This window comes from Streptomyces sp. T028, assembly GCF_048159505.1.
In the GTDB taxonomy this organism is placed as follows: Bacteria; Actinomycetota; Actinomycetes; order Streptomycetales; family Streptomycetaceae; genus Streptomyces.
In genome coordinates this window covers 109,365-164,296 of record NZ_JBLRVZ010000001.1, presented here as the reverse complement: position 1 = coordinate 164,296, position 54,932 = coordinate 109,365, and the positions used below count along the sequence as shown (strand labels likewise).

The 54,932-nt window shown below is 69.8% G+C and carries 55 protein-coding genes, 1 tRNA gene, 1 pseudogene and 1 riboswitch (1 of these 58 only partly in view); of the genes and pseudogenes, 30 read left to right on the top strand and 27 right to left on the bottom strand.

The features are described from left to right. Positions 1 to 212: 212 nt before the first annotated feature. The 3 genes from ACLZN2_RS00895 to ACLZN2_RS00885 all read left to right on the top strand — a co-directional run bounded on the left by ACLZN2_RS00895 (position 213) and on the right by ACLZN2_RS00885 (position 2,010). The gene (locus ACLZN2_RS00895; protein WP_416976351.1) at positions 213 to 1,028 is read left to right on the top strand and encodes a hypothetical protein; all 816 of its coding nucleotides are present in this window, start codon (positions 213 to 215) and stop codon (positions 1,026 to 1,028) included. Beyond that, positions 1,025 to 1,660, top strand: coding sequence for a Uma2 family endonuclease (locus tag ACLZN2_RS00890; protein WP_416976350.1), 636 nt, complete (start codon positions 1,025 to 1,027; stop codon positions 1,658 to 1,660). Before ACLZN2_RS00895 ends, ACLZN2_RS00890 begins: the two co-directional genes overlap by 4 nt. Positions 1,661 to 1,734: 74 nt before the next feature. Continuing rightward, positions 1,735 to 2,010, top strand: coding sequence for a type II toxin-antitoxin system Phd/YefM family antitoxin (locus tag ACLZN2_RS00885; RefSeq protein ID WP_416976349.1), 276 nt, complete (start codon positions 1,735 to 1,737; stop codon positions 2,008 to 2,010). A 313-nt stretch (positions 2,011 to 2,323) separates the two neighbouring features. Here ACLZN2_RS00885 and groL read toward each other — a convergent pair whose 3' ends face one another. From groL to thrC, 4 genes are all read right to left on the bottom strand, one after another. After that, a complete protein-coding gene (gene groL / locus ACLZN2_RS00880; RefSeq protein ID WP_416976348.1) occupies positions 2,324 to 3,946 on the bottom strand; it encodes a chaperonin GroEL in 1,623 nt (540 codons plus the stop codon). 346 nt (positions 3,947 to 4,292) lie between these two features. Continuing rightward, on the bottom strand, positions 4,293 to 4,499 hold the full coding sequence (locus tag ACLZN2_RS00875) for a cold-shock protein (RefSeq protein ID WP_019057200.1): 207 nt from the start codon (positions 4,497 to 4,499) through the stop codon (positions 4,293 to 4,295). A 465-nt stretch (positions 4,500 to 4,964) separates the two neighbouring features. Continuing rightward, positions 4,965 to 5,240, bottom strand: a complete 276-nt coding sequence (locus ACLZN2_RS00870) for a ubiquitin-like small modifier protein 1 (RefSeq protein ID WP_416976347.1) — start codon at positions 5,238 to 5,240, stop codon at positions 4,965 to 4,967. A 111-nt stretch (positions 5,241 to 5,351) separates the two neighbouring features. Continuing rightward, positions 5,352 to 6,668 (bottom strand): threonine synthase, encoded by a 1,317-nt coding sequence (thrC, locus tag ACLZN2_RS00865; protein ID WP_416976346.1) that lies wholly within the window; start codon positions 6,666 to 6,668, stop codon positions 5,352 to 5,354. 18 nt (positions 6,669 to 6,686) lie between these two features. Next, positions 6,687 to 6,833: riboswitch (SAM riboswitch) on the bottom strand. 164 nt (positions 6,834 to 6,997) lie between these two features. On the opposite strand from thrC, the gene ACLZN2_RS00860 reads away from it, so the two are divergent. Then, positions 6,998 to 7,942, top strand: coding sequence for a glucosyl-3-phosphoglycerate synthase (locus ACLZN2_RS00860; RefSeq protein WP_416976345.1), 945 nt, complete (start codon positions 6,998 to 7,000; stop codon positions 7,940 to 7,942). 138 nt (positions 7,943 to 8,080) lie between these two features. Then, complete coding sequence (locus ACLZN2_RS00855) at positions 8,081 to 9,520, top strand: alpha,alpha-trehalose-phosphate synthase (UDP-forming) (protein WP_416976344.1); 1,440 nt, start codon at positions 8,081 to 8,083, stop codon at positions 9,518 to 9,520. 47 nt (positions 9,521 to 9,567) lie between these two features. Here ACLZN2_RS00855 and ACLZN2_RS00850 read toward each other — a convergent pair whose 3' ends face one another. The 4 genes from ACLZN2_RS00850 to ACLZN2_RS00835 all read right to left on the bottom strand — a co-directional run bounded on the left by ACLZN2_RS00850 (position 9,568) and on the right by ACLZN2_RS00835 (position 14,087). Next, the gene (locus ACLZN2_RS00850; RefSeq protein WP_416976343.1) at positions 9,568 to 12,231 is read right to left on the bottom strand and encodes a ParA family protein; all 2,664 of its coding nucleotides are present in this window, start codon (positions 12,229 to 12,231) and stop codon (positions 9,568 to 9,570) included. A gap of 83 nt (positions 12,232 to 12,314) precedes the next feature. Further along, positions 12,315 to 12,731: a hypothetical protein gene (locus ACLZN2_RS00845; protein WP_416976342.1), complete on the bottom strand. Its 417-nt coding sequence runs from the start codon at positions 12,729 to 12,731 to the stop codon at positions 12,315 to 12,317. Between the two features lie 97 nt (positions 12,732 to 12,828). Then, positions 12,829 to 13,686, bottom strand: coding sequence for a trehalose-phosphatase (gene otsB / locus ACLZN2_RS00840; RefSeq protein ID WP_416976341.1), 858 nt, complete (start codon positions 13,684 to 13,686; stop codon positions 12,829 to 12,831). 182 nt (positions 13,687 to 13,868) lie between these two features. Next, positions 13,869 to 14,087 (bottom strand): DUF3263 domain-containing protein, encoded by a 219-nt coding sequence (locus ACLZN2_RS00835; RefSeq protein WP_416976340.1) that lies wholly within the window; start codon positions 14,085 to 14,087, stop codon positions 13,869 to 13,871. 76 nt (positions 14,088 to 14,163) lie between these two features. Between ACLZN2_RS00835 and ACLZN2_RS00830 the strand changes: the two genes are divergently transcribed. The 3 genes from ACLZN2_RS00830 (at position 14,164) to ACLZN2_RS00820 (ending at position 17,380) form a co-directional block, all read left to right on the top strand. Beyond that, positions 14,164 to 15,105 carry an ROK family protein gene (locus ACLZN2_RS00830; protein WP_416976339.1) on the top strand — a complete coding sequence of 314 codons (942 nt, stop codon included), beginning with the start codon at positions 14,164 to 14,166 and terminating at the stop codon, positions 15,103 to 15,105. Next, positions 15,105 to 16,337 (top strand): N-acetylglucosamine-6-phosphate deacetylase, encoded by a 1,233-nt coding sequence (gene nagA, locus ACLZN2_RS00825; protein WP_416976338.1) that lies wholly within the window; start codon positions 15,105 to 15,107, stop codon positions 16,335 to 16,337. Before ACLZN2_RS00830 ends, nagA begins: the two co-directional genes overlap by 1 nt. A 119-nt stretch (positions 16,338 to 16,456) precedes the next feature. After that, a complete protein-coding gene (locus tag ACLZN2_RS00820) occupies positions 16,457 to 17,380 on the top strand; it encodes a 1-phosphofructokinase family hexose kinase (RefSeq protein WP_416976337.1) in 924 nt (307 codons plus the stop codon). Between the two features lie 421 nt (positions 17,381 to 17,801). Here the strand turns inward: ACLZN2_RS00820 and ACLZN2_RS00815 are convergent, their stop codons facing one another. Next, positions 17,802 to 18,764, bottom strand: a complete 963-nt coding sequence (locus tag ACLZN2_RS00815; protein ID WP_416976336.1) for a carbohydrate-binding protein — start codon at positions 18,762 to 18,764, stop codon at positions 17,802 to 17,804. Positions 18,765 to 18,907: 143 nt separating this feature from the next. Then, entirely contained in the window at positions 18,908 to 20,575 is a 1,668-nt protein-coding gene (gene cdgB / locus ACLZN2_RS00810) for a diguanylate cyclase CdgB (protein ID WP_416976335.1), read from the bottom strand. Between the two features lie 411 nt (positions 20,576 to 20,986). Here cdgB and ACLZN2_RS00805 point away from each other — a divergent pair, with 411 nt between their 5' ends. Both ACLZN2_RS00805 and ACLZN2_RS00800 read left to right on the top strand, forming a co-directional pair. Beyond that, complete coding sequence (locus ACLZN2_RS00805; protein ID WP_416976334.1) at positions 20,987 to 21,505, top strand: flavin reductase family protein; 519 nt, start codon at positions 20,987 to 20,989, stop codon at positions 21,503 to 21,505. A 47-nt stretch (positions 21,506 to 21,552) separates the two neighbouring features. Then, positions 21,553 to 22,029, top strand: coding sequence for a GNAT family N-acetyltransferase (locus tag ACLZN2_RS00800; protein ID WP_416976333.1), 477 nt, complete (start codon positions 21,553 to 21,555; stop codon positions 22,027 to 22,029). 3 nt (positions 22,030 to 22,032) lie between these two features. Here ACLZN2_RS00800 and ACLZN2_RS00795 read toward each other — a convergent pair whose 3' ends face one another. Then, positions 22,033 to 22,980 carry an alpha/beta hydrolase gene (locus ACLZN2_RS00795; RefSeq protein WP_416976332.1) on the bottom strand — a complete coding sequence of 316 codons (948 nt, stop codon included), beginning with the start codon at positions 22,978 to 22,980 and terminating at the stop codon, positions 22,033 to 22,035. A gap of 113 nt (positions 22,981 to 23,093) precedes the next feature. Next, complete coding sequence (arfB, locus tag ACLZN2_RS00790; RefSeq protein WP_416976331.1) at positions 23,094 to 23,531, bottom strand: alternative ribosome rescue aminoacyl-tRNA hydrolase ArfB; 438 nt, start codon at positions 23,529 to 23,531, stop codon at positions 23,094 to 23,096. A gap of 172 nt (positions 23,532 to 23,703) precedes the next feature. Between arfB and ACLZN2_RS00785 the strand changes: the two genes are divergently transcribed. After that, positions 23,704 to 24,279 carry a TerD family protein gene (locus ACLZN2_RS00785; RefSeq protein WP_403822077.1) on the top strand — a complete coding sequence of 192 codons (576 nt, stop codon included), beginning with the start codon at positions 23,704 to 23,706 and terminating at the stop codon, positions 24,277 to 24,279. A 155-nt stretch (positions 24,280 to 24,434) separates the two neighbouring features. On the opposite strand, the pseudogene ACLZN2_RS00780 reads toward ACLZN2_RS00785, so the two are convergent. After that, positions 24,435 to 24,725, bottom strand: a pseudogene (locus ACLZN2_RS00780) (methyltransferase type 11); the annotation flags it as partial. A gap of 182 nt (positions 24,726 to 24,907) precedes the next feature. On the opposite strand from ACLZN2_RS00780, the gene ACLZN2_RS00775 reads away from it, so the two are divergent. The 7 genes from ACLZN2_RS00775 (at position 24,908) to cyaB (ending at position 29,798) form a co-directional block, all read left to right on the top strand. Further along, the gene (locus ACLZN2_RS00775) at positions 24,908 to 25,339 is read left to right on the top strand and encodes an Rrf2 family transcriptional regulator (RefSeq protein WP_416976330.1); all 432 of its coding nucleotides are present in this window, start codon (positions 24,908 to 24,910) and stop codon (positions 25,337 to 25,339) included. A 100-nt stretch (positions 25,340 to 25,439) separates the two neighbouring features. Continuing rightward, the gene (locus ACLZN2_RS00770) at positions 25,440 to 25,856 is read left to right on the top strand and encodes a nuclear transport factor 2 family protein (protein ID WP_416976329.1); all 417 of its coding nucleotides are present in this window, start codon (positions 25,440 to 25,442) and stop codon (positions 25,854 to 25,856) included. A gap of 246 nt (positions 25,857 to 26,102) precedes the next feature. After that, positions 26,103 to 26,549 carry a nuclear transport factor 2 family protein gene (locus ACLZN2_RS00765; RefSeq protein WP_416976328.1) on the top strand — a complete coding sequence of 149 codons (447 nt, stop codon included), beginning with the start codon at positions 26,103 to 26,105 and terminating at the stop codon, positions 26,547 to 26,549. Positions 26,550 to 26,764: 215 nt separating this feature from the next. Continuing rightward, positions 26,765 to 28,015 carry an IS256 family transposase gene (locus ACLZN2_RS00760; protein WP_416976327.1) on the top strand — a complete coding sequence of 417 codons (1,251 nt, stop codon included), beginning with the start codon at positions 26,765 to 26,767 and terminating at the stop codon, positions 28,013 to 28,015. Between the two features lie 68 nt (positions 28,016 to 28,083). Beyond that, a complete protein-coding gene (locus ACLZN2_RS00755) occupies positions 28,084 to 28,338 on the top strand; it encodes a DUF6332 family protein (RefSeq protein ID WP_416976326.1) in 255 nt (84 codons plus the stop codon). 115 nt (positions 28,339 to 28,453) lie between these two features. After that, the gene (locus ACLZN2_RS00750) at positions 28,454 to 29,212 is read left to right on the top strand and encodes a helix-turn-helix domain-containing protein (protein ID WP_416976325.1); all 759 of its coding nucleotides are present in this window, start codon (positions 28,454 to 28,456) and stop codon (positions 29,210 to 29,212) included. Positions 29,213 to 29,231: 19 nt separating this feature from the next. Then, the gene (gene cyaB, locus ACLZN2_RS00745; RefSeq protein WP_416976324.1) at positions 29,232 to 29,798 is read left to right on the top strand and encodes a class IV adenylate cyclase; all 567 of its coding nucleotides are present in this window, start codon (positions 29,232 to 29,234) and stop codon (positions 29,796 to 29,798) included. On the opposite strand, the gene ACLZN2_RS00740 is transcribed toward cyaB, so the two are convergent. Further along, positions 29,753 to 29,953, bottom strand: a complete 201-nt coding sequence (locus tag ACLZN2_RS00740; protein WP_416976323.1) for a DUF397 domain-containing protein — start codon at positions 29,951 to 29,953, stop codon at positions 29,753 to 29,755. The genes cyaB and ACLZN2_RS00740 overlap by 46 nt on opposite strands. A gap of 10 nt (positions 29,954 to 29,963) precedes the next feature. Further along, positions 29,964 to 30,818 (bottom strand): helix-turn-helix domain-containing protein, encoded by an 855-nt coding sequence (locus ACLZN2_RS00735; RefSeq protein WP_416976322.1) that lies wholly within the window; start codon positions 30,816 to 30,818, stop codon positions 29,964 to 29,966. A gap of 290 nt (positions 30,819 to 31,108) precedes the next feature. On the opposite strand from ACLZN2_RS00735, the gene ACLZN2_RS00730 reads away from it, so the two are divergent. Together ACLZN2_RS00730 and ACLZN2_RS00725 are read left to right on the top strand one after the other, a co-directional pair. Continuing rightward, positions 31,109 to 31,474: an ATP-binding protein gene (locus ACLZN2_RS00730; RefSeq protein ID WP_416976465.1), complete on the top strand. Its 366-nt coding sequence runs from the start codon at positions 31,109 to 31,111 to the stop codon at positions 31,472 to 31,474. 9 nt (positions 31,475 to 31,483) lie between these two features. Next, positions 31,484 to 32,002, top strand: coding sequence for a GNAT family N-acetyltransferase (locus ACLZN2_RS00725; RefSeq protein WP_416976321.1), 519 nt, complete (start codon positions 31,484 to 31,486; stop codon positions 32,000 to 32,002). Between the two features lie 5 nt (positions 32,003 to 32,007). On the opposite strand, the gene ACLZN2_RS00720 is transcribed toward ACLZN2_RS00725, so the two are convergent. Beyond that, entirely contained in the window at positions 32,008 to 33,432 is a 1,425-nt protein-coding gene (locus ACLZN2_RS00720) for a M1 family metallopeptidase (RefSeq protein ID WP_416976464.1), read from the bottom strand. Positions 33,433 to 33,439: 7 nt separating this feature from the next. Here ACLZN2_RS00720 and ACLZN2_RS00715 point away from each other — a divergent pair, with 7 nt between their 5' ends. Continuing rightward, positions 33,440 to 33,940, top strand: a complete 501-nt coding sequence (locus tag ACLZN2_RS00715; RefSeq protein ID WP_416976320.1) for a hypothetical protein — start codon at positions 33,440 to 33,442, stop codon at positions 33,938 to 33,940. Positions 33,941 to 34,120: 180 nt separating this feature from the next. Then, positions 34,121 to 34,540: a hypothetical protein gene (locus tag ACLZN2_RS00710; RefSeq protein WP_416976319.1), complete on the top strand. Its 420-nt coding sequence runs from the start codon at positions 34,121 to 34,123 to the stop codon at positions 34,538 to 34,540. Positions 34,541 to 34,626: 86 nt separating this feature from the next. On the opposite strand, the gene ACLZN2_RS00705 is transcribed toward ACLZN2_RS00710, so the two are convergent. Continuing rightward, positions 34,627 to 35,313: a pentapeptide repeat-containing protein gene (locus ACLZN2_RS00705; RefSeq protein ID WP_416976318.1), complete on the bottom strand. Its 687-nt coding sequence runs from the start codon at positions 35,311 to 35,313 to the stop codon at positions 34,627 to 34,629. A 127-nt stretch (positions 35,314 to 35,440) separates the two neighbouring features. Here ACLZN2_RS00705 and ACLZN2_RS00700 point away from each other — a divergent pair, with 127 nt between their 5' ends. Both ACLZN2_RS00700 and ACLZN2_RS00695 read left to right on the top strand, forming a co-directional pair. After that, positions 35,441 to 36,412 carry a zinc-binding dehydrogenase gene (locus tag ACLZN2_RS00700; RefSeq protein ID WP_416976317.1) on the top strand — a complete coding sequence of 324 codons (972 nt, stop codon included), beginning with the start codon at positions 35,441 to 35,443 and terminating at the stop codon, positions 36,410 to 36,412. Positions 36,413 to 36,514: 102 nt separating this feature from the next. Continuing rightward, positions 36,515 to 38,008: an MFS transporter gene (locus ACLZN2_RS00695; RefSeq protein ID WP_416976316.1), complete on the top strand. Its 1,494-nt coding sequence runs from the start codon at positions 36,515 to 36,517 to the stop codon at positions 38,006 to 38,008. 117 nt (positions 38,009 to 38,125) lie between these two features. On the opposite strand, the gene ACLZN2_RS00690 is transcribed toward ACLZN2_RS00695, so the two are convergent. Together ACLZN2_RS00690 and ACLZN2_RS00685 are read right to left on the bottom strand one after the other, a co-directional pair. After that, positions 38,126 to 39,532 (bottom strand): NAD(P)/FAD-dependent oxidoreductase, encoded by a 1,407-nt coding sequence (locus tag ACLZN2_RS00690; RefSeq protein ID WP_416976315.1) that lies wholly within the window; start codon positions 39,530 to 39,532, stop codon positions 38,126 to 38,128. Continuing rightward, positions 39,529 to 40,239 carry a rhomboid-like protein gene (locus ACLZN2_RS00685; RefSeq protein WP_416976314.1) on the bottom strand — a complete coding sequence of 237 codons (711 nt, stop codon included), beginning with the start codon at positions 40,237 to 40,239 and terminating at the stop codon, positions 39,529 to 39,531. The genes ACLZN2_RS00690 and ACLZN2_RS00685 overlap by 4 nt, the downstream gene beginning before the upstream one ends. On the opposite strand from ACLZN2_RS00685, the gene ACLZN2_RS00680 reads away from it, so the two are divergent. Continuing rightward, positions 40,217 to 41,116 carry an aminoglycoside phosphotransferase family protein gene (locus tag ACLZN2_RS00680; RefSeq protein WP_416976463.1) on the top strand — a complete coding sequence of 300 codons (900 nt, stop codon included), beginning with the start codon at positions 40,217 to 40,219 and terminating at the stop codon, positions 41,114 to 41,116. The genes ACLZN2_RS00685 and ACLZN2_RS00680 overlap by 23 nt on opposite strands. Before the next feature lie 126 nt (positions 41,117 to 41,242). Here ACLZN2_RS00680 and ACLZN2_RS00675 read toward each other — a convergent pair. Next, positions 41,243 to 41,318, bottom strand: a tRNA-Thr gene (locus ACLZN2_RS00675). Between the two features lie 175 nt (positions 41,319 to 41,493). Here ACLZN2_RS00675 and ACLZN2_RS00670 point away from each other — a divergent pair. The 4 genes from ACLZN2_RS00670 to ACLZN2_RS00655 all read left to right on the top strand — a co-directional run bounded on the left by ACLZN2_RS00670 (position 41,494) and on the right by ACLZN2_RS00655 (position 45,767). Further along, positions 41,494 to 42,828 (top strand): RNA-guided endonuclease InsQ/TnpB family protein, encoded by a 1,335-nt coding sequence (locus tag ACLZN2_RS00670; protein ID WP_416976313.1) that lies wholly within the window; start codon positions 41,494 to 41,496, stop codon positions 42,826 to 42,828. A 309-nt stretch (positions 42,829 to 43,137) separates the two neighbouring features. Beyond that, on the top strand, positions 43,138 to 44,223 hold the full coding sequence (locus ACLZN2_RS00665; protein ID WP_416976312.1) for an ABC transporter ATP-binding protein: 1,086 nt from the start codon (positions 43,138 to 43,140) through the stop codon (positions 44,221 to 44,223). A gap of 232 nt (positions 44,224 to 44,455) precedes the next feature. Continuing rightward, entirely contained in the window at positions 44,456 to 44,923 is a 468-nt protein-coding gene (locus ACLZN2_RS00660; protein ID WP_416976311.1) for a hypothetical protein, read from the top strand. A 112-nt stretch (positions 44,924 to 45,035) separates the two neighbouring features. Continuing rightward, entirely contained in the window at positions 45,036 to 45,767 is a 732-nt protein-coding gene (locus ACLZN2_RS00655) for a nucleotidyltransferase family protein (protein ID WP_416976310.1), read from the top strand. Between the two features lie 198 nt (positions 45,768 to 45,965). On the opposite strand, the gene ACLZN2_RS00650 is transcribed toward ACLZN2_RS00655, so the two are convergent. From ACLZN2_RS00650 to ACLZN2_RS00625, 6 genes are all read right to left on the bottom strand, one after another. Then, positions 45,966 to 47,693 (bottom strand): DoxX family membrane protein, encoded by a 1,728-nt coding sequence (locus ACLZN2_RS00650; RefSeq protein WP_416976309.1) that lies wholly within the window; start codon positions 47,691 to 47,693, stop codon positions 45,966 to 45,968. A 490-nt stretch (positions 47,694 to 48,183) separates the two neighbouring features. After that, on the bottom strand, positions 48,184 to 49,128 hold the full coding sequence (gene rlmB, locus ACLZN2_RS00645; protein WP_416976308.1) for a 23S rRNA (guanosine(2251)-2'-O)-methyltransferase RlmB: 945 nt from the start codon (positions 49,126 to 49,128) through the stop codon (positions 48,184 to 48,186). Positions 49,129 to 49,259: 131 nt separating this feature from the next. Next, on the bottom strand, positions 49,260 to 50,660 hold the full coding sequence (cysS, locus tag ACLZN2_RS00640) for a cysteine--tRNA ligase (protein ID WP_416976307.1): 1,401 nt from the start codon (positions 50,658 to 50,660) through the stop codon (positions 49,260 to 49,262). A 33-nt stretch (positions 50,661 to 50,693) separates the two neighbouring features. Beyond that, on the bottom strand, positions 50,694 to 51,191 hold the full coding sequence (ispF, locus tag ACLZN2_RS00635) for a 2-C-methyl-D-erythritol 2,4-cyclodiphosphate synthase (RefSeq protein WP_416976306.1): 498 nt from the start codon (positions 51,189 to 51,191) through the stop codon (positions 50,694 to 50,696). Next, positions 51,181 to 51,933, bottom strand: coding sequence for a 2-C-methyl-D-erythritol 4-phosphate cytidylyltransferase (gene ispD, locus ACLZN2_RS00630; protein WP_416976305.1), 753 nt, complete (start codon positions 51,931 to 51,933; stop codon positions 51,181 to 51,183). Before ispD ends, ispF begins: the two co-directional genes overlap by 11 nt. A 325-nt stretch (positions 51,934 to 52,258) precedes the next feature. Then, complete coding sequence (locus ACLZN2_RS00625) at positions 52,259 to 52,741, bottom strand: CarD family transcriptional regulator (protein ID WP_003953493.1); 483 nt, start codon at positions 52,739 to 52,741, stop codon at positions 52,259 to 52,261. A gap of 663 nt (positions 52,742 to 53,404) precedes the next feature. Here ACLZN2_RS00625 and ACLZN2_RS00620 point away from each other — a divergent pair. Continuing rightward, the gene (locus ACLZN2_RS00620) at positions 53,405 to 54,058 is read left to right on the top strand and encodes a DUF461 domain-containing protein (protein WP_416976304.1); all 654 of its coding nucleotides are present in this window, start codon (positions 53,405 to 53,407) and stop codon (positions 54,056 to 54,058) included. Positions 54,059 to 54,298: 240 nt separating this feature from the next. Here ACLZN2_RS00620 and ACLZN2_RS00615 read toward each other — a convergent pair whose 3' ends face one another. Beyond that, on the bottom strand, positions 54,299 to 54,932 hold the 3' portion of the coding sequence (locus ACLZN2_RS00615; RefSeq protein WP_015659563.1) for a response regulator transcription factor. Its footprint extends 47 nt past the window's final position; 634 of the gene's 681 nt are visible here — the last part of the coding sequence; the start codon falls outside the window, past its right edge; the stop codon is at positions 54,299 to 54,301.

The following is a 54,932-nucleotide window of genomic DNA, read 5'->3' as shown; positions in this document are numbered from 1 at the left end:
TTCGGCGACCGAGTTGCGACGGACAGTCACAAGCCTCTAGCGTGCCCATAACGCAACAGCCCCCGCCAGGTGCTAGCAACACCTGCGGGGGCTTAACCAACGAGGTCGGAGAGACGATCCCGTTGGCCTGACCGACGAGATCAAGGGACGATCCCGTGGCTGATGCCAAGCTTAGTAGTGCTCCCCTGTCCGCGCACGCTTCTCCGCACCCGATGGCCAATCCGGGTTACGGCAAGCGTTCCGCCCCCGGGCAACTTGCCCGCACCAACCACGACTTCGCGCACCTCCCGCCTCGCGAGGCGGCCATCGCCGCGTACGTCGACCGGTTGCCCGACGGCGCCGACATCTCCGTAAAGACGCTGGCCAAGACGACGCCGTATGGGCAGTGTGCCCTCCGCACCGCCCTCAACAGGATCCAGGCGGCGGGTCATCTGCGGCGGGGGCGGGAGCAGGTGAAGGCCGACGACGGCGGCTCGCGCTGGATCACCCGATCGTGGTGGTCTCGTACGGCACGTGATGACGGATGGTGGGCGCACTTCATGCGCGGCGACGTACCGGAGGACCCCCCTCCCCCACGTCCCACCCGTTCCCGCGCCCACATCCTCCTCGCGGCCCTGGGCCGCAGCACCCCGTCCCTGTCCCTCTCCGCCGCCGAATGCGCACGGCTCGCCCCGCTCGTGGAGGAGTGGTTCGCGCGCGGGGCCACTGAGGAGACGCTCCTCACCGCCCTCACCGCCGGCCTGCCCACGCCCGTCCACAGCCCCGCCGCCCTCCTTCACCGCCGCCTGACGGACAAACTCCCCCCGCCGCCACCGGCCCCGCGCCCACCCCGCCGGATCCTGGAGTGCGCGGAATGCGGGATGCCTGGTCATCCCGAAGCGCTCCCCGGGGGCGTGTGCCGCGGCTGCCGAGGCGAACGCGCGCCCGCGCATCCCAACGCGCCCCTCCCCGCGTCGGCCGTCCACACCCGCGCGGCCGAGATCCGTGCGGCGATGACGCTGCAACACCAGGAAGGGACACCCGTATGACGGAGACCTCTCGCAGTGCAGAACACCCGCAGATGCCCATCGAGGACTTCGAGGATCTGGTCGCCGCTGCTCCCGAGCACGTGCGGCTCGAATTCGTCGACGGGCGCGTCCGCGCCAAGGACGCACTCAGCGTCGCGGACTTCGAAGAGCTGGAGCAGCGGGCGCCGGAAACCGTCCGGCTTGAGTACATCAGTGGAAAACTGGAGGTCAAGGCCCTTCAGGACGGCAACCACAGCTCGATCTACATGTGGCTGCTGAGGCGATGCATGCAACAGCGTCCCGAGTTGGGCCTCTACCCGCCGTCCGGCCTCAGGACGGAGACATCCAGAAAAGGACGCTCGCGCACCGACGGAGTTCTCGCGCGGCGGGGTCATTTCAAGGGACTCGGTGAGTGGTCCGACTCGGAAGGCATCCTGATGGCCCTTGAAATCACCTCCCGCGACCGCGACACCAACGAACGCGCCCGCATCGACAAGCCCATCGGTTACGCGGCAGTCGGCATCCCGGTCAGCCGGCCGAAGGACGGTCACTACCGGCTTTCCACCTCCTGCCCCTGGGGCACCACCATGGAACTCCCGCCCCCTGTGAGCATCACCCTCGACACCGAGGGACTCAAGAAGTACGCCGACTAACAGTCCGCGTTGACCGCCACAGGAACAACCGAATGTACACAGCCCACACACCCGCAGGTCTGTAAAGTTTGCTCATGGAGACGTATCCGCTCGTGGAAGCCCGTAATCAGCTCGGTCAGCTGGTCGGCCGGGTTCGGCACGGCCAGGAGCACATCCTGATCACCGAATACGGCAAGCCTGCCGCCGCGCTCATCCCGATAAGCGAGCTGGAAGAGCTGCAGCGGCTGCGCGACGAGGCGGACATCGCCGAGGCCCGCGCCCGTGAGGCGGATCCGTCCGGTCCTTCCATGACGCACGACGAGTTCATGGCCCAGTTGGAGGAAGAAGACCGCCGCGAGGCCGCTTCGTGACCTACGCGGTGGTGTGGGAAAACTACGCCATGAACGAGTTCCGACGGCTCCGCGCGATCGACCCCGTGGGAGCGAAGGCGACCGCTGCGGCGGTGCGCGCCCTCGCCGACGATCCGCGGCCGGAGGAGGCCCGCGCCTTGGGCGCCTCCGGCTACTTCTGGTTGCGCGTCGGGACGTGGTGCTGTATCGGCCGGACGGCGCAACGGTCACCGTGTACGTGCTGAAAGTCGGCCGCACATGACGAAGGGCGGTACCCCCAGTCGGAACTGGGGATACCGCCCTCGGTAAGGACGTAGATCAACCGTCAGGTCGATCAGAAGTCCATGTCACCGCCCGGCATGCCGCCGCCGGCCGGGGCCGCGGCCTTCTCCGGCTTGTCGGCGATGACGGCCTCGGTGGTGAGGAAGAGCGCGGCGATGGAGGCGGCGTTCTGCAGGGCAGAGCGGGTCACCTTCGCCGGGTCGATGATGCCGGAGGCGATCATGTCGACGTACTCACCGGTCGCGGCGTTCAGGCCGTGGCCGACCTGGAGGTTGCGGACCTTCTCCACGACGACGCCACCCTCGAGACCACCGTTGACGGCGATCTGCTTGAGCGGGGCCTCCAGCGCGAGCTTCACGGCGTTGGCGCCGGTCGCCTCGTCACCGTCGAGCTCCAGCTTCTCGAAGACCTGGGAGGCCTGGAGCAGGGCCACGCCACCACCGGCGACGATGCCCTCCTCGACGGCCGCCTTCGCGTTGCGGACGGCGTCCTCGATGCGGTGCTTGCGCTCCTTGAGCTCGACCTCGGTGGCAGCGCCGGCCTTGATGACCGCGACGCCGCCGGCGAGCTTCGCCAGGCGCTCCTGCAGCTTCTCGCGGTCGTAGTCCGAGTCGCTGTTCTCGATCTCGGCGCGGATCTGGTTCACACGGCCCGCGACCTGGTCCGAGGACCCGGCACCGTCGACGATGGTGGTCTCGTCCTTGGTGATGACGACCTTGCGGGCCTTGCCCAGCAGGTCGAGGGTCGTGTTCTCGAGCTTGAGACCGACCTCCTCGGAGATGACCTCGCCGCCGGTGAGGATGGCGATGTCGTTCAGCATCGCCTTGCGGCGGTCGCCGAAGCCCGGGGCCTTGACCGCGACGGACTTGAAGGTGCCGCGGATCTTGTTGACGACCAGGGTCGACAGGGCCTCGCCCTCGACGTCCTCGGCGATGATCAGCAGCGGCTTGCCCGACTGCATGACCTTCTCCAGGAGCGGGAGCAGGTCCTTGACGTTCGCGATCTTGGAGTTCGCGATCAGGATGTACGGGTCGTCGAGGACGGCCTCCATACGCTCCATGTCGGTGGCGAAGTACGCCGAGATGTAGCCCTTGTCGAAGCGCATACCCTCGGTGAGCTCCAGCTCCAGACCGAAGGTCTGGGACTCCTCGACGGTGATGACGCCTTCCTTGCCGACCTTGTCCATGGCCTCGGCGATGAGCTCGCCGATCTGGGTGTCGGCGGCGGAGATGGAGGCCGTGGAAGCGATCTGCTCCTTGGTCTCGACATCCTTCGCCTGCTCGAGCAGCGCACCGGAGACCGCCTCGACGGCCTTCTCGATACCGCGCTTCAGAGCCATCGGGTTGGCACCGGCGGCCACGTTGCGCAGACCCTCGCGCACCAGGGCCTGGGCCAGGACGGTCGCGGTCGTCGTGCCGTCACCGGCTACGTCGTCCGTCTTCTTCGCGACTTCCTTGACCAGCTCGGCGCCGATCTTCTCGTACGGGTCCTCGAGCTCGATCTCCTTGGCGATGGACACACCATCGTTGGTGATCGTGGGGGCGCCCCACTTCTTCTCGAGGACGACGTTGCGACCCTTGGGGCCGAGCGTCACCTTGACGGCGTCCGCGAGCTGGTTCATGCCGCGCTCGAGGCCGCGCCGCGCCTCCTCGTCGAACGCGATGATCTTGGCCATGTGAAGTGGTCCCTCCAGGACTGGGGGTGATTCCTTCGGACCGCGCCCGCGCCCGCGACGGACGGCTCGCATGCCCCGTGGTTCCTTGCCCCACCTGGCCTGCGGGCCTCACCGACCCGGTCCTTCTTTGTCACTCTCACCTTCAGAGTGCTAACGCCAATGATTAGCACTCGGCATGCCCGAGTGCAAGGTGCGCCCGCGAAGCGGGCTCGTTGAGGGGTGGCGGTCGGGTGACGGGCGGGCGCACGGGGGGCCGGTGTCCCGGCACGCCGAAGGGCCCGTACCCCGGGAGGTACGAGCCCTTCGAAGATGAAACAGAAGAACGACGCTTCAGTCGGCGCGTGCTTCAGCTGGTCGCCAGCCGGACCATGTCCGCCTGCGGCCCCTTCTGACCCTGCGAGATCTCGAAATCGACCCGCTGGCCCTCTTCCAGGGTGCGGTACCCGTCCATCTGGATCGCGCTGTAGTGGACGAAAACATCCGCACCACCGTCGACCGCGATGAAGCCGTACCCCTTCTCCGCGTTGAACCACTTGACGGTGCCCTGAGCCATGCCTAACTCCCCTATTACTGGCCCTTGCACAGATCCACACTTCGCGGATCCGGGTCAGACCTCACCCCCCAGTTGGTGTTGGGGGCGTGCGCCGGAACGCGTCGACCGCGGCTGAATGTATCTGTCCAACTGCCGTCTGCAACAGGTCACTCGGACGAGAATTCTGGACGCACGCGATCCGGAATGTGGCGAGAATTCGCCAGAATTCAGGGCAAGTCGGGCCCCATAAAAGCCACAAATGCCACGCAAGAGGCACGCACTTTGGCTACTTCTTGTCGGGCGTCAGGCAGAAATCAAAGACTCCGGATCGGGGTTTCGTGACCCGTTTCCCCAACTGTACCGCGCTCAACCACACTGAATTGCCCCCTCCGCTTCTCTTACGGAGGGGGCAATTCGATGAACAATCCGTAATCACTGTTACCGACGGTTACTACCGGTGGGTACTGACCGAAGGTCAATCACGGCTCAGCCGCCGGCGACGGCCGGGATGATCGACACGCCCGCCCCGTCCGGGGTCGCCGTCTCCAGCCCCTGCTCGAACCGGACGTCGTCGTCGTTCACGTACACGTTCACGAACCGCCGCAGCTTGCCCTGATCGTCCAGGACACGGGCGGCGATCCCGGTGTGGTTCTTCTCCAGGTCCGAGATGACCTCCCCAAGGGTGGCCCCTTCGGCAGTGACCTCGGCCTGGCCACCGGTGTAGGTGCGGAGAATGGTGGGGATGCGGACGTTGACGCTCACGACGTGACCTCCGGTCAGTGGAAGCGCCCCAAAGGGGCGCGGGGCTGTGTTGATATGCGGCTACCGCGGCGTGGGCGCGACCAGCCCCCACCGGCCCGCAGACGAACAAAATCAGGCGAGCCCAGCCTCGTGGAAGGACTCAAGGCTGGGGCGGATCGTCGCGGTGAGCCCGGTCCCGGCCACCGCATCCAACGTCTTCAGACCATCCCCGGTGTTCAGCACAACGGTCGTCTTCGTCGGATCCAGCAGCCCGTTCTCGATCAGCTTCTTCGTGACACCCACCGTCACACCACCGGCGGTCTCCGCGAAGATGCCCTCGGTCCGGGCGAGGATCTTGATCGCCTCGACGACCTGCTCATCGGTCACGTCCTCCACCGCACCGCCCGTGCGACGCGCGATGTCGAGGACGTACGGACCGTCCGCCGGGTTGCCGATCGCCAGCGACTTGGCGATGGTGTTCGGCTTCTGCGGCCGTACGACGTCGTGCCCGGCCTTGAACGCGACGGAGACAGGGCTGCACCCCTCCGCCTGCGCGCCGAAGATCTTGTACGGCTTGTCCTCGACGAGCCCGAGCTTGATCAGCTCCTGCAGACCCTTGTCGATCTTCGTGAGCTGGGAGCCGGAGGCGATCGGCACGACCAGCTGGTCGGGAAGCTCCCAGCCGAGCTGCTCGGCGATCTCGTACGCCAGCGTCTTGGAGCCCTCGGCGTAGTACGGCCGCAGGTTGACGTTGACGAAGCCCCAGCCCTCGCCCGCCGGGTCGCCGATGAGCTCGGAGCAGAAGCGGTTGACGTCGTCGTAGTTGCCCTCGATGCCGACGAGCTCACCGCCGTAGATCGCGGCCATGACGACCTTGCCCTGCTCCAGGTCGTGCGGGATGAACACGCAGGAGCGGAAGCCGGCGCGGGCGGCGGCGGCGCCGACGGCACCGGCGAGGTTGCCGGTCGAGGAGCAGCTCAGGGTCGTGTACCCGAAGGCCCGCGCCGCCTCGACGGCCTGGGCGACGACCCGGTCCTTGAAGGAGTGGGTCGGGTTGCCGGAGTCGTCCTTGACGAACAGCTTGCCGGCCTCGACGCCGAACTCGCGCGCCAGGTTGTCGGCCTTGACGAGCTTGGTCCAGCCGGGGTTGATGTTGGGCTTGTCGGCCACGTCCGCCGGGACGGGCAGCAGCGGCGCGTAACGCCAGATGTTCGCGGGTCCCGCCTCGATGCGCTTGCGGAGCTCCTCCGTGTCGTAGGAGGAGAAGTCGTATGCGATCTCGAGCGGGCCGAAACATTCCTCGCAGGCGAAGACCGGGCCGAGGGGGACCTGGTGACCGCATTCGCGGCAGCTCAGCGCGGCGGCGGGGCCGAGGTCCACGGTGGAGGCGACGGAAGTGGTGGAAGCGACGGAATCGGTGGATCCGGTTGCAACAGTCTGCGCAGCCATGTGAGGCGAGGCCCTTTCTCCTCATCTTCCTCACGACGCATCTCGCCGTGAGACGGATTTGGCACCTTCCCTAGCCGGGAGCCTCACCACGACGACGTGGTCAGACCGGCTGGAGGGTTGCCGGGGCTTCATCGGGCCGTGTCCCTCTGCCCCTCTGGATGAGCGGTATGTGGTTGTTGAACGCTGAACGCCGGATGACCCCGGACATGCGATGGTCATCCGCGTTGTTCAAGACTGTAACCGACGGCCAGGACAGTTGAGATAGTCGTCCGTACCGCGAGATGGATCACACCCTGCAGTGTGGTCGTGACAGTGAGGAGCCGCAGACTGTGCTGGAAGAAGTCGAGCGCTGGCTGGCCACCCGCTCCTGGACCGTGAGCGATCGCCCGCTGCACCGGATCATGGCCGCCAAACGGTCCTCGGGGCAGACGGTCAGTGTCGTCCTGCCCGCACTCAACGAGGAGGAGACCGTCGGCGACATCGTCGCGATCATCCGTCATGACCTCATGCAGCAGGTCCCGCTCGTCGACGAGCTCGTGGTCGTCGACTCGGGATCGACCGACCGCACGGCCGAGGTCGCGGCGGCGGCCGGCGCCCGGGTCGTCCACCGCGACACGATCCTGCCCCGCATCCCGGCCGTGCCCGGCAAGGGCGAGGTCCTGTGGCGCTCCCTGCTCGTCACGACCGGCGACGTCGTCTGCTTCATCGACGCCGACCTGAGGGAGTTCTCCTCGGACTTCGTCTCCGGCATCGTCGGCCCGCTGCTCACCGACCCCGCGGTGGACCTCGTCAAGGGGATGTACGACCGTCCCCTGGGCGGCGCTGCCGGGCAGGGCGGCCGGGTGACCGAGCTCATGGCGCGCCCCCTGCTGAACATGCACTGGCCGCAGCTGGCCGGCTTCGTGCAGCCACTCGGCGGCGAGTACGCGGCCCGCCGCTCGCTGCTCGAACAGCTGCCGTTCCCGGTGGGGTACGGCGTCGAGCTCGGGATGCTGATAGACGCGCTGCACCTGGTGGGCCTCGACGCCCTCGCCCAGGTCGACGTCGGGGTGCGCAAGCACCGCCACCAGGACGGGCAGGCCCTCGGCCGGATGGCGGCGGCGATCTACCGCACCGCCCAGCTGCGCCTGGCCCGCGGCCACCTCGTCCGCCCCTCCCTCACCCAGTTCGAGCGCGGCGCCGACGGGTTCGAACCGCGGACGTACTCGGTGGACACGGAGGAGCGGCCGCCGATGGCGGAGATCGCGGAGTACCAGTCCCGCAAGGTCGCGTAGGCCGGTGGTGAGCCCGGCCGCGTAACACCGGGGGCGGGTCGTATACGGCGATACACGGCTGGATACGGCCGGATACGGCCCGTCCACGCAGCGCGAGCGTACGTTTGAGCGTTTCCCGACCGGGCTAGGTTGAGGCGTATGGCTTCCACGCACGACACTGCTGCTCGGGGTGCTCGGGGTGCTCAGGTGCTGGTCGCGTCCAACCGCGGCCCGGTCTCCTACACGGTGGGCGAGGACGGCTCGCTGCACTCCAAACGCGGGGGTGGCGGGCTGGTCTCCGGTCTGTCGGCCATCGGCCCCGAGGCGGGCGCCCTGTGGGTGTGCTCGGCGCTGTCCGACGGCGACCGGGAGGCGGTCCGGCGCGGGGTCGGCGAGGAGGGCGTGCGGATGCTGCCCGTCCCGGCCGACGTGCACGCGGACGCCTACAACGGCATCGCGAACTCCGTCCTCTGGTTCATCCACCACCTGCTGTACCAGACCCCGCTGGAACCGTCCTTCGACGCGGAGTTCCGGCGCCAGTGGGCGTCGTACGAGACGTACAACCGCGCCTTCGCGGAGGCGCTCGCGGAGGAGGCCGGGCAGGGAGCGGCGGTCCTGGTCCAGGACTACCACCTGTGTCTGGTCCCCGGGATGCTCCGCGGGCTCCGCCCCGACCTGCGCATCGGCCACTTCTCGCACACGCCGTGGGCGCCGGTGGACTACTTCGGGCTGCTGCCCGCGGACATCCGGGAGCGGCTGCTGCGGGGGATGCTCGGCGCGGACCGGCTGGGCTTCCTCACCCGCCGCTGGGCGGACGCGTTCACCGCGTGCTGCGCGGCGTACGTGGGCGGCGTCGGCGGCACGCGGATCGGGGTGCACGGCCTGGGCGCCGACGCCGACTTCCTGCGCGAGCGTTCGCACCGGCCGGACGTGGAGGAGCGGATCACCGCCCTGCGCGGGGAGATCGGCGGTGCGGAGTCCGGAGGCGAGCGGCGCAGGACGATCGTGCGGGTGGACCGCACCGAGCTCTCCAAGAACATCGTCCGCGGCCTGCTGGCGTACCGGCAGCTGCTCGACGACCACCCCGAGTGGCGCGAGCGGGTCGTCCACATCGCCTTCGCCTACCCCTCCCGCCAGGACCTGGCCGTCTACCGCGACTACACGGCCGAGGTGGCGCGGCTGTCGGCGGAGATCAACGAGCGGTACGGCACCCCCGGCTGGACCCCGGTCCTGCTGAACCTGGAGGACGACTTCGCCCGCTCCCTCGCCGCGTACCGCCTCGCGGACGTGGCGCTGGTCAACCCCATCCGGGACGGCATGAACCTGGTCGCCAAGGAGGTCCCGCTGGTCTCCGACGAGGGCTGCGCGCTGGTGCTGTCGCGGGAGGCCGGGGCGTACTGGGAGCTGGGCGAGGAGGCGATCGTCGTGAACCCGTACGACATCCTGGAGACGGCCCGCGCCCTGCACGAGGCCCTGACCATGAAGCCGGAGGAGCGCACCGAGCGCGCCAAACGGCTCGCGGCGGCCGCGACCGCGCTGCCCCCGGCCCAGTGGTTCCTGGACCAGCTGACGGCCCTCCAGGAACTTCAGCCGAGCTGACCGACCAGGCTCCGCAGGAGTCGCACGACGCCTGCGGGGCCGATGAATCATCTGCGGACGACGCGTGCCCGCCCCTGCGTCCTGAATCCGAGTGCGTGCCGATAGATCTCCGGCAACCGGTAACGTCCATCCGAGTCCCTGGCCAGCGCCCCGGCTTCGACAAGGGCGGCAATACCCGGAGCGTCCAGCCCGACGTCCTCGGCGCTGAAGGGGATCAGGACCTCCGGCGCGTACCGTTCGAGGCCACGAAGCAGTTCACCCAACCGCTTGTTCTCCTGGCCGATCTCCTTGACCTTCTCGGAACTGCACATGGCAAGCGCGTTGCGCATGGCGATCGGGACGAGCAGGCGGTCTGTCTGCTCGTCTCCCGCAGACAGGTCCGCAGCCTGCCTGAGGAAGCGCACGACATCCCGGGCTTGCACCTGATCATTGAGATCGGCCAGAGCGGCAGGCACCCATCGTTCCGACCATGCTTCGTGTGAGCTGTCCGAGCCGAGTTTCGCGCCCCAGACAGGGCGGAGTGCATGAGCGATGTCCTCGTACGACAGCTCCATGAGATCTCTGTCAGGTTCCGCCACGGCCCGTGCGGTCACAGCAACCCACAAGGCAAGCCGGAGCGCCTCCTGAGCGTCCCACTTCAGGGCGTAAGCCTCGTAGCGGTCCAGGAACTGGCCGAGATTCTGCCGGATCGCCCAAGTCGCCAGGTCACGTCGGACGAACACGACGACGCCGAGCGGACGTCCACGCAGCGAGCGCAACCAGTCCGGCACCTCGACCAACAGGGTGCGCAACGCCACGCGCTTCGCCTCGCCCTCGAGTTCCTGAAGAAAGTCCTCCAGCCCGTCGAAGACGAAGAGCAGCTTCCGCTGCCGACCGAGTTCAAGAAGTTCCCGGTCCGCGTCGAAGCCGTTGTCCGGGGCGGCTTCGCGACCGCCGGCGATCGCCATGCACCGCAGCCAGACATTGAGCCAGACATACGAGTCCGTGCTGTCCTCGCCTGCGCGGAGGGCATCATTGAGCACCTTGAGAATCTGACTGCGAGTGGCTCCCTGGCCTTCGGCAGCGCGATCACGCAGATCCTGCGGTCCGGTGCGTCCGTCTCCGGTGGGTTGCTGATCAAGATTGGCGGGGTCGAGTACGGGCACCACGAGGGCGTCGTCCATGACCTGCATGCCGGCTTTGCGGGCGAAGTCGGACCAGCTGCCGGCAGCGCACATTCGTGCGAACGTGAATGTCTTCCCAGCACCTTTGGCCCCGACCACCACCGTAACGGGCAGCGAACTGCGGTGATCGCCGATCAGGCGCTGCAGCGGCTCGGTGGAGAGGAAGCCCAGCGCACCGTCCAGGCCTGTCCGTTCGGCAAAGACAAGCGACGCCGCACGATCACGCAGGGCGCTTCTACGCTCCTCGACGCTCGCAGGAGCGTCCGCTTCGCTCCCCACAGCCTCTGCCGACGGTAGCTGTGGGGCCAGTTCGACCACTCTGTCCCCGAGACCACAGCGACGTACCACCTCAACCACGTCGTCCCAGCTACGCGGCAGCGCAATCAGCTCGTCCCGAAACGGGCTGGCCAGGGCGACCGTCACCGCCTGGGAGTCGAGCGAGAACGCTGGTTCATGCTCATCGCCCTCCGTTACGCCGAGCGCGTCATCGAGGGCTTCTGTGAGCACGCCTCGGGCGGTCTCCGCATCAGCATCGTGGATGTCCATGCGGTACTGCGTCACCACGGCTGCCGGCGCGGGGTCGCGGCCCAGGAGGGAGGGAGCTTTTGCGCCCAGCTGCCGGATCATGCGGACCGTTCCATCCAGGGACTGGCTGCTGAGCGTGGTGACGAACACCCGCTGCACCCGTGGGTCGAGGAGGATGGGCGCGGACAGTTCGGACGCTCCGGCCCTCAGATCCACGATCACCACGTCGAAGTCGGCCGCAGACGCGACCTCCGCCAGTGACTCGGTAAGAAAGTAGCTGGACCGATCGGGGGTGAGGAGGTCAACGGGCTCGATGCGCGGCGGGCCGAGCCGAGACCTGCGCGTGGCGGGCAAAATCGCGAGCCTGCCCTGGCTGGTACCACCGACCACGTACTGGCCCGCCAGGTAACCGCGCACGATGTCGGCCACCGGCGAAAGGTCTCCACCGGTCGTGCCGTGCAGAAGCGCCAGGACATCCTCGTAGCCGATGTCGCACGTCCCGCCCTGGGCTTGATGCATCCAGGTGATGCCTGGGGCTTCAAGATCCGCGTCGATCAGCAGGACTCGGTGTCCCACTCGCGCGAGGTGATCGGCGAGGGCGACCGCATGCACGGTGCGTCCCACACCCCCCTTGAAGGAGTGGAACGCGATCAGCTGTACGCCACCGGCGAATCCATCCATGAGCGGCCGGGCGAGACTCAATGCCAGCTCGGCCGTTGTCCGGCGCTCCGCGAGACGAGGCACCCTCCGCTTGACGGTCCGGCCTTCTGCCACGTCGAGGGTTACCGGGATACCTTCGGTACCGAGACCACTGGGCCGGTCCAGAGCAAGCACCAGTTCGCCCTCACCGCCCCTGACCGATCCCCGGCCGAAGGCCCGGTCCAGCCAGCCACGAACCACGTCCTCGGATGTTTCGGGTCGGATCGACAACACCAATTGGTCCCACCAGGCATCCGCCTCGAGCAGCCATTCGGGCCAGTGACCGGCCGCAGCCAGGTAGGCAAGGTGCTCGTCGACGTCCACCCATGTGAAAAGACGACCAGGTACCAAGCCTCTGTGGTCCCCGAGGTCGAGCTGTGTTCCCGTTCCGCTGTTCACGCCGTCCATCACTTCCGAGACTCCGAAATCAAGGTACGCAGCGCGCCCAACGCGAGCTTCTGATCATCCGGTTCCAGATCCGCACCGTACCGCCACGCCTCATGCAAAGCGTGGGACTCGACCCTCTGGAGGGCACGACCGTTGACACGTGGTCGGGCGCACCCCTTCAGGGCATTCTGAGTCTCCGGGGACAGCTTGAGTTCCCGTGCCAAGGACCGCAGGTCATGTGTGCGCAGGTCCTCACTGAGTTGTGAGGTGTCGCGCAGGCTTCGTCGGCGCATCACCTCAGCCTTCAGTCCGCACTCGGCGCTGTAGAACAGCAGAAGCCCTCCGGTCGCCTGGTCATCGCCGCCCAAGAGCTTCTCTCCCCCCGTTTCAAGTCGGTCTCGGCTGCGCTCCAACCGCCTCACACCTACGTCGACCATGCGGGTGATGTTACGGCGCAGCGCAGCGCCCCCGCATGCCAGACGGTCTGGGAGAGAAATGGGGAAGCATGCAGGCCAGGGCCCGCAAAGGCATGCTTCAGAGAGCCGCCCTTGCCGCCAGCCAGGTCAGCAGTCGTACGACCCCGGCGGGGCCGTCGACGACCAGGTCGGCGCGGGCTGCGAGTTCTGTGACCTCGGTGGAGCCGCTGCAGACGAGGAGGCCGGGGATGCCGTCCTGGCGGAGTTTCTCGACGGTGGCGAAGGCGGGGAGGTCGCCGAGGTCGTCGCCGGCGTAGAGGACGGACTCGGCGCCGGTGGCGCGGACGTGGTCGAGGAGGGCGACGCCCTTGTCCATACCGGGTGGGCGCAGTTCCAGGACGTAGCGGCCGGGTTCGACGATCAGGCCGTGGCGGGCGGCGAGGGCGGCGAGGGGCTCGCGGAGGGCTTCGAAGGCGGCGAGGGGTTCGGCGGCGCGGCGGGTGTGCACGGCGACCGCCCGGCCGCCCTTCTCCTCGACCCACACGCCCTGCCATCCGCCCGCGGCCTCCAGGACGGCGGGCAGCTCCGCGCGTACGGCGGCGATGCCGGGGTGGGGAGCGGGGGCGGTGATGTGCTGTGTGCTCGCCTCCCAGCGTTCGGCGCCGTAGTGGCCGAGGACGGTGAGGTGGCCGAGACCGCCGGCGCCCTCGAAGCCGCCGTTGCGTACGGCGACGTCGGCGGGGCGGCCGGTGATGACAGCCACGGCGGCGACCCTGGGCGCAAGGGCGGTGAGGGCGGGGAGGGCGTCGGGGTGGGCTCGGGCGTCCTCGGGGTTCTCGACGATCGGGGCGAGGGTGCCGTCGAAGTCGAGGGCGACGAGGGTGGTGGAGGGGCGGGCGAGGATCGCGGCGAGGGCCTCGCGGCCGGCCGTTGTCGTGGGTGCGGGGTCCGTTGAGTGCGTCTCTTGGGTGCCCATACGGTGACGATAGCCGCGGGGCACTGATGCTGGGCGGGGGTGGGTCTCACTCACCCGCGCTTGCGGGGTGCCTCCCCCACTCTCGGCTTCGCTCGAGCGGGGGGACCCCCACCGCCCACCCGTGCCGCCTGGGGGTACCTCCCAGGCCCTTAAGGCACTGGGGGAGGCACGACTGCCCGCAGCTAGCGCTCCGAGCGTCTGGTCTCTCGGACCCTTCTCAGCCTGTTCACCGTTACCGGGTCGTGGGCCAGGGCTCTTGGGTCGTCCAGGAGGGCGTTCAGGAGTTGGTAGTAGTGGACCGGGGAGAGGTCGAGTTCCTCGCGGATGGCTCGTTCCTTGGCGCCGGGACCAGGGAAGGTCCGGCGTTCCAGCGCGAGGATGTTCTCCAGCTGCTCCTGCATACCCGCACCGTAACCCCGGCCACCGACAGCCGGAAGTGGACTAGACCTCTCGCGGGTCTCGGGCCACACTGTTCCCGTGAGACATGTCATCGCCCTCGACGTGGGCGGCACCGGGATGAAGGCGGCCCTGGTCGGCGCCGACGGCACCCTCCTGCACCAGGACCGCCGGCCCACCGGCCGGGAGCGCGGCCCGGGCGCGGTGGTCGACGCCATCCTCGGCTTCGCCGCCGACCTGCGCGCACACGGCGTCGAGCACCTCGGCGAGCCCGCGGCGGCCGCCGGTGTCGCCGTGCCCGGCATCGTCGACGAGGCGGCCGGCATCGCCGCCTACGCGGCCAACCTGGGCTGGCGGGACGTACCCCTGCGCGCGCTCCTCACGGAACGGCTCGGCATCCCCGTCGCCCTCGGCCACGACGTCCGCACCGGCGGGCTCGCCGAGGGCCGGGTCGGCGCGGGCCGAGGCGCGGACCGCTTCCTGTTCGTGGCGCTGGGCACCGGCATCGCGGGCGCGATCGGCGTCGACGGCCGGGTGGAGGCGGGCGCGCACGGCTTCGCGGGTGAGATCGGCCATGTCGTCGTACGGCCCGGCGGGACCCCGTGTCCGTGCGGGCAGCGCGGCTGTCTGGAGCGGTTCGCGTCGGCGGCGGCGGTGTCCGAGGCCTGGGCGGCGGCCTGCGGAGACCCGGAGGCGGACGCGGCGGACTGCGCCAAGGCGGTCGCGTCCGGCGATCCGAACGCCGTCCGGGTCTGGCGGCAGGCGGTGGACGCCCTCGCCGACGGCCTGGTCACCGCCCTCACCCTGCTGGACCCGCGCACCCTCGTCATCGGCGGCGGCCTCGCGGAGGCGGGGGAAACCCTGTTCACCCCCCTCCGGGACGCCGTCCGCGACCGGGTCACCTTCCAAAAACTCCCGGAGATCGTCCCGGCGGCCCTGGGCGACACCGCGGGCTGCCGCGGCGCGGGCCTGCTGGCCTGGGATCTCCTCAACACCACTGACGGCATGGAGGTATTGACCTGATGTCAACCCCCCTAGGGGCGCGGGGCGCTACATCATGCGGCTCCGCCGCGTGGGCGCGACCAGCCACCACGCACCCGCAGCCCGCAGCGGCCGACACCCCCCTGGTGCTCGCCGGTGCCAACGTGGTCACGCCCACAGGAACCGTCAAGGACGGCCAAGTCGCCGTCGACGGCAAGCGCATCACCGGCGCCGCGCCGGCGAACGCTCAGGTCATCGACGTCTCCGGCCACTGGCTGGTCCCCGGCTTCGTGGACCTCCACAACCACGGCGGAGGCGGAGCCTCCTTCTCCGGCACAGCGGAGGACGTACAGAAAGCCATCCGCACGCACCGCGCGCACGGCACCACCACCCTCGTCGCCTCCACCGTCACCGACGACATGGACGTCCTGGTCCGCCAGGCCGGCCTGTTGAGCGAGCTGACCGAGCAGGGCGATCTGGCCGGCATCCACTTCGAGGGGCCGTTCATCTCGCCCTGCCGCAAGGGCGCCCACTCCGAGGCGCTGCTGCGCGACCCGGACCCGGCGGACGTACGCAAGCTGCTGGACGCTGCGCGCGGCGCGGCGCGTATGGTCACGCTCGCCACCGAGCTCCCGGGCGGCCTGGACTCCGTACGTCTGCTCGTCGAACACGGTGTGATCGCGGCCGTGGGGCACACGGACGCGACGTACGAGCAGACGGTTCACGCCATCGAGGCGGGCGCGACGGTCGCCACCCACCTGTTCAACGCGATGCCGCCGCTCGGTCACCGCGCCCCCGGCCCGATCGCCGCTCTCCTGGAGGACGAGCGGGTCACGGTCGAGCTGATCAACGACGGCACCCACCTCCACCCCGCCTCCCTGGAGCTGGCGTTCCGTCACGCGGGCGCGGACCGGGTGGCGTTCATCACGGACGCGATGGACGCGGCCGGCATCGGCGACGGCCGCTATCTGCTGGGCCCGCTGGAGGTCGAGGTCAGCGACGGGGTGGCCCGGCTGGTGGAGGGCGGTTCGATCGCCGGCTCGACCCTGACCCTGGACCGCGCCTTCAAGCGCGCGGTGACCGTGGACCGCCTCTCGGTCGAGGACGCCGTCACCGCCCTGTCCGTGACCCCGGCCCGCGTCCTCGGCCTCTACGACACGATCGGCTCCCTGGACCCGGGCAAGGACGCCGACCTGGTCCTCCTCGACGAGAACTTCGACGTCAAGGGCGTGATGCGCAAGGGCGACTGGGTGGTCGATCCCCAACTGGCCTGAAACATCCCCTCCCACAGGAACGGTGACCGTCCCAAGGTCTGGGCCGGTCGCCCTCCATTTGGCATGATCGGGCCCCGGAAACAGTCGCGCGCCGCAGAACTCGGGGGAGGTCGGCACAGGTGATCCTCACGGTCACGCTGAACACCGCTCTCGACATCACGTACCGCGTCCCGGTCCTGCGGCCGCATGCCGCGCACCGGGTCACGGAGGTGACGGAGCGTCCGGGCGGCAAGGGGCTGAACGTGGCGCGCGTACTGGCCGCGCTGGGGCACGAGGTGACGGTCACCGGTTTCGCGGGTGGGGCGACGGGCCGGGCCGTACGGGAACGGCTCCCGATGTCGATCGGCGACGCGCTCCTGCCCGTGACCGGCGCCACCCGCCGCACGGTCGCCGTCGTGGACGCCCGCACCGGTGACACCACCCAGCTCAACGAGCCGGGCCCGCTCATCACCCCGGCCGAGTGGTCGGCCTTCCAGGAGGCGTACGAGGATCTGGTCGCCGACGCCGACGCGGTGGCCCTGTGCGGGAGTCTGCCGCCGGGGGTGCCGGTGGGGGCGTACGCGGGCCTGGTGCGGACGGCACGGGCGGCGGGGGTGCCGGTCCTGCTGGACACGAGCGGGGAGCCGTTGCGCCGAGGGGTCGCCGCCCGCCCGGACATCGTCAAGCCGAACGCCGACGAACTGGCCGAACTCACCGGCTCGCACGAGCCACTGAGGGCGACTCAGGACGCCCGCCGGCGCGGGGCGCAGGCCGTGGTGGCCTCACTGGGCCCCGAGGGCCTGATCGCGGCAACCGCCGAGGGCCGCTGGCGCGCCACCCCGCCCACCCGCGTCCACGGCAACCCCACGGGCGCCGGCGACTCGGTCTCGGCCGGCCTGCTCTCGGCCCTGGTGGAGGGTCTGCCCTGGGCAGACCGCCTGACCCGGGCCGTCGCCCTGTCCACGGCGACCGTCCTCGCCCCGACGGCCGGCGACTTCGACCGCCCCGCCTACGAGGAACTGCTGGACCGGATCACAGTGACCGGCGAGGCCACCGCGGCCTGAGCCTGCCTGTCCGCCGCTTTCGAACACCGGGTGGCCAGTGACCGGCGCATTGCTGGGCGGCGTCTTCGCCACACCGGCTGCGGCGACCGAGAGGGCCGGCGTGTGGATGACGGACGGCCACAGGTTCACCATACGTGCCAGCGCGAGCACCTCCTCGACGGCGATCGCGAGCATCGGCGACCCTGACACACGGGTTCCTTGCACCACGACTCCGTGCACGAGGAACAACAACGGCGGCTCGTACACCTGCTGGTCCGGCGGCCCTTCGGACAATGACTGGGTCAAGGTGACGTGGAGCGGAAGGACTGGCTGGGTGGCCATCAGGTGCGTTGAGGCCGGCCGTATCTGAAGGATCTGACACGATGGCCGTCGGAGTGCTCGAGCACCTCGGCGGCCATCGGCACGGATCCCCCTCCGGGCGCTACTCCTTGACTTGGCCTTCCTTCAGCCACAGCTGGTCGAGCAGGACGTCGCACTTGTCGCCGCTCTCGCAGGAGATCGAGATGGTGTTCGTGCCCTTGGTGAGCGTCGGGTACGAGTAAGTGGTCGTCCAGCCCTTGGCGAAGTCGCCGTCGGCGGCGTTCGCGTAGTTCTTCATGCTGATCGGGCTGCCGAACTTCTTACCGTTGATGGTGAGCGTCATCGACTGGTCCTCACCGGCGGCGCTGTAGTGCGCGAAGAGCGTGTAGGCGCCGTCGGACGGGATCCCGTTGACCGTCCAGGTCACCGAGGCACCCTGGTTGTTCAGGTTGTTGACGTAGATCCCGCCGTCCGCCCGCGCGCCCTGGACATCGGAGGCGAGCAAGGCGGTGCCGCCCAATTTCAGCGCCTTGGCGTCGATGGTCGGCAGATCCTCCGCGACCTCGCTGGTGGACGACTCGCTCGGTGAGGCGTTCGCGGAGGCGGAGGCCGAGGTGGAGGCCTGGTCGCTCGCCTGGTTCTTGTCGTCGGTGCCGGAGTCGCCGTTGGCCATGGCCACCGCGATACCGATCACGACGGCCGCGACCACGGCGACCGCGCCGATCAGCAGACCCTTGGTGTTGGGGCCGCCGCCACGGCCGCCCCCGCCCTGGGCGGAGTGCTGCCGGACGGTCGGGCCGCCGCCCCCGCCGGGGAACGCCTCGGGCGCGGCGTAGGTCGGGTTGGGCTGGCCGTAGGCGCCCTGCTGGGGTGCCGTGGGCTGGCCGTACTGCCCGTACTGCGCGGTCTGCTGCTGCGGCTGTCCGTACTGGCGCTCACCGACCGCACGCACTCTGCTGACCGAGTTGGGGTAGCCGTAGCCACCGGAGGGCGGCTGGGCGCCGTTGGCCTGGCCGTCGGCGTAGAGGTAGCCGAACGGGTCGTCGTCCTCGGGCGGACTCGCGCCGTTGTTGCCGGGCGTCATCCCTTCGTACTCCTCAACAGGTGCGGGGCTGATGCGATGCAAGGTGCGGATGGCGAGCCTACCCGGTCCAGCTGCCCCGAACGGGTGACCCGGATCGCATCAGCTCGGCGACCTGGGGGCTGGCCTGGTGGTTCGTCGGTGTTTCACCCCGCACGTCTGTGCTGTTTGGGACGAGATCGTTTCTCGACGTACATCCGTTCGTCGGCGGACTTCAGGACTTCGTCGGCGGTCATCCCGCAGTGCGCCCATCCGATGCCGAAGCTGGCGCCCACCCGGACGGCCCGGCCCTCGGCGCGGATCGGCTGGATGATCTCGTTGCGCAGGCGTACGGCGAGGTCGGCGGCGTCGGCGCGGCCGAGGCCGTCGGCAAGGATGACGAACTCGTCGCCGCCGAGCCGGGCGACCGTGTCGCCGTCGCGGACGGCCCGGGACAGGCGCCGGGCGACCTCGATGAGGACGGCGTCGCCCGCGTTGTGCCCGAACCGGTCGTTGATCGACTTGAAGCCGTCGAGGTCGCAGAAGAGGACCGCGAGCCCCTTGGTGCCGTCGTCGCGCGCGGCGTCCTCGGGGGCGGCGGTGTGGACGTGGTGGTCGTAGCCGTCGTAGGACTCGGCGCCGCCCGGGCGGTAGTCGAAGCCGTGGCCGTTGGCGTCGAAGGCGGGGTGGCCGTACGTCTGGTCCATGGCGTCGACGGCGGCGGGGTGGGTCGACTGGGGGCGCGAACAGATCCGGGAGGAGAGCCTGGAGCGCAGTTCGGCCGAGTTCGGCAGCCCGGTGAGGGAGTCGTGCGAGGCGCGGTGGGCGAGCTGGAGCTCGCGGCGCTTGCGTTCCTCGATGTCCTCGACATGGGTGAGGAGGAAGCGGGGCCCGTCGGCGGCGTCGGCGACGACGGAGTTGCGCAGGCTGACCCAGACGTAGGTGCCGTCCCGGCGGCCGAGGCGCAGCTCGGCGCGCCCGCCCTCGGCGGACGTACGGAGCAGGGTGCCTATGTCCTCGGGGTGGACGAGGTCGGAGAAGGAGTAGCGGCGCATCGTGGAGGCCGGGCGGCCCAGGAGGCGGCACAGGGCGTCGTTGGTGCGCAGGATCCGCCCGTGCTGGTCGCCGCCCATCTCGGCGATCGCCATGCCGGAGGGGGCGTACTCGAAGGCCTGGCGGAAGGACTCCTCGCTGGCGCGCAGGGCCTGCTGCTCACGCTCCAGGCGGACCAGCGCCCGCTGCATGTTCGCACGTAGACGCGCGTTGCTGATGGCGATGGCGGCCTGGAAGGCGTACATCTGGAGCGCCTCGCGGCCCCAGGCGCCCGGCAGCCGGCCGTTGCGCGGCCGGTCCACGGACAGGACGCCGATGAGCTCGCCGCAGGTGCCGCCGCCGGGCGGGGCCGGGGTGTACATGGGGGCGAAGAGCCGGTCGGAGGGGTGCCACTCGCCCTCGAAGCGGGGAGCGGGCCCGTCGGTGTACCACTGCGGTACGTCGTCGTCGTCGAGGATCCAGCCCTCGGAATGGGGTATGTAGATCAGATCGCCCCAGGTCTCACCCATGGCCAGGCGGCGCTCCCAGGAGGTGCGCGAGCCGACCCGGCCGGTGATGAGGGCCTCGGCGGCGGGGTTGCCGGAGAAGGCGGCCACCACGAGATCCCCGTCGGGGCGCACGAGGTTGACGCACGCGAGCTCGTAGCCCAGCGCGCTGACCACGCCGTCGGCGACGGTCTGCAGTGTTTCGGCCAGGCTGCGGGCCCTGTTCATGTCGGCCATGACCTGGTGCAGCTGTCGCAGGGACGCAAGGCGGACGTACGGCTCCGACTCGGTCTCCATGCTTCGCCCTCCCCCCGAGACTTCGCAGCGAATCAAGGGTTGTCTTCGGCGTAACGTTCGTTTCTGTCGTTCCAGTCCGTTGCGTATGTCCTAGTGACACCTCCGCCACTGAATCACAGCGCGCTGCCCACTCGGTACACAGGGTCAACAATTAATGCGTCTTGTGACTCAAGTCACAGATGAACGTGAACATTTGAGTGGAGTTTCTGCGTTTTCCCTGTGTGTTTACTGAACACAGCAAGCGCACAACAACAAGCGCACAACAAATCGGTCCACGTCGGTCCACGGTCCTACGACCCTACTCGGCCCGAGGTCCGATGCGGCGCGCCGGGCTCCGACACTAGCGTTCCGGGCGTGGCTACCGACGTACTGAAGACCTCTCCCGTCCCCGCCTTTGGGCATCCTGTGGGAGTGAGCAGCGAAGAGTTCCGGGCGGTGATGTCCCGGCTGGCCGGCGGGGTGGTCCTGGTGACCGCGCAGGAGCCGCCGCTGGACCCGGACGACCCCGGGGCGCCCTCCGGCGAGTACGCCGGCATGACGGCGACGGCGTTTCTCTCGGTCTCCCTGGACCCGCCCCTGGTGCTGGTCAGCTTGCGCACGGGCTCCCGGATGGACGACGTACTGGACGAGCAGCCGCTGTGGGCGGTGTCGGTGCTCTCGGAGAGCCAGCGGCACATCGCGGGCCGCTTCTCCATGAAGGGCCGGCTCAGCGACCGGCTGCTCTTCGAGGACATCCCGTACGTCCGCGGCGAGGCGACCGGGGCGCCTCTGGTGGGCGGTGCGCTGGGCACGGTGGAGTGCCGCACCGAACAGCGGGTGGAGGCGGGCGACCACACGCTCGTGATCGGGCGGGTGCTGACGGCGCGGGTGCCGAGTGCGGACGGCGGTCCGCTGGTGTATTTCCGGGGCCGGTACCGGCAGTTGGACTGAACGGAATTCAGTGGCCGGGTGTTGACCGGCCGTCTTACTTTCCCCGGATGACGAACACATCGGGGACTTCTCTCAGGCTCGAAGAAATCACCTCCACGAATCTCGACGCGGCTCTCGCCGTCAAGGTCGGCCCCGAGCAGGAATTCGCAGTCGCACCCGTTGTGAAGTCGCTCGCCGAGGCATATGCGCATCCCGGAGTGGCCTGGCCCCGGCTGATCATGGACGGCGACCGCCCCGTCGGCTTCCTGATGGCCTTCTTCGACATCGACTGGCATCTCGACGGCAGCGTGTTCCGCTCCGGCCTGTGGCGCCTGAACATCGCGGCGGGGGAACAGGGACGGGGTTACGGCCGTTTCGCGGTGCAATCGGTCGCCGAGGAGATCCGCCACCGGGGCGGCAAGGAGCTCTACGTCACGTGGCACGAGGGCGGACACGGCCCGGAGGGCTTCTACCTCGGGCTCGGCTTCCGCAGGACCGGGGAGATGAGCGGGGACCAGGCGGTGGGCGTGCTGGCGCTGGGCTGAGTCTCAGCAGGTGCCCTGGGCGTGGGCCCGGCACTCCTCCAGAAAGTCCAGCAGGCGCAGGTGGTGGCGGCGGGCGACGCGGCCCAGGCTGATGTTGTGGCCGGCGCCCGGCTCGTGGTCGACGCGGACCAGCGGCGCGGCGAGGCAGTTGGTCAGCTCCCGCAAGGCGTCAGGATCCCAGGCCCACAGCCTCTCGTACTCCGCGAAGGTGAAGCGCACCGGAACACGGATGCGCCGGGCCACCTCTGCGTACCGGCCCGGCCAGTCGGGGATCTCCTCGGCCTCGCGGCGCGGGACGGGGGCGACGAAGTCCCGCGCCAGCCGGAGGGTGTCGGGCGGGTACAGCGTGAGCGGCCCCCAGTGCAGCCGGTGGTCGGGGCGGTGCCCGAGGGCGGCCAGCCGTTCGGGCGGTACGGCCCAGCGGGCGCCGACCCCGGAGACGTCCACGCCGAGGAGCCGCTCGTCCCGCCGCGCCGTCGCCGCCGTGGTCAGTGCGACCTTGCCGCCCAACGAGTGACCCACGAGGAGGAAACCCGCCCCCGTGAGGCGTTCGGCGGCGTACCCGCGCAGGGCCGCCCGGACGTAGCCGGCCTGTTCGGCCAGGCGCAGTCCGTGCGGCAGACGGCGCGCTGAGATGCCGTAGCCGGGACGGTCGAGGGCGAGGGCGGCGTATCCGGCGTCGGCGGCGAGGGAGAGCAGGGAGGTGGAGGCGTCGGCCTGCCCGTGGAAGTAACCGGCGGCCATCCCGCTGCCGTGGAGGGCGACGATGACGGCGCGGGGCGGGGCGACCGGGGGAAGCGCGAGCAGCCCGGAAAGGCGGATGTTCCCGGCGGGGAGCTCGACCAGCCGAACGGGCGGCTGCGCGTCGGCGGCCGTGACCGTCGCTGGGCCTGTGCCCACGGCTGCGGCTGTTGTCGTGGTCGTGGTCGTTTCCGGAACGGGCTGCGCCATGGGGTGGTCTCCTCGGTCCAGGCTCTGCCGTCCACTGTCACACCGGCCTCGACGGCGTGCGCGGCGACGACAGCCCGTTCAGAGCGCGCGTTCCGGGCCTGTGCCCGGCCCCGCTACGCCCAGTCCCGGCCGGTCCTCCCCCGCTTGGTCTCGGACCGTTGCTTCTTCTCCCGCAGCCGCCGCTCGTTGATCCCGCGCGGAATCCTGGTCGGCCGACGCGGCTTCGGCGGGGGCGCGGCGGCCTCGGCGAGGAGGGCGGCGAGGCGTACGGCGGCGGTCTCGCGGTTGCGCCACTGCGAACGGTGCTCGGAGGCACGCACGCTGACGACCCCGTCGACGAGACGTGCCGCGAGCCGCTCCAGCGCCCGCGCCTTCCACACCTCGGGAAGGGCCTCGGTACGGGCGAGGTCGAACCGCAGCTCCACCTGCGAGTCACTGGTGTTGACGTGCTGCCCGCCCGGCCCCGAGGACCGCGAGAAACGCCACATGAGCTCGGCCTCGGGGAGGGAGACGGAGCCGCGGATGAGATAGGGACCGGACATGCCGTACATGTTCCCGTCGCTGACCGGTCCACGTCACGCGAATTAGCGGAGACGGGAAAGTAAAGAAAGTAAAGACACGGGAACCTTCAGCACCCTTGCCTGCGTTCCTTGGGATAGCTGTAGCTTCGTGCCGCACGAGTCGGTACGAAGCCCGTACGCAACGAGGGAAGGACTCCCAACCATGGCTGTAAGCCTGTCCAAGGGTGGCAACGTCTCGCTCACCAAGGAGGCTCCGGGCCTGACCGCAGTCACCGTGGGCCTCGGCTGGGACGTCCGCACCACCACCGGCACGGACTTCGACCTCGACGCCTCCGCGATCGCGGTCAACCCCCAGGGCAAGGTCTACTCCGACGCCCACTTCGTCTTCTTCAACAACAAGCAGACCCCGGATAGCACGATCGTCCACACCGGTGACAACCGCACGGGTGAGGGCGCGGGCGACGACGAGGCGATCAACGTCAACCTGGCGGGCCTCCCCGCCGACATCGACAAGATCGTCTTCCCGGTCTCGATCTACGACGCGGAGAACCGCTCGCAGAACTTCGGCCAGGTCCGCAACGCCTACATCCGCATCATCAACCAGGCCGGCGGCGCCGAGATCGCGCGCTACGACCTCTCGGAGGACGCGGCGACCGAGACCGCCATGGTCTTCGGCGAGCTGTACCGCAACGGCGCGGAGTGGAAGTTCCGCGCGGTCGGCCAGGGCTACGCCTCCGGCCTGGTCGGCATCGCCCAGGACTTCGGCGTGAACGTCTGACGGACGACGCTGTCCTGACAGTGTGTGCACAGTCTCAGCGACACGCCGTGCGGACGGCGTGTCGCTGAGACTCTCGCGCCAATTTGAGGGGAAGGCAGGGCGCCAGCCGTGCCCACTGCTCGTCGGTCAGCCAAGCGCATACGTCCCGCTCGTGGTCACCGAGGTTGGCAGGCGGTGGCCAGCACGGAGACGGTGACCTGATCGGGCAGAAAGCCGTCACCGTTCAGGTCTGCACGGTTCACGTGGCGTGCGCTCGGCGTCATCGCCACCAGGTCCAGGGCATCGAGCCTGGTCAGGGTCGCGTGGTACTCCACCTGTTCGGTGACGGCGGCCTCGAAGAAGGGGTCCAGCGCCCGGTGCAGGCGCTGTTCCTTGGCCGGGTCGATCGTGATCACCGCAGGCAGCCGGCCGCGCAGCTCGGTCAGGTGCCGCCCGGTGGGACGGACTGCCCCTGACCCCGGGCATGACCCAGATACGCCAGAAACCCGCCACCGGGTGATCTTGGGGTCCTGTGGGTGGCGTGCTCCTTGACGAGGCGGGTCCAGCCAGCCCCACAGGACTTGCCACATGCAGTTGTAACGAATATGGTTACGACCAGAATGGAGCGGTACGGGAGGTGGAGTCCGACATGAGTGCCAACAGCAGGCTGACCATCGCGGCGCACACCCTGACATGGATCGGGTTGTATCAGCGGCGTGGCCACGAGGTCGCCACCTCCGAGCAGATCGCGACGAGCGTCAACACCAACCCCGTGGTGATCCGCCGCCTGCTGGGTGAGCTGCGCAAGGCCGGCCTGGCCGATTCGCGGCGAGGAGCGGGGGCGGGCTGGATGCTCGCGCGGGACCTGGCGGCGATCACTCTGTTCGACGTCTATCAGGCGATCGAACCGGGGCCGGTCTTCGCCCTGCATCGCGCGACACCGGACCCCGAGTGCGTCGTAGGGCACGGCATCGGGCCGGCAATGACCGCCGTGTACGACGACGTGGAGGCCGCCCTGTGCAGGGAGCTGGCCAAGACCACGCTGGAGGACGTGCTGCGGGACGTCTTGAAAGCCGCCTGACCTCGGACCGTCGACTTCCCTCGATCGAGGGGAGTCGCATTCCACGCCCATTGATGTAACCAAAACGGTTACGCCAACGAAGAGATAGAAGACAAGGACGATGACAACAGACACTCAGACCTCGCGGACCGTGGCCGAGGAGTTCCTGGAGCGCCTCGGCAGGCAGGACCCCGATGGCATCCAGGAACTGTTCTCCGAGGAGATCGACTGGCACGTCCCCGGCAGTGACGCGCTGCCCTGGACCGGGCGCCGTACCCGCCGGGAGGAGGTCGCGCCGTACTTCACCACGATGTGGCCGCACTTCGCCCACGGCCAGAGCAAGGTCGTACTGGAGCGCTTCATCGTCGACGGTGGTGACGTGGTGCTGCTGGCGATCTTCACACACACCGCCGCGGCCAGCGGCAAGGAGTTCACCACACCGGTCGCCATGCACCTGGCGGTCGAGGACGGCCGGATAGCTCGCATGCACCTGTACGAGGACACGCTGACCGTCGCCGAGGCGTTCAACGCCGGCTGAGCGGAGGCTCAGGGACCCCCGCGGCCCGGGGCAGCCGGGCATGTGCGTAGAGGGTCAGCCGAGACACGGCCGAAGCTGTCGGCGGATCTCTCTCCCCGGTCGCATGCAGGCGTCCCCAGTCGTCAGACCAGGTAGTGCCATGCCGCGTACTCCTCGGCGGGCCGACGCGACTCCTCAAACGAATCAGGTCGAAACGGTGCCCTATGGAAACCACGAGCATCGGCAACACGGAAAGCGGAACGGACCATGAACGAAAACGACCTCCACGCGCAGCGCGAAGCAACAGCCATCCAGTACTTCCGCCTGGTCGATGCCGCCGATCCGGCACTCCTCGAACTCTTCGCGGACGACGCGCAGATGTTCTTCCCGAAGTTCGGAACCGCCAAGGGCCTGGCGCAGATCGGGGCCTTCGCCCAAGGCTTCGCCCGGGGCATCGCTGACATCGAGCACGACATCGCGCACTTCAACGTCCTCACGTCCGGCGACTACGTCGTCGTCGAAGGGGCTGTCAAGGGAGAGACGACATCCGGTGTGGAGTTCCCCGACGGATCCTCATCCTTCGGACTCTTCTGCAACGTGTTCGAGTTCCAGGGCGAAAAGATCAAGAGGCTCCACATCTACGAAGACCCCGACTTCGCAGGCACCCACACAGACGGAGCGTCCTGGGGTCAGTCCGTACGTGACAACATGTAGCCGGTACAACCTGTTCGTGACTGCACCAAGGGGACCGATGAGCTCCGCTCTCCCCCCGCGCGTCAGCGGCCAGCCGGATTCCCCCGCTCGGGCGAGCAATGCTCAAGACCTGTGGATCGGCCCAGGGACGGACGCGGAGGGCGTACCTTCCCGATTGATCCTTTGATGGTCACCGAGTAGGCCCGCGTTGCAGCGCGGGTCGGGAAGGCACGCCCGTGCTCAGCGTAGTGAACGCCGCCGGCTCCACCGAGTCCGGCTCCCTGATCGACGAGATCGTGCGCGAGGGCGCCCGCCGGATGCTCGCCGCCGCGCTGGAGGCGGAAGTCAACCAGTACATAGCCGAGTTGGCGGCCGAGACCGACGAGCGCGGACGGCGCATGGTGGTCCGCAACGGCCACCATCGGCCTCGGACCGTGGTCACCGCCGCAGGTCCGGTCGAGGTGAAGGCACCGCGGGTGAACGACCGCCGCGTCGACGACGAGACCGGCGAGCGCAAGCGGTTCCCCTCGAAGATTCTGCCGCCGTGGTGCCGCAAGTCGCCGAAGATCTCCGAGGTACTCCCGCTGCTCTACCTGCACGGACTGTCGTCCGGCGACTTCGTCCCGGCGCTGGAGCAGTTCCTCGGCGGCACGGCCGGGCTGTCGCCCGCGACAGTGACCCGGCTGACGAAGCAGTGGAGCGACGACCACGCCGCCTTCCAAGACCGCGACCTGTCCGACCGCGACTTCGTCTACGTGTGGGCCGACGGCGTGCACCCGAAGGTCCGGCTCGGCCAAGCACATTCGTGCGTGCTGGTCCTGCTCGGCGTCCGTCTGGACGGCACGAAGGAGCTGATCGCCCTGGCCGAGGGGCTGCGGGAGTCCACCGAGTCGTGGGCGGACCTGCTGCGCGACTGCCGCCGCCGCGGCATGCGCGACCCGGAGCTGGTGGTCGGCGACGGCGCGATGGGCCTGTGGAAGGCCCTGGCCGAGGTGTTCCCCGCCGCACGGCATCAAAGGTGCTGGGTCCACAAGGCTCGAAATGTCACGAACGCACTGCCGAAGTCCGCACAGCCGGGCGCGACGAAGGCGATGCAGGAGATCTACAACGCCGAGAATCGCGCCCACGCCGAGAAGGCGATCGAGGCCTTCGCCCGCACCTACGGCGCCAAGTGGCCAAAGGCCGTTGTGAAGATCACCGACGACCGGGACGAGCTGCTGGCGTTCTACGACTTCCCGGCCGAGCACTGGCTCCATCTACGAACCACGAACCCCATCGAGTCGACGTTCACCACGGTCAAGCTCCGCACCAAAGTCACCCGCGGGGCCGGCAGCCCGGCCGCCGCCCGGGCCATGGTGTTCAAGCTCGTCGAGTCCGCCCAGGAACGCTGGCGCGCGATCACCGGCGCCCACCTCGTGCCCCTGGTCCGGTCTGGGGCCCGGTTCGAGAACGGCGCCCTGGTCGAGCACGCCGAGGCAGTGGCGTGAAAGACCGGCCGCGTCAAAGAAGCTGGCAACTGCTCGGCTGCGGATGGGCATCGTGTGAGACTTGCGGCATGGACATGGGGCGGGAGTCACGCTGGGAGAAGGACGCAATGACGGTGGAGATCGTCTTCGCCTTCGTGACGGGCACCCTACTGGCTGTGGCCGTGTTCGCGGTGGCATTGATCCCAGCACTGCTCCTCGGCGTATCTGAGTCGACGAGGAAGGCCATGCTGATGGGAGGCGCCTTGGCCGGCGCGGCTGCCTGGACATGGCGTCTGGTGTCGGTACTGCTCCGGTTCGACGCACACCGCCGTCAAGGCCGCTGAGCTCCACGAGGAAGTCGCGGCATTTCCCGCCTATGGCGTGTAGTTGCAGCGCCAGCAGTGGGTTCCTCAGCGATCCACAGGTCTTGACAATTGCTCTGCGCGGAACATGGGAGCCGTGTTTCGATACGCGCAGCAGTACGCCGGTGCCAGCCAGTCCCGCATCGCCGCAGCGGCAGGCATGACACAGGCCCGAGTCAACGAGATCATCAACGGTCGCCGGGAGGTATCCCGGCTGGACGTTTACGAACGCATCGCCGACGGTCTGCGCATGCCGGACGACGCCCGCCACTTACTCGGCTTGGCCGCGAGCCGGGAGAAGCGGACCGGAGGCCCCGCCTTCGATCTAGCCGCCTTCCCTGAAGTCGTCCGTGTCTACGCCGCTCAGAACTCTGCGGCCATCGAGATACAGCAGCAGGCCCGTGAAGCAACGGAGCTGGATGTACTGGCTGTTCGCGGGCTCGGACTGATCGGGCTCAACGACAGCCTGCTACGTGCCTGCCTGCCGCGAGAGCAAGGTGGAAGTGGCCTCAAGGTCAGGGTCGCACTCCTCGATCCAGACAGCGATGCCCTGACACAACGCGCGGCCGAAATCGGAGAGTCCGCCGAATCTCTTGCCGGCGGCGTGCGATTGGCCGAGGCGCGGTTGCGTGAGCTGGCAGGCTCCTGCGACATCAGCGTCTGGCGCTACCACACGCTGCCGACTTGGCGGCTCATTCGCATGGACTCCACCATGTTTGTCGGAGCCTTCGACGCAGGACGGGAAGGACACGAGTCGGCGACGTACAAGGTCATGGAAACTCCACACGGACCGCTGTTTCGCGGCTTCCGGAGGATGTTCGAGGCAGTCGTCGCCGGTGCACAACGCACGGTCTGACCTGGAAGGGGAGCGGTTCGTGATCGAAGCGGAGTTGAAAGCCAGGGTGCACGCACCCGAGATGGTCGTGCAGCAACTTGACGCGCGCGCAACGGCCCGTGTCGAGATGTACCGAGACACCTACTACGACCGCCCCGATGGTTCGCTGAAGAAGGCGGACGAGGAGTTGCGGGTCAGGACGGTACACGGTGCCGACTGCACGCGGACGGTACTCACGTTCAAGGGCGCTGCGGTTGACGAGGAGTCCGGATCCAAACCTGAGCACGAAACCCGCGTCGAGGATGCGGAGGCGATGCACGCCATCCTGCGTGGCCTCGGGCACGTGGAGATCATCGCGTTCGAGAAGCACTGCCGCAACTACGAGTTCGAAGCACGCGGTCGCCAGATGCTCGCCACCCTCGTGCGCGTGCCTGAGATCAATGGCACGTTTCTCGAGCTGGAGACCCTAGTCGACGAGGACGAGGTGAACGCGGCCCTGGACGACATCCGCTCCGTTCTGCTTGAGCTCGGGCTCAGGCCCGAGGACCTGACGCGGGAAACCTATACGGGCGCGGTGGCGGCGCGACGAGGTGCGGCCCTGACGTAACGTATCAAGGCGAGCATCCCGACGGGAGCCACCGCGAGTACGTCGCCGGGCGCCTCGCCTTCGCGGAGGAGTATGTCGCCTTGGACGTCGGCGAGTTCGATGCAGTTCTCGCCTTCGACGCCCGAGAAGGTCGACTTCTGCCACTGCACTGTCATGTGCGGATCCTCAAAGCTCGTGTGCGATGTCATGGATGAACTGCCGGGACCCGGACTCCCCGAGCGACAGCCTCTCGGCATTGTCGAGCAGAAGCCTGTAGCGCTTGACTTCGGCCTCCGCTCCCAAGAAGACGCCGCCCCTCGGGCTGTCCAACTGCACGGTGTCGAGCTGCGGAACGATACCTCCGGCGTACATCGGCTGATTGGTGGCCTCGATGAACTCCTCGCAGGTGAAGGGCAGGACCCGCAGCGACACCGCAGGCCATTCCGAGGCCTCCAGCAGGTACTCCAACTGCCCTTTGGCGACCGCGCGTCCACCGAAGCGCATCCGCAGAGCCGCCTCGTGGATCACCACCTGGAAGGGGGGAGGTGACTCCCGCTCCAGCACACCTCGCCGCCTCATACGGAACTCGACCCGCACATCGACCTCCCCATCGGGAAGCGTCGGCGTGTAACTGCGGTGGATCGATCGGACGTAGCCCTCGGTTTGGAGAATCCCGGGCACATTCACCAATTGGACGCTCCGTAGGTACCGGGCGTGATGCTCAAGTTCCGCCACATTCAGGAAGCCGGGCGAAAGCAATCCCCGGTACTCATCCCACCAGCCGTTTCCCCGAGACTCCCGGGCGATGGCACACAGGGCCTCGATCAGGTCGCGGTCGTCACATGCGTAGAAGACAGCCAGTCGCCGAATGCGCCCTTCGCTGACGCCGATCCGCCCCGACTCCATGTGGCTGATCTTCGCCTGGTCGACGGAGAGCAGCCCGGCGGCCTCACGTGCGGTCTTACCGGCGAGTTCACGCAGCTTCCGCAACTCGGCACCCAGGCGGGCCTGACGGGCTGTGGGGATATCTCTCTGCGGCATGGCCCGATCCTCTCAGCGACCGCCTCCGGTTGGTTGCGGGCAGCTGGCTCCACTCACACGAGTGAACCTCCCGGAGGCAACCTTGCTACGTAGCAATCTTGCCCCCTACGTTCATGGCAACGCGGCAAGCCGGTAATCCCGCAGTGCAGTCACCCCCGCGTGCCCGAGCCACGGCGGCCCACCCGCGCAACCCCACGGTTCAACAAGGAAGTTGAAGCCCATGCACCCCAGACCGATCGACCCGCAGAACTACCACCTCACCGTCCCCTCCACCCCCCCTCACCCCCAAGATCTGCCGAGACACCGTCGCCCTCTTCCTCACCGCCCACGGCCACACCCTCGACCTCGCCGACACCGCTCGCCCCCTCGTCTCCGAGCTCGTCACCAACGCCGTCGTGCATACGACCACCCCGAATCTGCGCCTTCTGACGTCCGTCACGGCCGACAGGGTGCGGGTCTTCGTCTACGACGAGGGGGCCACGGAGTTGCCTGCGGCACCCGCGCCGGCCGGCGACAGCGAGAGCGGTCGGGGTCTGCTCCTGGTCGACGCCCTCGCGGCCGACTGGGGCGCCGGATACCCGAGTCACGCACCACCCGTATACGGCAAGCGTGTCTGGTTCGAACTCCGTACCCCCCGGCCCGCCGCCCCCGACTAGCCTGCCCCCGTGATCCTCGAATCCCTCCCCCTCACCCCCGACCACGACATCCCCGCCCCGCTCCTCACCGAACTCACCGCTCTCTACGCCTCGAACCGTGAGTTCCAGGCGCTCAGCGGTGACTTCCCGGATCCGGACGACATCCGGCCGGAGCAGGTGGCGGCGGCGTTGGCGGAGGAGCTGGCCCATCCAGAGGTGGAGGTGTTGCTCGCGCGGAGCGAGGGGCGGCTGGTCGGGGTCGCGATCACGCTCGCCCACCATCCCGACCCGGCCGATCCGGACCCCTGGATCGGGCTGCTGATGGTCGACGCCGGGACGCACGGGCAGGGGTACGGGCGGCGGATCGCCGAGCGGGTCGAGGAGCGGTTCCGGGAGGGCGGCCGTACGGCTGTACGGCTCGCCGTGCTCGACGCCAATCCCAAGGGGCTCGCCTTCTGGACGGCCCTCGGGTACGAGGTCGCAGGGCACCGGCGGGATCTGCAACTGGGGCGGCCCTGCGCGGTGCTGCGCAAGAAGCTCCGCCCCTGACACCCTCAGGGCAGTTCCGGCTTGCCCTTGCCGTACAGCCAGTCGTCCCAGATCTCCTCGATCTCGTCGAAGTCCTCGTCGGGTGCCTGTTTCTCGACGTACGCCGTGAAGTCGTCGGTGTCCGCGGTGCCATGGCGGTGGGTGGCGGTCCAGCCCTGGACGAGGTCGTAGAAGGTGTCGTCGCCCACGGTCCGGCGGATGCGATGGATGATCATCGCGCCGCGCTGGTAGACGGGGTCGGACGAGATGTCGGCGGCGGTCGGGGGGTCGCCGGGCGGGAAGTCCCACAGGTCGGGGTAGTCGTCCTCGCCGTTGTCGTAGAGGTCGGTGAAGGTCTCCTCCGCCGTGGCGCCGCCCTCGTCCTCCTCCCACAGCCACTCGGCGTACGTCGCGAAGCTCTCGTTGAGCCACATGTCCCGCCAGGTCCTCGGGGTGACGGAGTCGCCGAACCACTGGTGGGCGATCTCGTGGACGAGGGTGGCGGTGTCGGGGGCGCCGGGGAAGACGGGGCGGTTCTGGGTCTCCAGGGCGTAGCCGGCGTCCTCCGGGCGGTCGACGATCGCGCCGGTCGAGGAGAACGGGTAGGGGCCGAAGTTGAGCCGCGCCCAGTCCATGACCTCGGGGAGCCGGGCGAGCACCTCGCGGCTCGCGGACTTCTGTGACGGGTCGACCGCGACGTACACCGGCAGGCCGTCCTTGGTCGTGGAGCGGGTGACGGTGTAGCGGCCGATCGCGAGGGTGGCCAGATAGCTCGCCATGGGTTCGCGGGTGTGCCAGGTGAAGGTCCTGCGGCTGCCGGTCGTCCTCTCGCCGGCCGGCTCGCCGTTCGAGACCGCCGTCAGGTCCTTCGGGACCGTGACCGCGATGTCGTACGACGCCTTGTCGGAGGGGTGGTGGTTGCCGGGGAACCAGGCCATGGAGCCGACCGGCTCACCGAGGGCCAGCGCGCCGTCCGCGGTGCGCAGCCAGCCCTCCGTCGAGCCGTCGGGGTCGCTGATCGGCCGCGGGGTGCCGGAGTAGGCGACCGTGACGCGGAACGTCTCGCCCTTGTCCAGGGGATGGGCCGGGCGGACCTTGAGTTCCTGGCCGCTGCGGCTCCAGTCGGCCCGGGTGCCCTCGACCGTGACCTCCTTGACGTCCAGGCCCTTCAGGTCCAGGTGGAAGGAGTCGAGGTCCTGGCCGGCGCGGGCCGTGATCGCCGCCGAGGCGGTCAGCGCCGGGGCGCCTTCCGGGTCGTAGGCGAGGGTCAGGCCGTAGTGCGTGACGTCGTATCCGCCGTTGCCGGACTTGGGGAAGTACGGGTCGCCGACGCCCGCCGCCCCGTCGGCTCCCTGTCCGCCGCCGCCCGAGCAGGCCGTGAGGAGGAGCAGCACGAGGACCGAGCGCACGTATCGGGGCACAACCGCGATCCTACGAGGGCATGACACCATCACCCTCGTGCTCGACATCGGCTACGCCCTCTCCAACCGCTTCCCGGACCCGCCGCAGACCGACTACCGCCGCGCCGACGTCCACGCGCTGCGGCACGACCTGTTCTGCGGTGACGTCTATCTCGCCGACACCAAGGCGGACCGGGAGTTGTCCACAGCCTGGGGATGGGTGCCGGTGCTGGACTTCGCGTGGGCGCTGTGCGACATCGTGGAGCGGATCGACCAGGACCCGGCGGGCTCCCGCGCCTCCCGCCCCCAGTACGCCGAGCTGGACTTCACCGAGTCCACCGACCGCATGCTCTTCGAGCGCCGCTTCGGCTGGGTGGACATCGAGGCCGACTGGATGCCGGCCGAGGAACCCCCGCTGACCTTCTCCCACACCGAACTGCGCCGCGAGTCCCGCGACTTCCTCCACGACCTCCTCGCCGATCTGATCGACCTCCACGAGGACCTGGGCGAGAACCCGGCGATCTGGACCCTCCAGGCCCGCTTCCCCCGGCTGCGCTGACCGCGCGGCCTGCCGGTGTGCGCCCTTGCGCCCCCTGCCGTTCCGGTGAAGCGGTCGTTGTCCCTGATACGTGGCATACGCCAACGGCAACACCTCCGCCGGGGGCCGTCACCGTGGCGGCCCCCGGCGTACGGCACGGACGTGTGCGCCGAACCTGCGACACCCACGAAAGGGCGTGCCATGGCCGCTGTCCCCGACGGTCTCTACCAGATCGCGTTCACCGACGAACAACTCCTCACCGCGCTGGGGCCGGAGCCCGGTGCCCCCCTCGCGCTGCTGCCCGAGGGCCAGGGCCTCCAGGAGTGGCAGGTCCGCAGCGACGGCAACTCCGGGCACATGATCTCGTCGATCAGCACCCACCTGCCGCTCTTCGTCAGCTACGAGGGCGAGCCCGACCTGCACGAGCTGACGATGCTGCGGGCCGACGAGCGCACCTGGGATCTGCTCCCCTCGGCGGAGCCGAACAGTTTCCGCATCGGCGTGCCGAACGCCCCCATGCGGCTCGGCATGAGCCTGCTGCGCATCTTCCCGCCGCGCGTGGCCCTCGCCCCCGAGTACGGCGACCCCTACCAGGCCTGGACCTTCCGCAAGGTCGGCTGAACCGGCAGGGCTGCTGAACGGAGGGCTGTGGCGTCGGGCGTCCGGGCGGCGGCCGTCGCCTCAGCCCTCCATCTCAGCCCTCCATCTCAGCCCTCCACTCTGATCCCCAGCTGCCCCGCCAGCACCGGCGCCAGATCCAGCAGCTGGGCCATGCTGATCACCGCACCCGACAGCCGGTCCACGCCGGCCGCGACACCCAGTTCGGCCGCGCCTCGCAGGTCGACGTCGGTCAGGGTCGCCGCCGTGAAGTCCGCCGCCCTCACCGCGCAGTCCACGAACTCCACCCGCTCCAGCCGGGCCCCGCCGAAGTCCGGCTCGACGAGCACACAGCCCTGGAACACTACGTCCCGCAGCCGCGCCTGCCGCAGATTCAGGAAGTCGATCTTCCCGCCGCGGACCAGCACCCGCTCCAGCACGGCGCCGTACAGCTGCGTACCGCCGAGGCGGGCCTCCGCCAGCTCGACGTCACGCAGGGTCGCGTCCGCGAGATCGGTGCCGACGCCCCGTATGCCGGTGAGGACCGAGTCGAGAAAGCGGGCGTGTCCGAGCCGCGCGCCGTCCAGCGCGCACTCCGTCAGGGCGCAGTCCATGAAGCGGGCGCCCGCGCCGTCCTGCCCGGCGAGGTCCAGCTCCCGGAACTCCACCCCGTCGTAGTCCCCGTCGGGCTCCAGCTCCCCTCCCCCGAACGGCTCCAGCGCGGGCAGCCGCATCCCCGGCCGCCGCGCCCCCTTCACTCCCGCCCCGCCGGTCCCACCGCTCGCTCGTTTCGCCATGCCCCCATCGTGCACCGCGCCACTGACAGTCCCCCCTGACCTGCGCCTTCCCGCCCGCCCTTGACCTCAAGTCCGCTTGAGGTCGAAGAGTGGGTCCCCTGAGCGGAACACCGATGGGGGACCCCACATGCACGCCGTCCGTCTGCACGCCTTCGGCCCGGCCGAGAACCTCTCCCACGAGGAGGCGGACGACCCCGCCCCCGGCCCCGGCCAGGTCCGTATCGCCGTACGAGCCGCGGGCGTCCATCTGCTGGACACCGCCCTGCGTGAGGGTATGCGGGGGCCGGCCCCCGCGCCGACCGCCCTGCCCACGATCCCCGGACGGGAGGTCGCCGGAGTCGTCGAGTCGCTCGGTGCGGGCACCCCCGATTCCTGGCTCGGCCGCCGGGTCGTCGCCCACCTCGGCTTCGCGCCGGGAGGCTACGCCGAGCTCGCCGTCACCGACGCCGACCGGCTGCACGACATCCCGCCGGGCCTGGACTTCGCCGAGGCCGTCGCGATGATCGGCACGGGGCGTACGGCGCTGGGGATCCTGCAGTTCGCCGAGCTCGGGCCGGACGCGGTGGTCCTCGTCCCGGCGGCCGCCGGAGGCATCGGCACCCTCCTCGTCCAGTACGCCCGCGCCACCGGCGCCACGGTCGTCGGTCTCGCCGGCGGGCCCCGCAAGACGGCCCTGGTGGCGGCGAACGGCGCCGACCTCGCCGTCGACTACGCCGACCCGTCCTGGCCGCAGAAGGTCCACGCCCACCTGGGCGGCAGGGCCGTCACGGTCGTCCTCGACGGCGTCGGCGGGGAGGTCGCCCGCGAGGCCGTCGCCCTCCTCGGCCCCGGTGGACAGCACCTCGTCTTCGGCTGGTCCGCCGAGGGGATCCGCGAGGGAAAAGGGCACTTCGTCGAGGGCGTCTCCCGGTCGGTCCTCGGGCCGGTGATGCTGGAGCGGGCCGGCGGTCTGCGCGCCCTGGAGGAGCGGGCCCTCGCCGAGGCCGCCGCCGGCCGGCTCACCCCGGCCGTCCAGCGCTTCCCGCTCGCCGAGGCGGTCGCCGCGCACCGCGCCCTGGAGAACCGGGGGACCGTCGGCAAGGTGGTCCTGGAACCATGACCGCCCACACCCTCGGCAAAGACTGCTCATGCCCCGGCAAAGACTGCCCCGGACCCTCAGCAAAGGGATGCAATACATCCTTATTCATGGTCTTCTGGGCAAATGAGTGTCACCCGGACAGGTGAACCCTCGACGGAATCCGACCCCCGCCGCTGGTGGGGTCTGGTGATCATCGCCCTCGCCCAGCTGATGGTCGTCCTGGACGCGACGATCGTGAACATCGCGCTCCCCTCCGCCCAGCGGGACCTCGGCATGTCGGACGGCAACCGCCAGTGGGTGATCACCGCCTACACCCTCGCCTTCGGCGGCCTGCTGCTGCTCGGCGGCCGGATCGCCGACCTCGTGGGCCGCAAACGCACCTTCGTCATCGGACTGATCGGCTTCGCCGGCGCCTCCGCACTGGGCGGGGCGGCCGCCGGCCCGGGGATGCTGTTCGGCGCCCGCGCCCTCCAAGGAGTCTTCGCCGCCCTCCTCGCGCCCTCCGCGCTCAGCCTGCTGACCACGACGTTCACCGATCCCAAGGAACGCGGCAAGGCCTTCGGCATCTACGGCGCCCTGGCCGGCAGCGGCGCCGCGATCGGATTCATCGTCGGCGGGGTGCTCACCGAGTACCTCGACTGGCGCTGGTGCCTGTACGTCAACGTGCCCATCGCGATCATCGCCGTGCTCGGCGCGACCGTCCTGCTGCACGACTCCCCCGGCCACCCGGCCCGCCTCGACGTGCCCGGGGTGATCCTGGGCTGCGGCGGTCTGTTCGCGATCGTCTACGGCTTCAGCGAGGCCGAGTCGCGCGGCTGGAGCGATCCGTTCGTGCTGTCGCTGTTCGCGGGCGGGGCCGTCCTGCTCGCGGCCTTCGTGTGGTGGCAGACCCGCGCCCCGAGCCCCCTGCTGCCGCTGCACATCATCAAGGACCGCAACCGCGCGGGCTGCCTGCTGACCATGATGCTGGCCATCATCGGCATGTTCGGCCTGTTCCTGTTCATGACCTACTACCTCCAGGTCATCCTCGGCTACTCGCCCATGAAGACCGGCTTCGCCTTCCTGCCGCTCACCCTCGCGATCATCGTCGGCTCCACCCAGATCTCCGCCCGGCTGATGAGCCGGGTGCAGCCGCGCGCCCTGATGGTCCCCGGCATGATCCTCGCCGCGAGCGGCATGGTGCTCCTCACCCAGATCGGCGTGGACTCCTCCTACACCAGCGAGATCCTGCCCGCGCTGCTCCTCATGGGCCTCGGCATGGGCCTGACCTTCATGCCCGTCTTCGCCACGGCCACCGCCGGAGTCGCCCCCAAGGACGCGGGCGTCACCTCGGCCACCGTCAACACCTCACAGCAGGTGGGCGGTTCCATCGGCACGGCGCTGCTCAACACGATCGCCACCACCAGCAGCGCCGCCTACATCACGGCCCACCTCACGAACCCCGCCGAGCGCAGCGTGGTCACCCGCGCGGGCATCGTCCACGGCTACACGGTCGCCATCTGGTGGGCCGCCGGAATCATGCTCCTCGCGGGCCTGATCGCGGGCCTCATGGTGACGGCGAAACCCCCGAAACACGAGGTCCCGTCCCAGGAGGCGGTACCGGAATCGGTGCGCTGAGCAGCGCCCCAAAGGGGCGCGGGGCCGTATCGATATGCGGCTCCGCCGCGTGGGCGCGACCAGCCACAACGGCGCCGCAGACGAACGACGACACATCGCCCCCCCAAAGCGGAGCGCTCAGTGCCGCCCCGCCACCCGGTCCGCGATCCGCGCCAGCCGCGAGGACCCCACGCTGTGCGCCCGCGTCTCACGTCGGTCGGCGGTGCGGTAGGTGGCGTACATGCCCTGGACGCCCAGCCAGCGCAGCGGTTCCGGTTCCCAGCGGCGAACCTGGTGCCCGACCCACGGCAGGACGGTCAACTCGGTGTTGCCGCCCCGCCCGGAGTCCAGCAACACCAGGTCGCGCAGGGTCCGCCCGGCGAGGTTCGTGGTGGCGACCCCCGAACCGACGTAACCGCCCGCCCAGCCGAGGCCCGAGGCCCGGTCCAGGGTGACCGTGGCACACCAGTCGCGCGGCACGCCGAGGACGCCGGACCAGGCGTGCTCGATCCGCACCCCGGCGAGCGCCGGGAAGAACGCGACGAGGATCTCCCGCAGCGCCTCGACGGTCGCGGGCTGGGTGCTGCCGTCGTGGTCGGTACGCGAGCCGAAGCGGTACGGCACTCCGCGCCCGCCGAGCGCGATACGACCGTCGGCGGTGCGCTGGGCGTACATGTAGGCGTGCGCCATGTCCCCGAGCGCCTCCCGGCCCTCCCAGCCGACGGCAGCCCACTGCTCGTCGGTGAGCGGCTCGGTGGCGACCATCGAGGAGTTCATGGGCAACCAGGTCCGCTTCTCGCCCTTCAGCGCGGCCGTGAAGCCCTCGGTGCAGCGCAGCACGTACGGGGCGCGCACGGTCCCGTACGGGGTCACGGCCCGCCCGGCGTGGATCTCGGTGACCGGCGTCGACTCGTACACCTCGACGCCCAGCGCCTCGACGGCCGCCGCGAGCCCCTTGACCAGCTTCACCGGGTGCACGCGCGCCCCGTGCGGGGTCCACGTCGACCCGACGGCGCCCGCGACCCGCAGCCGCTCGGCGGTCTCGCGGGCGCCGTACAGCTCGCGGTCCTTCTCCCCGTACGACAGTTCGTGCGCGTGGAAGTCCTTCAGGCGGGCCAGCTGGGCCGGAGTGCGGGCGACCTCCAGGACCCCGCCCTGATGGACGTCGGCGTCGACGCCCTCCTCGGCGAGCGCCCGCACCACCTCGGCGACGGTGTCGTTCATGGCGCGCTGGAGCCGTACGGCGGCCTCGTGCCCGTGCAGGGCGGCGTACCGGTCGCGGCCCGCGATGCCGTTGTAGAGCCAGCCGCCGTTGCGGCCGGAGGCGCCGTAGCCGCAGAACCGCTGCTCGAGGACGGTGATCCGCAGGTCGGGGGCCGTCTTCTTGAGGTAGTACGCCGTCCACAGCCCGGTGTAGCCGCCACCGACGATCACGACGTCGGCGGACCGGTCGCCGCCCAGCGGCTCCCGTACCGCCGGGAGTCCGTCGTCCGCGTACCAGAAGGAGATCCCGCCGTTCACGACATCGCTTGCCGAGGTGCTCATGGCCGGACGTTATCCGGGGAAACGCCCCCTGTCTCCTTCGGATTCCGTACTATTTCCCGCCCCCTGACCAGGGGAAGGCAGCCAAGACCGATCAGGGCGGCGACGAAGTGGCCGAAGTCGGTGAAGGTCGGCCCGGCGGCCAGCGGCACCGCGAAGAAGGCGAGCACGACCGCCAGATACGCCCACCGCCACGGCCCGCGGATCCGGTAGCCGAGCACCGCCACCACCCCGGCCAGCGCGTAACTCACGCCCACGTCCAGGGTGTTGACCGAGGACGCCGGCGCCATCCCGTCCCGGATCGCCTTCAGCAGCGCGCCCTCGCTGACCAGGGTGGCCAGCACATGCGCCGCCACGCACACCGTCAGCCAGCGCCAGGTCCCCAGCCAGCGCTCGGCCCGGGCATGAAAGACGGAGTACAGCACCGCGTACGGCAGCCAGTACCCGCCGTCGATCCACATCGCACTCGCGATCAGCACCCGCACGGGGTGCCGGGACAGCTCGTGGAGGTTCGTCGACCGCTGCCGCAGGAACTCCCGCTCGAACTCCGGGGACATGTGGTGCAGCGCGACCGTGGTGAAGAACAGCACCGTCAGCCACACGTAGGTGCCGGGCGCGCTGCGGACGTACGACCACACCGCCCGCCGCACACCGGAAAACCGCGGGAGCCGATTCACACCGGCAAGTATCGTCCGCGAGGTGATCGACATTCCGGGCGCACTGGTGACAGAACAGGTAAAGAACAACGGCGAGGCGGGGCGGGCGTTCGTCGCGGGGCTGCCGGACCTGGTGGCCGCCCTCCTGGAGCGCTGGGAGCTGCGGATCGACGGTCCGCCGATGCACGGCGTGTGCGCGCTGGTCGTCCCGGTGACCGCCGCCGACGGCACCCGGGCCGTGCTCAAGCTGCAGCTCCTCGACGAGGAGACGGCGGGCGAGCCGGTCGCCCTGCGGGCGTGGAACGGCGAGCACGCGGTACGGCTGCTGCGGCACGACGAGCCGACCGGCACCCTGCTCCTCGAACGCCTCGACGCACACCGCACGCTGTCCCACGTCGCGGACGTCCACGCGGCGGTGCTGGTCATCGGGGGCCTGCTGGCGCGTCTGACGTCCGTCCCCGCGCCGCAGGGCCTGCGGGAACTGGGCGGTATCGCGCAGTCCCTGCTGAAGCGGACCCCGGGGGCGCTCGCCCGCACCCCCGATCCGGAAGCACGCCGTCTGCTCGCCGACTGCGCGGCCGCCCTACGGGAGGTCGCAGCCGAGCCGGGCGACCGGCTGCTGCACTGGGACCTCCACTACGACAACGTCCTCGCCGCCGACCGGGCCCCCTGGCTCGCGATCGACCCCAAGCCCCTCGGGGGCGACCCGGGCTTCGAACTCTGGCCTGCCCTGACCAACCGCTTCGATCCCGACGACGTCCTCTGGCGCTTCGACGCGCTGACCGAGGTGCTGGGGCTCGACCGGGAGCGGGCCAGGGCCTGGACCCTGGGCCGACTGCTGCAGAACGCCCTGTGGCGGATCGAGGACGGTGACCAGCTGGCGTCGGCCGAATGGGAGATCGGCCGCCGCCTGCGGAACCGCCTGACCTGACGCAGAGCAGGTCCACTCTGAAACGCGCCGCACACGCCGACGATCGGTTGCCGGCGGTGGTGCCCCTGATGCGCTCGGGGCCCCGTCACTCCTTGAGCGAGGGGCCCCTGACCTGGTGGTTTTCAGAGCCCCCTGTCGGATTCGAACCGACGACCTGATCATTACAAGTGATCCGCTCTGGGCCGGACTGAGCTAAGGAGGCACCGCGCACCACAACGCCGCACGCGAAGGCTGCTCCACTGTACACAGCCCCCGTTCCCGCAAGCCACGGACTTCTCGACTCCACACGACCCAAAACCGCGCGTAACCAACCGCGCACCCGTTCGTTGATCGGTCTGACGTGCTGTTCCGAAGATCGGATCGTCGGGGAGGGATCCATGGGGAAGACGGTCGAGAAGGCGGAGAACCCGAAGCCGGAAGCCGTGCGGGGCGAGGAGGCCGAGCGCATCAAGCGTGAGGTCCTCGACATCGGCGACCGCCGCAAACACCACACACGCCAGGCGACCCGGCTGAAGTCCCACGCCAAGGAGCCCGACACCCACCACCGGCTGTACCGGTTCCGCTTCTATCCGACCGAGGAGCAGGCCCAGCAATTGGAGCGGACGTTCGGCGCCTGTCGCTGGGTCTACAACGAGGGGCTGGCGCTGCGGTCGGGAGCCTGGGAGCGGCACAGGGTGAATGTGGGGTTCGCGGAGACGTGCCGGGCGCTGACGGGTTGGAAGCGGAGGGAGGAGACGGCGTGGTTGAAGGATGTGTCGTCGACCGTTCTCCAGCAGTCTCTGCGTCATCTGGATCAGGCGTACGGCCGGTTCTTCAGGGGTGGGGCGAGGTATCCGAGGCGGAAGAAGAAGAGGCGGTCGCGGGATTCGGCGACTTATGTGCGGACGGGGTTCCGGTGGGTGGAGGATCCGGAGCGGCCGGGTACGGGGCTGATCACGCTCGCGAAACAGTCGGAGCCGTTGGATGTCCGGTGGTCGAGGGCGCTGCCCGCGGGGGTGGCTCCGGTCCGGCTGTCGGTGACGCGGGATCGGGCGGGGCGGTATTTCGTGTCGACGCTCGTGGAGGAGCGGATATCGCCGCTGCCTCCTGTATACGTGCCGGGGACGCGGGAGCCGAAGGCGGTGGGGCTGGATCTGGGGCTGGCGTCGCTCGTGACCTTGGACGATGGGACGAAGGTTGATCATCCGCGGCTGTTGAAGCGGTACGCGGAGAAACTGGCGCGGTTGCAGCGGGAGCTGCACAAGAAGGTGAGGGGGTCGAGGAACCGGGCCAAGGTCCGGCAGAAGATCGCGCGCCTTTATGCGCTGATCAGCGACGTACGCAGGGACATGCTGGACCAGTTGACCACCCGCCTCGTGCGCGAGAACCAAGTGCTCGTGGTGGAGGATCTGTCCGTTGCATCCCTGTCACGTGCGGGGCGTGGGAAGGGGCGGCGGCGGAAGGCGAAGCTGAACCAGGCGATCCTGGACGCGAGCTGGGGTGAGTTGTTGCGGCAGCTTCGCTACAAGTGCGAGTGGTATGGGCGGGAGCTGGTGGTCGTGGACCGCTTCTTCCCGTCGACCCGCCGCTGCTCGGCGTGTCACGCCGTGGGCGCGCGGCTGGACGTGTCGGTCAGGCAGTGGACGTGTGCCGAGTGCGGGGCGCTGCATGACCGGGATGTGAATGCCGCCGTGAATCTGCGTGACGAGGGGATGCGTTTGCTGGCCGCGTAGGCGGCTGGTGCGGTACGGACCGACGGGCCGTCGGCCGTCATGCCTGTGGAGTCCACGTAAGACCGGTCAGGCGCAGCTCACAGGGCTGTGTGTGATCGGCGGCGGGCAGTGAAGCAGGAACCAAGGTCAAAAGGCGGCTGCTCTGCCCTGTCGAAAATTTCCGCGAAGTTCACATGCCTCCAGGTACTGACAGATCCGCCGGACCCGAGGTACCGTCCTGAGCCAGTTCACTCATGTGGACTACACCAACCACCTTCCTACAACGGATCGTCCGGCACGTTCCTGCCGGTAGAAGGGGGCCTCTGAGCCATGGCCACTGTCACGTTCGACAAGGCGACCCGGATCTACCCGGGTTCCACGAAGCCCGCCGTCGACTCCCTGGACATCGAGATCGCGGACGGCGAGTTCCTCGTCCTGGTCGGCCCGTCCGGCTGCGGCAAGTCCACCTCGCTCCGCATGCTCGCGGGGCTCGAGGACGTCAACGGCGGCGCCATCCGCATCGGCGACCGCGACGTCACCCACCTGCCGCCGAAGGACCGGGACATCGCCATGGTGTTCCAGAACTACGCGCTGTACCCGCACATGAGCGTCGCCGACAACATGGGCTTCGCGCTCAAGATCGCCGGCGTCAACAAGGCGGAGATCCGGCAGAAGGTCGAGGAGGCCGCGAAGATCCTCGACCTCACCGAGTACCTGGACCGCAAGCCGAAGGCCCTCTCCGGTGGTCAGCGCCAGCGTGTCGCGATGGGCCGCGCCATCGTGCGTGAGCCGCAGGTCTTCCTCATGGACGAGCCGCTGTCGAACCTCGACGCCAAGCTCCGTGTCTCGACCCGTACGCAGATCGCGTCCCTCCAGCGCCGTCTCGGCATCACCACCGTCTACGTCACCCACGACCAGGTCGAGGCCCTGACGATGGGCGACCGCGTGGCGGTCCTCAAGGACGGCCTGCTCCAGCAGGTCGACACCCCGCGCAACATGTACGACAAGCCCGCCAACCTGTTCGTGGCCGGCTTCATCGGCTCCCCCGCGATGAACCTCGTCGAGGTGCCGATCGCCGACGGCGGTGTGAAGTTCGGCAACTCGGTCGTGCCGGTGCAGCGTGACGCGCTCTCCTCCACCACCGACAAGTCGGTCACCGTCGGTGTCCGCCCCGAGCACTTCGACGTCACCACCGACTCCGACACCGGCCTCGGCGTCGTCGTGAACGTGGTCGAGGAGCTCGGCTCCGACGCCTTCGTCTACGGCACCGCCCAGGTCGGCGGCGAGGCCAAGGACCTGGTCGTCCGCGTCGGCGGCCGTGAGGTCCCGGAGAAGGGCAGCACGCTGCACGTCGTCCCGCGCGCGGGCGAGACCCATGTGTTCTCCACCTCCACGGGCGAGCGTCTCTCCGACTGAGACCTCTCCGGCCGACCCACTGGAACCCGGGCATTTCGGCCAGGTTGACGAGAAGGGCCCCGCAGAGCGCTGCGGGGCCCTTCTCGCTGCCCGCGAACACCCCGGCACACCGGACAAATCCCTCGACCGGACCAACGACCGTCAACCCACTACCCCACAAGGGACACCACTTCATCCCCCGTCCGAGTGACGAAATGTCGCCGAATGATTACGGGGCGCTACCCTCTCACGCGTGAAGCACTCCGCGAACCACTCCACCCAGCGCACGCAACGCGGCCAGGGCGGCCCAGCCCGCCGGATCGGCCGCTCGCTCGCCCTCGTCCTGCCCGTCGTCATGGTGCTCTCGGGAACCCTCGCGGTCACCCGGGTCAACTGGTCGGGAGACCCCTCGGACTCGGTGCTCACCGCCTCCGACGTCTCCACCGCGCACCGCACCTCCCACGGCGCCCCCCAGGCCCCTCAGGACGTGCTGCGCGACCAGCTGCTGACCGAGCTCCAGGAGAAGGGCCCGGGCACCGCCCTGACCCACCTCCAGGCCGCCGTGAACGGCAAGCCGTCGCTGGCCAGGCACTGCACCTCCATCGCCCGCGCCCTGGGCCGCGCCGCGGTCCGTATGTACGGCCCCTCGCGCGCCCAGTCCTACGCCCGCCCGGTCTGCGACACCTCCTTCGCCTCGGGCGTCCTCGCGGCGCACAGCTGAGCCGCCTCCACGCGCTCGGCGCGGCTCCCCCGCCGTGAACCGGGGGAGCCGCCCAGGCGCCGCGCAGGCGCCTCTTACGGCACGTACGCCCTCGCCGCGTACAGTGCCGCCCATGACACACCCGCACGCCGCGTCGCGCCCCACGCAAGCCGTCGTCCTGGCCGGTGGCCAGGGGTCCCGGCTGCGTCCGTACACCGACGACCGGCCCAAGCCCATGGTCGAGATCCCCGGCACGGGGACGCCGATCATCGGCCACCAGCTCACGTGGCTCGCCGAGGAGGGCGTCACCGACGTCGTCGTCTCCTGCGGCCATCTCGCCGAGGTCCTCCAGGACTGGCTGAACTCCGCCGACCTGCCGGTGAACGTCATGACGGTCGTCGAGACCGAGCCGCTCGGCCGCGGCGGCGGCCTGAAGTACGCGGCCGCCCGTCTCCCCCACCCGGACCGGCCCTGGTACGCCACCAACGGCGACATCTGGACCCGCTTCTCGCTCCGCGAGATGGCCGACTTCCACACCGAGCGCGACGCCGTCGCGACCCTCGCGCTGGCGCGGCCGCGCATTCCGTGGGGGGCGGTGAAGACCGACGGCTTCGGTCACATCACCGACTTCATCGAGGCGCCGCCGACGACGTACGAGATCAACGCGGGTGTGTACGTCTTCTCCCCCGAGTTCGCCGGCCTGCTCCCCGAGCGGGGGGACCACGAGCGGACGACGTTCCCTCACCTGGCGCGTGAGCGGCGGCTGGCCGGCTTCCCGATTCCACAGGGTGCGTACTGGCGGGCCATCGACACGGCGAAGGATCTGACGGAGGCGGCGAAAGAGTTGGCGGCGCTGGGTCGCTGACAGTTCGGCCGTCTTTTCGGCTGCGGGCCGGTGGGGCTGTTCGCGCCCACGCGGCGGTAGCCGCATATCAACACAGCCCCGCGCCCCTGAGGTACATGCAGGTGCCGTGCGCTTAATAGCGCACGGCACCTGGTGGTTTTTAGGGGCGCGGGGAACTGCGCGATCAACCCCCACCGGCCCGCGCGTCCCCCGAAACCGCTACCCCAGCAACCCTCCCACCAGCCCAGGCTGACCGGAAGACGAAGAGCCTCCACTCGTCCCCCCGGTCGAACCACCGGAGGTACTCGTGGAGCCACCCGACGTGGGCCCGGAGCTGGTGCTCGGTGCCTGGCCGCTGCCCGTCGTGGCGGACTGCTGCGGCGGCGCCTGCCCCGCCGTGCCCTGGGTCTGGCTGGGCGCGCCCGCTCCCGCCCCCGTGGTGGCGGTGTCGCGGGCGGTCGGCGTGCCGGACGTACCGGCCGTCGGTGCCGCCGAGGTCGCGCCCTGGGTGGGCGAGGTGGACGACTCGGGGCCGCGGGACGACTCGCGGGTGCCGGACTCCTCCGGGAGCGGGGAGCCGGGCAGCTCGTTGCGCGGCGCCTCGCCGGGGCCGGGGACGACGACCCGGTCGGCGTCGCGGACGGCGCCACCCAGCAGGGCGCCGATCAGCAGGGTGAGACCGACGGCGATCGTGGTGACCAGGGCGCCGCGGCGCAGGACGTACCGGCGCAGCTCCCAGATGTCGGAGCGCGGGCCGAGCCGGCGCCAGGCCCCGGCGGCGAGGCGGCCGTCGACGGAGTAGACCGGGGCGCCCGCGATGATCAGCGGGGACCAGGCGGCGAGGCAGATGATGTCGGGGGTGTCGTAGACCGGGACGGTCTTCCAGCTGACGGTGACGATGAGCGCCGCCGAGATCGCGGCGCCGAAGAACGCCGCGACCCGCTGCCAGCAGCCCAGGACGGTGAGGACGCCCACGACGACCTGGAGGAAGGCGATGACGAGCCCGGAGCCGACGGGGTGGTGCAGGGCGAACTGCCGCAGCGGCTCGGCGACTTCCCACGGGTGCAGTGTGTTGAGCCACTTCACCATGGAGCCGCGCTTGCCGCCGTCGAAGTAGACGGGGTCGCACAGCTTGCTCATGCCGGCGTAGACGGAGATGAAGCCGAGGAGGACCCTGAGCGGGAGCAGGACCACGCCCAGGTTCATCCGACGGCCGGGATAGTACGCGTGCCGGGAGGCCTCCGCGTCGACGGCGTGACGCCTGCCACGCGGCTCGACCGCCTCCGCGAGCGCCTCCCCGAAGTCCTCGAACTCGGCGTCGTCGTAAGGGGATTCGCCGTAGGGGGCATCGCCGTAGGGGGCATCGCCGTAGGAGGCTTCGCCGTAAGGGGGTTCGTCGTAGGCGCTGCCGACCGTACGCATCTGCGGCAGCAGCCGGTGCTCGCCGGCGACCGGGGCGCGCTGAGCGCCGACGATGGGGGTTTCCAGGGTCTGCGCCGTGAGGTCGCCGTCATAGCCGCCGCCGACACGGGGGATGACCTGGGTGGCTCCTGCGTCGGCCCCGGGCGGTGCGCCGTGGCCCACGCTGCCCGCCCGCACCGCCTGCAGCAGCCGGTGGGCGCCGGTGTCGTCCGGGGCGGTCTGGCCGCTCCAGACGAGAGGCCGGCGCCGGGCACCGGAGGCGGCGCCCGCTCTGCCCACCGCGCCGACGACGGGGATGCGCGTGGTGTCCTGGTTGGCGCTCACATGTCGGGCGATCCGCGGGGATTGGTTACGCCGCGCCGACACGCCCAGCTGCACGCGGAAGCTCGCGTGATTGACGATGATCTGCGCCGGATCGCTCGGCACCTTCACCATGCTCAGCGCGGGAGCGTCGTCGAAACCGGAATCGAATCCCGACGAGCGGCCCCCCGTTGGTGTGCGGGGTGTTCTGGTGTCCACACTCATCTAACCGAGTGACGTGTGGTTAGGACACTGCTTTGACCCGCCGGATCTGTCCGGACTCCGTCAAGGTTGCGCTCCTCGCCGGAATTAACCCGTCGGGGTGAGGCGGCGGACAGGCGTTCACCCCGCCGCCGCACCGGGACAAACCCGCGTCCAGGCCCGCCACCGGGCCTGGACGGCCATCCGTCAGGCGCGCCGCCGTGCCGCCTCGTACAGCACGATCCCCGCCGCCACACCCGCGTTGAGGGGCGATTCCCCCCGCCACCCTCGCACGCTGCGCGGCTTCGAGCGGCTGCGCCGGCCTCCGACCGGCTGACTCCGCCTGCCTGCCGGGGCTGCCGTCAGGCCCGCCGCCGAGCGGCCTCGTACAAGACGATCCCCGCCGCCACACCCGCGTTGAGGGGCGCCCCCCGCCACCCTCGCACGCTGCGCGGCTTCGAGCGGCTGCGCCGGCCTAAGACCGGCGGGCTCCGCCTGCCTGCCGGGGCTGCCGTCAGACCCGCCGCCGAGCGGCCTCGTACAAGACGATCCCCGCCGCCACACCTGCGTTGAGAGACTCCGCGCCGCCCGGCATCGGGATGCGGACGCGGAAGTCGCACGTCTCGCCGACGAGCCGGGACAGGCCCTTGCCCTCGCTGCCGACGACGATGACGACCGGCCCGTCCAGCGCCTCCAGCGAACCGATCTCGGCCTCGCCGTCGGCGGCCAGACCGACGACCGCGATCCCGGCCTTCTTGTACGCCTCCAGGGCGCGCGTGAGGTTCGTGGCGCGGGCGACGGGCGTACGGGCCGCCGTACCCGCGGACGTCTTCCAGGCACCGGCCGTCATCCCGGCCGCGCGGCGCTCAGGGACGACCACGCCGTGACCGCCGAACGCGGAGACGGAACGGACCACGGCACCCAGGTTGCGCGGGTCGGTCACCCCGTCGAGGGCGACGATCAGCGGGTCCTCGCCCTCGTCGTGCGCGGCGTCGACCAGGTCCTCGGGGTGGGCGTACTCGTACGGCGGGACCTGGAGGACGAGCCCCTGGTGGTTGAGGCCGTTCGTCATCCGGTCCAGCTCGGGACGCGGCGCCTCCATGAGGTTGATGCCGCCGCGCTCGGCCGCGAGCTGCAGCGCCTCGCGCACCCGCTCGTCGTTGTCGATGAACTGCTGGACGTACAGCGTGGAGGCGGGTACGCCCTCGCGCAGCGCCTCGACGACCGGGTTGCGGCCGACGACCAGCTCGGACGTCGACTTGCCGCCGCCCCTGCGGGCCTGCGGCCGCGCGCCCTGTGCCCGGCGCGACTTCGCGGCGGCGGCCCGCTGCTTGGCGTGTCCCTTGCGCATCTCGGCGGGCGGGGTCGGGCCCTTGCCTTCCAGGCCCCGGCGCCGCTGGCCGCCACTGCCGACCTGCGCGCCCTTCTTGCCGGACATGCGGCGGTTGTTGGCTGCCATGACCTACCTGATTCTGTGCGGAGGTGTTCGTACGTCTATGCAGTGTGCCGCCCGGGGAGCCGGGCGGCACAATCGATCAAGGGGAACGGGGAGAAAAGGGGAGAAAAGGGGGAGCGGCAAGGAGACGGGAACTACCGCGATCCGAGGATCCAGCGCGGTCCCTGCGGGCTGTCCTCGATGGTCAGCCCGGACTGGCCCAGCTGGTCGCGGATCGCGTCCGCGGTCCCCCAGTCCTTCCGCGCGCGGGCCGCCTCCCGCTGGTCCAGGACCAGGCGTACGAGGCTGTCGACCACGCCGTGCAGGTCCTCGCCCTTCTCGGCCTCACCGGCCCAGCGCGCGTCGAGCGGGTCCAGGCCGAGGACGCCGAGCATGGCGCGGACCTCGGCGAGCCGGGCCACCGCCGCTTCCTTGTCGTCGGCGGCCAGCGCGCTGTTGCCCTGCCGGACGGTGGTGTGCACGACGGCGAGCGCCTGCGGGACGCCCAGGTCGTCGTCCATCGCCTCGGCGAACGCCGGCGGCACCTCGGCGGACGGCTCTACGACGCCCCCCGCCTTCTCGACGACGCGCTGCACGAACCCCTCGATCCGCGCGAACGCCGACTCGGCCTCGCGCAGCGACTCCTCGCTGTACTCGATCATCGAGCGGTAGTGCGGGGTGCCGAGGTAGTAGCGCAGCACGATCGGGCGCCACGTCTTGACCATCTCGCTGACCAGCACGCTGTTGCCGAGCGACTTCGACATCTTCTCGCCGCTCATGGTGACCCACGCGTTGTGCACCCAGTACTGGGCGAACTCGTCGCCGTAGGCTTTGGCCTGGGCGATCTCGTTCTCGTGGTGCGGGAAGATCAGGTCGAGGCCGCCGCCGTGGATGTCGAAGGCGGAGCCCAGGTACTTGTGGGCCATCGCCGAGCACTCCAGGTGCCAGCCGGGACGGCCGCGGCCCCACGGCGTCTCCCAGTCGGGCTCGCCCGGCTTGGTCGCCTTCCACATCGCGAAGTCGCGCGGGTCGCGCTTGCCGGTGATGCCCTCCTCGGAGGGCTGGCGCAGATCGTCGATGTCCTGGTTGGACAGCTCCAGATAGCCGGGGTAGGAGCGCACGTCGAAGTAGACGCTGCCGTCGGCCTCGTACGCGTGACCGCGCTCGATGAGGCCGCGCATCATCTCGATCATCTCGGGGACGTGCCCCGTCGCGCGCGGCTCGTACGTGGGCGGCAGGCAACCGAGGGCGTGGTAGCCGTCGTTGAACGCGCGCTCGTTGTCGTAGCCGATGGACCACCAGGGGCGGCCCTGCTCGTGCGACTTGGTGATGATCTTGTCGTCGATGTCGGTGACGTTGCGGATGAACGTGACGTCGTAGCCGCGGTACTCGAACCAGCGGCGCATGATGTCGAAGTTCAGGCCGGAGCGGATGTGCCCGATGTGGGGGGCCGCCTGCACGGTGGCGCCACAGAGGTAGATCGAGACACAGCCCGGCTGGAGCGGGGTGAAGTCACGGATCTGCCGGGCGCTGGTGTCGTACAGGCGAATAGTCACGATGCCTAGCGTAGTGGGCGGTGGCCGGTGTCCTCACCCCTGCCTGACGACCAGCGCCGTGGCCACCGCCATCAGGCCTTCCTCCCGGCCGGGGAAACCCAGTCCGTCCGTCGTCGCGCCCGAGACCGACACCGGTGCTCCCGCCGCCTCCGAGAGAAGCTTCTGTGCTTCCTCCCGGCGCTTTCCGATCTTCGGCCTCGGGCCCACTACCTGGACCGCGATGTTGCCGATGAGGAAACCGGCGTCGCGGACGATCCGGGCCGCCTCCGTCAGGAGGGTCACTCCGGAGGCGCCGGACCACTCGGGGCGGCCGGTGCCGAAGTGCTGTCCGAGGTCGCCCAGGCCGGCGGCCGAGAAGAGGGCGTTGCAGGCGGCGTGGGCGACGACGTCGGCGTCGGAGTGGCCGGCCAGGCCCGGGCCCTCGCCTTCCCACTTCAGGCCGGCGCACCACAGCTCGCGGCCCTCCTCGAAGGCGTGGATGTCGGTGCCGATGCCGACCTGGGGAAGCGCCATGGGTGCGTCAGAAGCCATCGTTGAGCCTCCTGCGGGCCAGGACCGCCTCCGCGAGGACCAGGTCGAGAGGACGGGTGACCTTGAAGGCCTCCTCGTGTCCGGGCACGACCACGACCGTGAGGCCGAGCTGCTCGATCATGCTCGCGTCGTCGGTGACGTCGTCGGTGACCGTCTCGTGGGCGCGGACCAGGGTGGCCCGGTCGAAGCCCTGCGGGGTCTGTACGGCACGGAGGCGGGCGCGGACCGGGGTGGCGACGACCGGCTCGGGGTCACCGGGGGTCGTGGCCGGTTCGACCTCCTTGACGGTGTCGGCGAGCGGCAGGGCCGGGACGACGGCGGGGGCGCCCTCGCGTACGGCCTCGATGACCGCGTCGACGGTGTCGACGGGGACGAGGGGGCGGGCGGCGTCGTGGACGAGGACGATGTCGTAGTCGGGCGGCAGCGCGTCCAGGCCGAGGCGCACGGACTCCTGGCGGGTGTCGCCGCCGGGGACGACGACGAAATCGGTGCGGTCGGGCAGGGCGTGCGCGTCGAGCAGCGACTTGACCTCGGTGGCGCCGTCCGGCGGGGCCACGACGACCACCAGGGAGACGGCGCGGGAGGCTGCGAGCGCGCGCACCGCGTGGATCAGCATGGGCGTGCCGTTCAGCGCGCGGAGCGCCTTGGGGGCGCCCGGGCCGAGGCGTACGCCCCGGCCGGCGGCCGGAATCACCGCGGCCGTACGGGCGGGCGCGGGCGAGGGACGCGAATCGTCAGACATCGGTTCCTGTCAGGTTTGTGTGCTCGGCCTAGTTGGGTACGGAGACAGCGTGCCGGGCGCGACGCCTTGACCGGACCCTTCCGTGACGCGCCGGTCGAGCGCTGCCCGGGCTCGGCACGCCAAGTATCGGGGGTTTCCCCGAAGTGGGACGACTCGTGGAAGTCGTAAACGACTCGTAGAAGTCGTAGAAGTGGGACGACCCGTAGGTGGGCGCACGGCATCCGGACGCGAACATGCCGCAGCGCCCGGCGACGGGAAATACGTCATCGGGCACCGCGGCATTTCGGTGTTCAACGGTGTGCGTCGGCGTCGGCCTTCGCCGGCGTCAGGACGCGAGAACCTCGTCGAGCAGGGCCTCGGCCTTGTCCTCGTTGGTGTTCTCCGCGAGGGCGAGTTCGCTCACCAGGATCTGGCGGGCCTTGGCGAGCATGCGCTTCTCGCCGGCGGAGAGTCCGCGCTCGCGCTCACGACGCCACAGGTCACGCACGACTTCCGCGACCTTGATGACATCGCCGGAGGCGAGCTTCTCCAGATTTGCCTTGTAGCGACGCGACCAGTTCGTGGGCTCCTCGGCGTACGGCGCGCGCAGCACCTCGAAGACCCGGTCCAGTCCGTCCTGACCGACCACATCACGCACGCCGACGAACTCCGCATTGTCCGCTGGCACACGCACCGTCAGGTCACCCTGGGCGACCTTCAGCACCAAGTAGGTCTTGTCCACGCCTTTGATCTGGCGAGTTTCGATGGCCTCGATCAGCGCGGCCCCGTGATGGGGATAGACCACGGTGTCGCCAACCTTGAACGTCATGTGACAGGTACCCCTTCCGTGGCTATCCAGGGTAACACGGAAACTGCGGTTCCTGAATGGCGTTTTCGCAGGTCAGGGCATATCTCGGGGCTTGACAAGTGCAACAGGAACGTGCTGCGGGCGGCTCCCGGAAGCAGGTATCCGCAGGTCGGAGCGGCTCTTCGAGGGGGGTGAAACCCGCACGTTACACGCATCCGGAGCCCACCCCGGGCGGCCGAACGTCCACATATGTCCGCTTCCAGATGTGCGACTTGCGCTACTCCGTTCGGTGCCCGTGGCCGGATACGAGTCGTTTCCGGAATTGATCACCGGATCTTCGAGCGGGCCGGTGATCAATTTCCCGGACGGTCGCGCATTCCTTCACGGAAAATCCGCGAGCGGAGCGCGACGGCGCTTAACCGGAACGCGGGCGCGGATATGTGAATGACGTACGAGCAGGAAGAGCAAGGATGAAGTCGGAGTGACGGGTGGGTCGCGCGAGAGTGTCGTGACGGGTGTGATGACCAGGGAGATCAGGGCGCGCGGCGCCCGCCGGAGGCGTTAGAGGCGGGTCGGGTGCGGCGGCTCGGGAACGGCTCGGTAACCTAAGGCCGCTGACAGACCCTTAGGGCGGCTTTATCACCAGGTGAGCTGCCCCTGTGCGTTCAAGGAGATGCCGCCGCCGTGAGCAGCAGCCTTCGACGCGGCGCCCTCGCCGCCTCCGCCCTCGCGTTCTCGATCGCCACGCTCGCCGCCTGCGGCGCCGGCAACAACAGCCAGACGCTGCAGATCAAGCCGGACAACGCCGCCACCAGCGTGGGCGACATCAAGATCCAGAACGCCGTCGTCATCACCCAGCCCGAGCCCGCCGAGGGGGGCCCGGTCGCCGTGTCCGCGACCATCTTCAACACCGGCCGGCAGGCCCAGACCGTCGAGTCGATCGACGTCGAGGGCCTCGGCACCGCGAAGCTGACGCCCGCCGAGGGCGAGAAGGCGCTGACCGTCCCGGCCGGCGGTGTCGTCGTCATCGGCGGCGAGGGCAACGCCTCCGCCGTCCTGGAGCCCCCGTCCGGGGACTCGATCGACGGCAACGCCCAGAAGACCACCTTCACCCTCAGCGACACCGGCGCGGTGAGCCTGCAGGCCTTCGTCGTCCCGGCCGAGGGCTACTTCTCCACCTGGGGCCCCAGCGACATCCCGACCGCCGCGTCGGAGTCCCCGGCGGAGTCCCCCTCCGAGACCGCCACGTCCACCGAGTCCCCGGCCGCGGGCGGCTCCGGCTCCTCCGAGTCACCGTCCGCGTCGGAGTCGGCCTCCGAGTCGGCGTCCGGCAGCTGAGCCCCGTACACATACGACAGGGGCGGCACCCTCGGTGAGGGTGCCGCCCCTGTCGTATGCCTCTGTTTCGTCAGCCCCGGTCTACGGCTCGAACTTGTAGCCCAGGCCCCGGACCGTGACCAGGTAGCGAGGCGCGCCCGGGTCCGGCTCGAGCACCATCCGCGACGCACCCCTCGCACCGCTGCGCGGGCTTCGGGGTGCTGCGCCGGACTCCGTCCGGCGGCTCCGGTCAGCCCCGGTCTACGGCTCGAACTTGTACCCCAGGCCCCGGACCGTGACCAGGTAGCGAGGCGCGCCCGGGTCCGGCTCGATCTTGGCGCGGAGGCGCTTGACGTGGACGTCGAGGGTCTTGGTGTCGCCGACGTAGTCGGCGCCCCAGACCCGGTCGATGAGCTGCATGCGGGTCAGGACGCGGCCGGCGTTGCGCAGGAGCATCTCCAGGAGGTCGAACTCCTTGAGGGGGAGGTCGACCTTGGAGCCGGAGACGGTGACGACGTGGCGGTCGACGTCCATACGGACCGGGCCCGCCTCCAGGGCGGCCGGGGTCACCTCCTCCGGCTCGCCCCGGCGGCGCAGGACGGCCCGGATACGGGCGACCAGCTCACGCGAGGAGAACGGCTTGGTGACGTAGTCGTCGGCTCCTATCTCCAGCCCGACGACCTTGTCGATCTCGCTGTCCTTGGCCGTCACCATGATCACGGGGACGTTGGAGCGGCCGCGCAGCTGACGGCACACCTCCGTGCCGGGCAGACCCGGCAGCATCAGGTCGAGGAGGACGAGGTCGGCGCCGTTGCGCTCGAACTCGTCGAGTCCGTCGGGCCCGGTGGTCGCGACGGCGACCTCGAAGCCCTCCTTGCGGAGCATGTACGACAGG

Bases quoted from the DNA above. Each gene is read 5' to 3' on its own strand.
- ACLZN2_RS00895 (WP_416976351.1), top strand. From the start codon at position 213: ATGGCCAATCCGGGTTACGGCAAGCGTTCCGCCCCCGGGCAACTTGCC.
- ACLZN2_RS00890 (WP_416976350.1), top strand. From the start codon at position 1,025: ATGACGGAGACCTCTCGCAGTGCAGAACACCCGCAGATGCCCATCGAG.
- ACLZN2_RS00885 (WP_416976349.1), top strand. From the start codon at position 1,735: ATGGAGACGTATCCGCTCGTGGAAGCCCGTAATCAGCTCGGTCAGCTG.
- groL (WP_416976348.1), bottom strand. From the start codon at position 3,946: ATGGCCAAGATCATCGCGTTCGACGAGGAGGCGCGGCGCGGCCTCGAG.
- ACLZN2_RS00875 (WP_019057200.1), bottom strand. From the start codon at position 4,499: ATGGCTCAGGGCACCGTCAAGTGGTTCAACGCGGAGAAGGGGTACGGC.
- thrC (WP_416976346.1), bottom strand. From the start codon at position 6,668: ATGGCTGCGCAGACTGTTGCAACCGGATCCACCGATTCCGTCGCTTCC.
- ACLZN2_RS00855 (WP_416976344.1), top strand. From the start codon at position 8,081: ATGGCTTCCACGCACGACACTGCTGCTCGGGGTGCTCGGGGTGCTCAG.
- ACLZN2_RS00845 (WP_416976342.1), bottom strand. From the start codon at position 12,731: ATGGTCGACGTAGGTGTGAGGCGGTTGGAGCGCAGCCGAGACCGACTT.
- otsB (WP_416976341.1), bottom strand. From the start codon at position 13,686: ATGGGCACCCAAGAGACGCACTCAACGGACCCCGCACCCACGACAACG.
- ACLZN2_RS00835 (WP_416976340.1), bottom strand. From the start codon at position 14,087: ATGCAGGAGCAGCTGGAGAACATCCTCGCGCTGGAACGCCGGACCTTC.
- nagA (WP_416976338.1), top strand. From the start codon at position 15,105: ATGTCAACCCCCCTAGGGGCGCGGGGCGCTACATCATGCGGCTCCGCC.
- ACLZN2_RS00815 (WP_416976336.1), bottom strand. From the start codon at position 18,764: ATGACGCCCGGCAACAACGGCGCGAGTCCGCCCGAGGACGACGACCCG.
- cdgB (WP_416976335.1), bottom strand. From the start codon at position 20,575: ATGGAGACCGAGTCGGAGCCGTACGTCCGCCTTGCGTCCCTGCGACAG.
- ACLZN2_RS00800 (WP_416976333.1), top strand. From the start codon at position 21,553: ATGACGAACACATCGGGGACTTCTCTCAGGCTCGAAGAAATCACCTCC.
- ACLZN2_RS00795 (WP_416976332.1), bottom strand. From the start codon at position 22,980: ATGGCGCAGCCCGTTCCGGAAACGACCACGACCACGACAACAGCCGCA.
- arfB (WP_416976331.1), bottom strand. From the start codon at position 23,531: ATGTACGGCATGTCCGGTCCCTATCTCATCCGCGGCTCCGTCTCCCTC.
- ACLZN2_RS00785 (WP_403822077.1), top strand. From the start codon at position 23,704: ATGGCTGTAAGCCTGTCCAAGGGTGGCAACGTCTCGCTCACCAAGGAG.
- ACLZN2_RS00775 (WP_416976330.1), top strand. From the start codon at position 24,908: ATGAGTGCCAACAGCAGGCTGACCATCGCGGCGCACACCCTGACATGG.
- ACLZN2_RS00770 (WP_416976329.1), top strand. From the start codon at position 25,440: ATGACAACAGACACTCAGACCTCGCGGACCGTGGCCGAGGAGTTCCTG.
- ACLZN2_RS00765 (WP_416976328.1), top strand. From the start codon at position 26,103: ATGAACGAAAACGACCTCCACGCGCAGCGCGAAGCAACAGCCATCCAG.
- ACLZN2_RS00755 (WP_416976326.1), top strand. From the start codon at position 28,084: ATGGACATGGGGCGGGAGTCACGCTGGGAGAAGGACGCAATGACGGTG.
- ACLZN2_RS00740 (WP_416976323.1), bottom strand. From the start codon at position 29,953: ATGACAGTGCAGTGGCAGAAGTCGACCTTCTCGGGCGTCGAAGGCGAG.
- ACLZN2_RS00735 (WP_416976322.1), bottom strand. From the start codon at position 30,818: ATGCCGCAGAGAGATATCCCCACAGCCCGTCAGGCCCGCCTGGGTGCC.
- ACLZN2_RS00720 (WP_416976464.1), bottom strand. From the start codon at position 33,432: ATGGTGTCATGCCCTCGTAGGATCGCGGTTGTGCCCCGATACGTGCGC.
- ACLZN2_RS00710 (WP_416976319.1), top strand. From the start codon at position 34,121: ATGGCCGCTGTCCCCGACGGTCTCTACCAGATCGCGTTCACCGACGAA.
- ACLZN2_RS00705 (WP_416976318.1), bottom strand. From the start codon at position 35,313: ATGGCGAAACGAGCGAGCGGTGGGACCGGCGGGGCGGGAGTGAAGGGG.
- ACLZN2_RS00700 (WP_416976317.1), top strand. From the start codon at position 35,441: ATGCACGCCGTCCGTCTGCACGCCTTCGGCCCGGCCGAGAACCTCTCC.
- ACLZN2_RS00695 (WP_416976316.1), top strand. From the start codon at position 36,515: ATGAGTGTCACCCGGACAGGTGAACCCTCGACGGAATCCGACCCCCGC.
- ACLZN2_RS00690 (WP_416976315.1), bottom strand. From the start codon at position 39,532: ATGAGCACCTCGGCAAGCGATGTCGTGAACGGCGGGATCTCCTTCTGG.
- ACLZN2_RS00685 (WP_416976314.1), bottom strand. From the start codon at position 40,239: ATGTCGATCACCTCGCGGACGATACTTGCCGGTGTGAATCGGCTCCCG.
- ACLZN2_RS00670 (WP_416976313.1), top strand. From the start codon at position 41,494: ATGGGGAAGACGGTCGAGAAGGCGGAGAACCCGAAGCCGGAAGCCGTG.
- ACLZN2_RS00665 (WP_416976312.1), top strand. From the start codon at position 43,138: ATGGCCACTGTCACGTTCGACAAGGCGACCCGGATCTACCCGGGTTCC.
- ACLZN2_RS00655 (WP_416976310.1), top strand. From the start codon at position 45,036: ATGACACACCCGCACGCCGCGTCGCGCCCCACGCAAGCCGTCGTCCTG.
- ACLZN2_RS00650 (WP_416976309.1), bottom strand. From the start codon at position 47,693: ATGAGTGTGGACACCAGAACACCCCGCACACCAACGGGGGGCCGCTCG.
- rlmB (WP_416976308.1), bottom strand. From the start codon at position 49,128: ATGGCAGCCAACAACCGCCGCATGTCCGGCAAGAAGGGCGCGCAGGTC.
- ispF (WP_416976306.1), bottom strand. From the start codon at position 51,191: ATGGCTTCTGACGCACCCATGGCGCTTCCCCAGGTCGGCATCGGCACC.
- ispD (WP_416976305.1), bottom strand. From the start codon at position 51,933: ATGTCTGACGATTCGCGTCCCTCGCCCGCGCCCGCCCGTACGGCCGCG.
- ACLZN2_RS00625 (WP_003953493.1), bottom strand. From the start codon at position 52,741: ATGACGTTCAAGGTTGGCGACACCGTGGTCTATCCCCATCACGGGGCC.